General features: G+C 46.9%; 39 protein-coding genes, 1 tRNA gene and 1 pseudogene. 8 read left to right on the top strand and 33 right to left on the bottom strand.

Annotated features, from left to right (window positions below):
- Positions 1-74 precede the first annotated feature (74 nt).
- Positions 75-1252, top strand: a protein-coding gene (locus BM607_RS04540; RefSeq protein WP_087486472.1) for an IS3-like element ISSba5 family transposase whose coding sequence is annotated in 2 segments (ribosomal slippage) — positions 75-333 and positions 333-1252 — 1179 coding nt in all. Because the reading frame shifts where the segments join, the coding sequence is not laid out codon by codon here.
- Here the strand turns inward: BM607_RS04540 and BM607_RS21770 are convergent.
- The 7 genes and pseudogenes from BM607_RS21770 to BM607_RS04505 all read right to left on the bottom strand — a co-directional run bounded on the left by BM607_RS21770 (position 1171) and on the right by BM607_RS04505 (position 7849).
- The gene (locus BM607_RS21770) at positions 1171-1347 is read right to left on the bottom strand and encodes an AlpA family phage regulatory protein (RefSeq protein ID WP_140393418.1); all 177 of its coding nucleotides are present in this window, start codon (positions 1345-1347) and stop codon (positions 1171-1173) included. The genes BM607_RS04540 and BM607_RS21770 overlap by 82 nt on opposite strands.
- Positions 1348-1478: 131 nt before the next feature.
- On the bottom strand, positions 1479-2546 hold the full coding sequence (locus tag BM607_RS04535; protein WP_071939731.1) for a hypothetical protein: 1068 nt from the start codon (positions 2544-2546) through the stop codon (positions 1479-1481).
- Positions 2547-2973: 427 nt separating this feature from the next.
- Positions 2974-3804, bottom strand: a complete 831-nt coding sequence (locus BM607_RS04530) for a HepT-like ribonuclease domain-containing protein (RefSeq protein WP_083548616.1) — start codon at positions 3802-3804, stop codon at positions 2974-2976.
- 127 nt (positions 3805-3931) lie between these two features.
- Positions 3932-5167, bottom strand: a complete 1236-nt coding sequence (locus BM607_RS04525; RefSeq protein ID WP_071939730.1) for a tyrosine-type recombinase/integrase — start codon at positions 5165-5167, stop codon at positions 3932-3934.
- A 357-nt stretch (positions 5168-5524) separates the two neighbouring features.
- Positions 5525-5612 (bottom strand) — tRNA-Ser (locus tag BM607_RS04520).
- 213 nt (positions 5613-5825) lie between these two features.
- A pseudogene (locus BM607_RS22280) lies at positions 5826-7069 on the bottom strand (methyl-accepting chemotaxis protein); the annotation flags it as partial.
- 147 nt (positions 7070-7216) lie between these two features.
- A complete protein-coding gene (locus BM607_RS04505; RefSeq protein WP_006086441.1) occupies positions 7217-7849 on the bottom strand; it encodes a YchE family NAAT transporter in 633 nt (210 codons plus the stop codon).
- 318 nt (positions 7850-8167) lie between these two features.
- Between BM607_RS04505 and adhE the strand changes: the two genes are divergently transcribed.
- Positions 8168-10771, top strand: coding sequence for a bifunctional acetaldehyde-CoA/alcohol dehydrogenase (gene adhE / locus BM607_RS04500; RefSeq protein ID WP_071939727.1), 2604 nt, complete (start codon positions 8168-8170; stop codon positions 10769-10771).
- Between the two features lie 248 nt (positions 10772-11019).
- Here adhE and BM607_RS04495 read toward each other — a convergent pair whose 3' ends face one another.
- The 4 genes from BM607_RS04495 to BM607_RS04480 form a co-directional block, all read right to left on the bottom strand.
- The gene (locus BM607_RS04495) at positions 11020-11955 is read right to left on the bottom strand and encodes a M14 family metallocarboxypeptidase (protein ID WP_071939726.1); all 936 of its coding nucleotides are present in this window, start codon (positions 11953-11955) and stop codon (positions 11020-11022) included.
- Between the two features lie 162 nt (positions 11956-12117).
- Complete coding sequence (locus tag BM607_RS04490; protein ID WP_071939725.1) at positions 12118-12576, bottom strand: GNAT family N-acetyltransferase; 459 nt, start codon at positions 12574-12576, stop codon at positions 12118-12120.
- 258 nt (positions 12577-12834) lie between these two features.
- On the bottom strand, positions 12835-14886 hold the full coding sequence (locus BM607_RS04485) for a S9 family peptidase (protein WP_006081416.1): 2052 nt from the start codon (positions 14884-14886) through the stop codon (positions 12835-12837).
- 322 nt (positions 14887-15208) lie between these two features.
- Complete coding sequence (locus BM607_RS04480; RefSeq protein ID WP_006081415.1) at positions 15209-16753, bottom strand: fumarate hydratase; 1545 nt, start codon at positions 16751-16753, stop codon at positions 15209-15211.
- 119 nt (positions 16754-16872) lie between these two features.
- Between BM607_RS04480 and pabB the strand changes: the two genes are divergently transcribed.
- Together pabB and BM607_RS04470 are read left to right on the top strand one after the other, a co-directional pair.
- Complete coding sequence (pabB, locus tag BM607_RS04475; protein ID WP_071939724.1) at positions 16873-18285, top strand: aminodeoxychorismate synthase component I; 1413 nt, start codon at positions 16873-16875, stop codon at positions 18283-18285.
- 31 nt (positions 18286-18316) lie between these two features.
- Entirely contained in the window at positions 18317-18904 is a 588-nt protein-coding gene (locus tag BM607_RS04470; RefSeq protein WP_006081413.1) for a CoA pyrophosphatase, read from the top strand.
- A 44-nt stretch (positions 18905-18948) separates the two neighbouring features.
- Here the strand turns inward: BM607_RS04470 and BM607_RS04465 are convergent, their stop codons facing one another.
- Entirely contained in the window at positions 18949-19284 is a 336-nt protein-coding gene (locus BM607_RS04465) for a hypothetical protein (protein WP_012587797.1), read from the bottom strand.
- A 150-nt stretch (positions 19285-19434) separates the two neighbouring features.
- Between BM607_RS04465 and asnS the strand changes: the two genes are divergently transcribed.
- Complete coding sequence (gene asnS / locus BM607_RS04460) at positions 19435-20835, top strand: asparagine--tRNA ligase (protein WP_006081411.1); 1401 nt, start codon at positions 19435-19437, stop codon at positions 20833-20835.
- 283 nt (positions 20836-21118) lie between these two features.
- Here asnS and BM607_RS04455 read toward each other — a convergent pair whose 3' ends face one another.
- The 10 genes from BM607_RS04455 to BM607_RS04410 form a co-directional block, all read right to left on the bottom strand.
- On the bottom strand, positions 21119-21484 hold the full coding sequence (locus BM607_RS04455; protein ID WP_083548611.1) for a DUF1801 domain-containing protein: 366 nt from the start codon (positions 21482-21484) through the stop codon (positions 21119-21121).
- 362 nt (positions 21485-21846) lie between these two features.
- Entirely contained in the window at positions 21847-22434 is a 588-nt protein-coding gene (locus BM607_RS04450; protein ID WP_006081409.1) for a cytochrome c3 family protein, read from the bottom strand.
- A gap of 8 nt (positions 22435-22442) precedes the next feature.
- Positions 22443-22928: a nitrate reductase cytochrome c-type subunit gene (locus BM607_RS04445; protein WP_071939723.1), complete on the bottom strand. Its 486-nt coding sequence runs from the start codon at positions 22926-22928 to the stop codon at positions 22443-22445.
- A 10-nt stretch (positions 22929-22938) separates the two neighbouring features.
- The gene (gene napA, locus BM607_RS04440; RefSeq protein ID WP_071939886.1) at positions 22939-25428 is read right to left on the bottom strand and encodes a nitrate reductase catalytic subunit NapA; all 2490 of its coding nucleotides are present in this window, start codon (positions 25426-25428) and stop codon (positions 22939-22941) included.
- Positions 25429-25430: 2 nt separating this feature from the next.
- A complete protein-coding gene (locus tag BM607_RS04435) occupies positions 25431-25688 on the bottom strand; it encodes a chaperone NapD (RefSeq protein WP_071939722.1) in 258 nt (85 codons plus the stop codon).
- Between the two features lie 42 nt (positions 25689-25730).
- On the bottom strand, positions 25731-25889 hold the full coding sequence (locus tag BM607_RS04430; protein ID WP_006081405.1) for a nitrate reductase: 159 nt from the start codon (positions 25887-25889) through the stop codon (positions 25731-25733).
- A 793-nt stretch (positions 25890-26682) separates the two neighbouring features.
- Positions 26683-30564: an ATP-dependent RNA helicase HrpA gene (gene hrpA / locus BM607_RS04425; RefSeq protein WP_071939721.1), complete on the bottom strand. Its 3882-nt coding sequence runs from the start codon at positions 30562-30564 to the stop codon at positions 26683-26685.
- A 115-nt stretch (positions 30565-30679) separates the two neighbouring features.
- A complete protein-coding gene (locus BM607_RS04420; protein WP_006081403.1) occupies positions 30680-31096 on the bottom strand; it encodes a CBS domain-containing protein in 417 nt (138 codons plus the stop codon).
- 173 nt (positions 31097-31269) lie between these two features.
- Positions 31270-32559: a DUF2254 domain-containing protein gene (locus BM607_RS04415; RefSeq protein ID WP_071939720.1), complete on the bottom strand. Its 1290-nt coding sequence runs from the start codon at positions 32557-32559 to the stop codon at positions 31270-31272.
- Positions 32560-32899: 340 nt separating this feature from the next.
- Positions 32900-33931 carry an isoaspartyl peptidase/L-asparaginase gene (locus tag BM607_RS04410; RefSeq protein ID WP_071939719.1) on the bottom strand — a complete coding sequence of 344 codons (1032 nt, stop codon included), beginning with the start codon at positions 33929-33931 and terminating at the stop codon, positions 32900-32902.
- A gap of 120 nt (positions 33932-34051) precedes the next feature.
- On the opposite strand from BM607_RS04410, the gene BM607_RS04405 reads away from it, so the two are divergent.
- Together BM607_RS04405 and BM607_RS04400 are read left to right on the top strand one after the other, a co-directional pair.
- Complete coding sequence (locus tag BM607_RS04405; protein ID WP_006081400.1) at positions 34052-35905, top strand: autotransporter assembly complex family protein; 1854 nt, start codon at positions 34052-34054, stop codon at positions 35903-35905.
- Positions 35902-39927 carry a translocation/assembly module TamB domain-containing protein gene (locus BM607_RS04400; protein ID WP_071939718.1) on the top strand — a complete coding sequence of 1342 codons (4026 nt, stop codon included), beginning with the start codon at positions 35902-35904 and terminating at the stop codon, positions 39925-39927. Before BM607_RS04405 ends, BM607_RS04400 begins: the two co-directional genes overlap by 4 nt.
- Before the next feature lie 175 nt (positions 39928-40102).
- Here BM607_RS04400 and rplY read toward each other — a convergent pair whose 3' ends face one another.
- The gene (gene rplY / locus BM607_RS04395) at positions 40103-40390 is read right to left on the bottom strand and encodes a 50S ribosomal protein L25 (RefSeq protein ID WP_006081398.1); all 288 of its coding nucleotides are present in this window, start codon (positions 40388-40390) and stop codon (positions 40103-40105) included.
- Positions 40391-40693: 303 nt separating this feature from the next.
- Here rplY and BM607_RS04385 point away from each other — a divergent pair, with 303 nt between their 5' ends.
- Positions 40694-41128 (top strand): hypothetical protein, encoded by a 435-nt coding sequence (locus BM607_RS04385; protein ID WP_006081396.1) that lies wholly within the window; start codon positions 40694-40696, stop codon positions 41126-41128.
- On the opposite strand, the gene BM607_RS04380 is transcribed toward BM607_RS04385, so the two are convergent.
- From BM607_RS04380 to BM607_RS04330, 10 genes are all read right to left on the bottom strand, one after another.
- Entirely contained in the window at positions 41079-41627 is a 549-nt protein-coding gene (locus tag BM607_RS04380; RefSeq protein ID WP_006081395.1) for a DUF882 domain-containing protein, read from the bottom strand. The two genes, BM607_RS04385 and BM607_RS04380, sit on opposite strands and share 50 nt — an antisense overlap.
- Positions 41628-41781: 154 nt before the next feature.
- Positions 41782-43347 (bottom strand): L,D-transpeptidase family protein, encoded by a 1566-nt coding sequence (locus BM607_RS04375; protein ID WP_071939717.1) that lies wholly within the window; start codon positions 43345-43347, stop codon positions 41782-41784.
- A 509-nt stretch (positions 43348-43856) separates the two neighbouring features.
- Positions 43857-46040: a glucans biosynthesis glucosyltransferase MdoH gene (gene mdoH / locus BM607_RS04370; protein WP_006086416.1), complete on the bottom strand. Its 2184-nt coding sequence runs from the start codon at positions 46038-46040 to the stop codon at positions 43857-43859.
- A gap of 23 nt (positions 46041-46063) precedes the next feature.
- Complete coding sequence (locus BM607_RS04365) at positions 46064-47692, bottom strand: glucan biosynthesis protein G (RefSeq protein ID WP_071938787.1); 1629 nt, start codon at positions 47690-47692, stop codon at positions 46064-46066.
- A 491-nt stretch (positions 47693-48183) separates the two neighbouring features.
- Complete coding sequence (locus tag BM607_RS04355) at positions 48184-49581, bottom strand: ATP-binding protein (protein WP_071938789.1); 1398 nt, start codon at positions 49579-49581, stop codon at positions 48184-48186.
- An 83-nt stretch (positions 49582-49664) separates the two neighbouring features.
- Entirely contained in the window at positions 49665-50324 is a 660-nt protein-coding gene (locus tag BM607_RS04350; RefSeq protein WP_071938790.1) for a response regulator transcription factor, read from the bottom strand.
- A 34-nt stretch (positions 50325-50358) separates the two neighbouring features.
- Positions 50359-51267, bottom strand: a complete 909-nt coding sequence (locus BM607_RS04345; protein WP_071938791.1) for an FAD:protein FMN transferase — start codon at positions 51265-51267, stop codon at positions 50359-50361.
- A 130-nt stretch (positions 51268-51397) separates the two neighbouring features.
- A complete protein-coding gene (locus BM607_RS04340; protein WP_011846649.1) occupies positions 51398-52717 on the bottom strand; it encodes a DUF3570 domain-containing protein in 1320 nt (439 codons plus the stop codon).
- 111 nt (positions 52718-52828) lie between these two features.
- Positions 52829-53047 carry a DUF4266 domain-containing protein gene (locus BM607_RS04335; RefSeq protein ID WP_006081386.1) on the bottom strand — a complete coding sequence of 73 codons (219 nt, stop codon included), beginning with the start codon at positions 53045-53047 and terminating at the stop codon, positions 52829-52831.
- 3 nt (positions 53048-53050) lie between these two features.
- Positions 53051-53518: a TlpA disulfide reductase family protein gene (locus tag BM607_RS04330; RefSeq protein WP_006081385.1), complete on the bottom strand. Its 468-nt coding sequence runs from the start codon at positions 53516-53518 to the stop codon at positions 53051-53053.
- Positions 53519-53639: the final 121 nt, after the last annotated feature.

Below are 53639 nucleotides of genomic sequence, written 5' to 3'. Positions count from 1 at the left end.
TGTAGTGGCACACTAATTTTGGCCACCTAAATAGAGGTGATATTATTGCCTCGTAGATGACTTTAGGTGAAAACATGAGAGCAACAACCAGAAAAACATTTAGTGCTGAATTCAAACTTGAAGCAGCCCAATTAGTCCTCGATAAAAACCATAGCATCATCGAAGCTGCAAAGGCGATGAACGTAGGTAAGTCCACTATGGATAAATGGGTGAGACAGTTAAAACTAGAACGCCAGGGTGGCACACCAAAAGCATCTCCGATTACCCCTGAACAAATTGAAATCCGTGAGCTGAAGAAGCAAATAGCTCGTCTTGAGGAGCACAATCTTATCCTAAAAAAGGCTACCGCTCTCTTGATGTCAGACTCGATGAACAATTTACGCTAATCAGCGCACTCAAGCAGAGCCACTCTATTCTCACAATTTGTAATGCATTCAAAGTGCATCGAAGTAGCTATAAGTATTGGCTAAAAAGAAAAGAACATATTGATACAGACTTTACTATTTTATGCAGTGAAGTGAAGGCCGCACATCGTATTAGTCATGGCTCTGCCGGTGCGCGAACGATAGCGCAATTAGTGACTAACAAAGGGATTGGTCTCAGTCGTTATCGAGCCCGTAATTTAATGAAAAAGCTTGGGTTATTAAGCTGTCAGCAGCCTAAGCATTCTTATCGGAAAGCGACACAAGAGCATGTTGCAATCCCCAATACGCTTAATCGACAGTTTGCAGTAACTCAACCAGATCAAGTGTGGTGTGGCGACGTGACGTATGTTTGGGTCGGTAATCGCTGGGCCTATCTAGCCGTTGTTTTAGACTTATTTTCCCGCAAACCTGTTGGATGGGCTTTGTCATTATCACCAGATAGTGAGCTGACCTGTAAAGCTTTGAAAATGGCATTTGAGTTAAGGGGTAAGCCTGAGAATGTGATATATCACAGCGATCAAGGTTCGCATTACACGAGCTTGAAATTCAGACAATTAATATGGCGTCTTCAGATTGAGCAAAGTATGAGTCGTCGCGGGAATTGTTGGGATAACGCACCAATGGAGCGTTTCTTTAGAAGTTTGAAATCTGAGTGGATACCCGCCAGTGGTTATGGGAATTTTACTGAAGCAGATAAAGAGATCACAAATTACATCACTGGATATTACAGTGAGACCAGACCCCATCAATATAATGGTGGGTTAACGCCAAATGAGTCAGAACGTTTATATTGGAATGACTCTAAAACCGTGGCCAATTTTACTTGACCACTACAGTCATAGATGGTAGAGCGTGAGAGTCCAGTTAACTGAATAACGCTAACAAGTCTAATAATTGAATAGCTAGGAGTTGCATCAAACATAGTCACCTCTTTTATATGTAAATGTGTGAGGTCACTATAAGTAGTCTTAAAATAATAAATAAGGGGGCGAATGGATGGAAATCACTCCCCCAATCAATCAAGGATTTGATTTAAAAGAGATTTACATCACCCTAACTTTTTTTTCGTAAAATAAGCTCAGCATATTTTGTATTATCCACTGAAAATTTATGGTCATTGAAGTATGTGATTAATAGAGAACTTACTTTTGACATGTCCTCAGGTTTGATGTGTCTGCCATGTAACGCAAACGCTTGTACCAAAAAGGGGAAATTACAATCTGGATTAGCATTATCGTTGACCGATAGATCTCTAATATTATTACCCTTAGGGTTTGGGATTAGGAAATGAGCTGCAGTAACAGCTTTTTTACCAGTGTATCCTATTGTATGTCCTATTTTTGCAGCCAGATCCTTGGATGTGATTGTTGATTTACAATTATTTGAGAAAAGTTGATAACCTAACGCTGCTAATTGATCAAGATCACTCTGCTTGCGCAAATCCTTTGGAATGTAGTAAGGACTATCATGGGGGATAGAATCCAGATCATTGTGTATAAAATTGAGAATGTCTGACTCATAGACGGCTAATGAATCGAAGGTAACATCAATCCCAACGATGTCATTTAGCGTACTATTATCTTTAGCCCAATAATCAACGGTTTTATTGGTGAATAGGATTTCACCACAAGAGGTGGATTTCAGGACGGTACGAGAAATTGGTTTGTCATCAATCATCTGAATATTAGACTTTTGACTTCGGCGAGTTTCTACTGCTAAATTCAATTCACCATTGGAGTCAAAAATCATGATTAAATCTAATTTATTGATTCTTATGTTTTTGTGTGTAAGAAAAATGGATAGTTCATTTGCTCCTAGACAACCGTAGCTGACACCCTTTATGAGTTGGACATCAGTGATTTTTTGAAGATCTTTTTCAAACTGTTGTTCCTTATCCCTTTTAGCAACACAGTAAGGAATGAAAGGCCTAACTTCCTTTGAATTTTTTATTTTTCCTTGTATCCATTTAAGTAGATCATCACTAGCGCGTTTAATAACCCATGCATTCTTATTATCAGGCACTCTGAAAAATATCGGCCTATCCTTATCCATCAAAAATTTTATGACAGAGGCTGTACTTTTATTCAAATTGACTGACGATAGCTGAACCACCCTTTCCATAGACTTATATCCTTAACTGTCTGCTATTTTTGCTACTAATAGCAGAAATAGCAAACAAGGTCCCTGTGTGTCAACCTAAGCCTGAGCCAACTGATTTTGAGATAACATATAAATCAGGGCACTCAGGAGAACGAAAATACCGAAATCAGCCACTACAGCCGATCCCAAGGTTGAGCCAATAACCGAGGTGGAAAAGCGGGGACGCAGAGTAAACATGAAGAAATCACTGAATGCAGTAAGGCTAACTTGTTGAATGGATGTTTTGACTAGGCAAAGAGTTAACAATGCTAAACTTGATGGCAACACAGACGAGAGCTTAAATTCAAAAGTGTAATAAACACAAACACCCCAGTCTTAGGTTTTAAGCAAACAAGTTCACTTTAGTGATTTTCATTTTTAACTTATATAAAAGCCAAGAGGGCCCCATTTAGCCCTTCTTAAGCGATAACCATTCCAACCCCTGCTCTGCAAAGGCAAATAATCTATCGCTATAACCTTGAGAGATCACACTGCGGATGATCTCAGGGTCAATATTCAAATGATCATGTACCAGTGCATTACGCAGGCATATCACTTTACGCCAGTCATTTAACTCATCGGCTGGTTGTGCACCTCGTTGACACAGGATCTCAAATGCTTGGTAAGCATCCTGCGGACTATATCCAGCCAGTGCTTTAGCCCAATGTTTTGCAATGCCAATACAAGCTTCAATAGAGACCTGTAGTATTCGCTCTGCTGCTCGATATTCGAGATTAGATAAGGAACGCTGACTAAGTAATTGACGTAACTCTCCAAACTCGGCTTGGTACTGGCTAAGGCTTAAACTCAATGACGTGATATAGGCATTATCCAAAATAATAAAGTGGCTTGGGGCTGAATAATCGAGTTCCATTTGCGACATAATGCGAGACTTTTCTTGCATTCTTCGACCTTCATCTCGACTAAAGATAAGTTTGTTGGCATTAATGATTCCGAAAGCCAGAGGGATAGGTGCTAGATTGATATCGACAACGGAAAGCTTCCCTTCGGCTAGCCCCAATGCCCTTTGCCAATCCATAGCGAGCAGTTCGGCTCTAATACGAGTATCAAGCACACTGTCCGCCTTTACCGGGTCGAATGCGACGGCTAAATCCCAATCGCTATGCTCGCTAGCATTTCCTTTCGCCTGCGAACCATAAAGCCATAATACCGCCACCTCAGAATGGCTTGCAGCTAAAGCGTTTAGTTGGTGCAAATGCTGGTTCTGGTCAATAGTCATTGGCTTGGCTTTAGGTTAGTCATGAAGTAAGAGTAACAACCCTGAGTCGGACTTAACAGGTTAGATTCGTTTGTCACGTCCCCTAACCTTTTGACTCAGGGAGATAATCTCTATTCGGACTTACAGGTCATGCCCCTAATTTTCTTGAAGTAGCTGTTACTGACAAAGAGCCAACTGCTGCAGTGGCAATATGGTTGCTCCACCACTCCATTAACTTGGTCCGTCGCTCTAGGTAGGTCGTGCGATTATAGGCACTGCGGATTTGGTTTTTATCAACATGAGCTAACGCTGCCTCAATAACATCACCATCAAAGCCTTGCTCGTTTAAGGTAGTACTCGCCAGTGAGCGTAAACCATGCCCCGTTGTTCTTCCCTTTAATCCCATTCGCCCTAATGCTTTGTTGATGGTTTCAGGATCTGTGTGCTTTTTAGGATCTTTAGATGATGGAAAGACAAATTGGCTCTGTTCACTAATCGGCTTAACAGTTTCGAGTATCGCGAGAGCATGCTCTGTAAGCGGGATAATATGCTCACGATTCATTTTCATGCGTGATTCAGGAATAGTCCAAAGCTTGGCATCAAAATCGATTTCTTCCCAACGGGCTCCGGCCGCTTCATTTGGCCTGGTCATTGTGTGCAATTGCCATTCAATCAAACACCGGGTCGTTAACAATAAATTGGCGTTTGCAATGGTCTGCAACAACTCAGCTAGCTCTGCTGGTTTTAATGCCTTCAGATGCTCCACTTTGCTTTTTCTAAAAACTTCTCGAATACCTGACAACGGATTGGCATGAATGTAACCAGAGTTAACCGAATAGTTCATGATTTCATTCAGCAACTGAGCGGTACGCTTAACCGTTTCAAGATGCCCCTTTTGCTCTAGGGGCTTGAGCGCGGCAATGGCTATAGGAGCCGTGAGTCTGCTAATCGCAATACTCCCCAGTTTAGGGAAGGCATACAGCTCAAGCTTGCGCCAATTGCCTTCGATGGTTTTAGGCTTAATGCTTCCCTGCTTTGAGTCCATCCACATTTGCGCAATATGCTTGAGAGTTTGAGCGTTCTCTGTTGCTGCTTTTAATTTGTTTTCAACTTTAAGTAATTGAGGGTCGATGCCTTCGGCCAAGTTTTTTCGCGCTTCTAGCGCTTTATCTCGCGCCTCAGCTAAGGATACGTCAGGATATGAGCCTAAACCAAAATAGGTGGGGTTGCTGGTGGAGGGACGTATGTATCTAAATTCCCACGTTTTCCCTGCAGTGCGCACATAGAGATAGAGATTGCCACCATCTGACAATCTATAGGGCTTTGCTTCCGCTTTAGCATTGAGCACCGCTTTTGCAGTCAGCTTATTTGTACTCCTTCCCATACCGTTCTACCCCCTCAAATTAAGCCCCAAAGTAATGCTTGATTTTGGCATTATTTCGCACTCTAAAATCAAGCATTACTTATCACTGAATAAATTCAGATAAATCAGGATATTGCCAAGTTAAATCTGGGCTATAAAATCGAGAAAATCAAGTGAAAAAACGGCATAAAAAATGGGTATTTTTTGATGTGAAAAGTAATGCCAAAATTTGCCAAATTTCCTTGGCATTACTTTTGGCATTACTAAAGATTTCGGATACTGTAGGATGGCATTAAACAATATCGGATTGTAAGCTTTTGATTTTTATGAAAAGCAGATAAGAAAAAAGACGCCCTAGGACGTCTTTAAACTTGAATTTGGCGGTGAGAGAGGGAGTCGAACCCTCGATACGTTACCGTATACACACTTTCCAGGCGTGCTCCTTCGGCCACTCGGACACCTCACCATATGTCGATTTATGTTAGCGTGGTTAATCTTTCACGTTTAATAATCGCTAGCGATTTCATATAGCCTTGCCGAGAGGCTTTCATCGTTAACGGAGCGGTACTGTACGCAAAAGCCTAAAGGGGGTCAAGTAAAAAAGACTCAGTTTCAGGCGGTTGCACAATTGCTAAACAAACCGCCGTGATTAACAGAATCTTTTCACCGTTTTATACCATTAATTGACGGTAAATTTGTGTACTTCTTTTGACATTAAATTCGCGTCAAACGTCAGGGCTTTGGTCAGTTCCCTAAGCTCATCGGAGATCCTTTGGGTATTGAGGTAAATCTCACTGATCTTCAATGCATTACGGTTTACGTCTTCGGATACGGCCGATTGCTCGTGGGTTGCGGTGGCAATTTGCTCGGCCTCGCTGTGCCCCGCCATCACATCTTGCTCCATGGCGTGAGTACATACATCCATTTGCGCCACGGCTTGTTGCAGTTTCGCGCCACTGGAACGCACATGCAGGATCACCTTTTCAAAATCACTCATCATGTCGTTAAAGGCGATGGCAAGTTCACCGAACTCGTCCGAGCTTGTTTGAGTCAAACGTACGCTTAAATCGTAATGTTTGCGGGCTTGCGTAATGGTCGAATACAAGTGATGCACGCTGTCGTGCAAGTAGCGGATCACGGATAAACTCAATATCAACACTATCGCCAATACTGAGATTAAGGTCGCGAGCACTAAGAACATTTTTTCATTTGCTAAGGATAATCTTTCATGGATGGTATTGAATAAATCTGCCGAGACTTGCTGTTCAAACTCACGTCATAGCTCAATCCGTACGGTTGATTTACTGAACCAATCTTCGGGACTTTGTTGCTGGATTTTTTGATTGTCTTGTTCAAATGCAAGCTGACGTAACAACTCAACATCGTGCATTGCCGCAGAACTCTGCAAACGATTAAATGCCGCTAACAAATCTGAGTCTGCTAATGCTAAGAACCGTTGTTGATAGGTATTTTGCTCCGAAACTAAGGTAATAAATTTAGCGTAAACCTTAGGCTTAAATCCGGCTTGGCCGAAGGTTGAACTTAACACCGCCCTTTCTATCCCCGCCCTCTCCTTTAATTGCAAAAAAGCACTAAAGGCAGCAGCTTTGATGGCGATTTCTTGGTTGGCACCCGTTTTTGCGGTTTCATCGACTATCGCCAGTAGTAACTTATTTAACTCAGTGTAATAGGCGACTTCGTCGGCGACGCTGATACTTAAACTGCCCACCTGTGAGCGAATTGAATTTAATCGCCCTAACTGTGAATTAAGTTCCTTAAGTTCAGGAGCAAATATTGCTGATTGAGACTAAGCTGCGTATCCGTTAACTGTCTTTGGCTTGGTATTTTACTGGCGAAGGCTTTTCCTGCTGAGCCGATAAATCCTGCACTCATTCCGCGCTCTTTTTGTAATTCGTGCACTAAGATTTGGCTTTTCGGGTAAGGTAAACCGCGGGATAAACTTGATAAACATCAAACGAGTCACTGATAAAAACAAAAAAACGCACGGGATAAACTCCAATGCGTTTCGTAAAAAGAAGGAAAAACTCAATTCTGCGGGGTAATACGACTCTAGCTAAAGAGCTGCGGGAATAATCCCTTTACACCTGCCGCAATCACTTCAATACCTATAGATAGCATCAACAGCCCCATAAGACGAGTAATGACGTTAATCCCCGTCTTACCCAAAATCTTATAGATGACGGATGCCATTCTAAACAAGCCAAAACTCACTAAACCAAACACAATCACAGTAATGAACATCGCAATGATGTTCGACAATGAATTATGCTCGGCGGCAAAGACGATCACCGAACTGATAGCACCAGGTCCGGCCATCAGTGGTAAAGCCAAAGGCACAACCGCCACCGACTCCATCGCCGAAGATTCGCGGTCTTCCTCTTGGTTGCGCTTCACTTCACCTAATTTACCTTGCAACATCGACATCGCAATAATGGCGATCAGACTACCACCCGCGATCCTAAAGGCAGATAACGAAATGCTGAACATATTCAGAATGTGCTGACCCGCCACAATCGTGACTAAGAGGATCACCACAACCGCAAAGTTAGCCACTTTACCCGTGTGATTTCGCTCAGCTTCAGTTTGATGGCTGGTTAAGCTCACAAACACAGGCAACAACCCGACCGGATTGATGATGGCAACTAGGCCAAGAAAAAATTTAACGTAAAGAGTTAACTCCAAGTTGCTATCCTTATGTGCGTGTCACGCCGTCTTCATCAAAATTTGCTTGAGGGCAAGTATAGTATCTCAAGCGCTATTGACTGAAAAATGAGATTTTTGAGGTTAAATCACAACTTCGAATAATATTTAGTTATCGAAGTCGATGCATTTTCAACGCAATTTTAAACAAACAAGTTACCCTAAGTGTAGTTTTATTACATAAAAGCCCGATATTGTCGGTGGTGTCACACTTTCAATGCGGCTTTAGGTGTAATTTTCTACCATAAAGAAGATTTAGTGAATGCCTTGATTCACTAAATCTTTTTAGGAGTATTAATCATGACAGTGACCAATGCACAAGAACTGGATCTCATGGTCGAGCGTGTAGCGAAAGCACAAGCCGAATATGCGACATTCAGCCAAGCGCAAGTCGATAAAATTTTCCGCGCAGCGGCCCTTGCCGCTGCCGATGCGCGTATCTCGCTGGCGAAAATGGCCGCCGCAGAAACCCGCATGGGTGTCGTTGAAGACAAAGTGATCAAAAACCACTTTGCCTCTGAGTACATTTATAACAAATATAAAGATGAAAAAACCTGCGGGATTTTATCTGAAGACGTCACCTTCGGCACTATCACCATTGCCGAACCTGTGGGTATCATTTGTGGCATAGTACCGACCACGAACCCAACATCGACCGCGATATTTAAGGCCTTAATCAGCCTTAAAACCCGTAACGCGATTATCTTCTCGCCCCACCCAAGGGCCAAAGTTTCAACCACAACTGCAGCAAAGTTAGTGCTCGATGCTGCCATAACTGCGGGTGCACCTAAAGACATTATTGGCTGGATTGATGAACCAAGCGTCGCACTGTCGAATCAATTGATGACTCACCCTAAGGTCAACTTGATCCTCGCAACTGGTGGCCCAGGCATGGTGAAAGCCGCCTACTCTTCCGGTAAACCCGCGATTGGTGTAGGTGCGGGTAACACGCCTATTGTTATCGATGAAACCGCCGACATCAAACGCGCGGTCAGTTCGATTCTCATGTCAAAAACCTTCGATAATGGCGTCGTTTGTGCGTCAGAACAAGCGGTGATTGTGGTTGACAGTATTTATGAGCAAGTAAAAGAGCGCTTTATCTCTCACGGTGGCTACATGCTATCGAAGGATGAAACCGCGGCGATGCAGCAGGTCATTTTAAAAAATGGCGGTTTGAATGCCGATATCGTTGGCCAAAGCGCCGCCAGTATCGCGCAAATGGCCGGCTTTGAAGTGCCGCACTGGACCAAAGTGTTGATTGGTGAAGTCACCGACATTTGCGACAGCGAAGCCTTCGCCCATGAAAAACTATCACCACTGCTTGGCATGTACCGCGCCATCGACTTTAACGATGCCATGGATAAAGCTGAAGCTTTAGTCGCACTTGGCGGCATTGGCCACACTTCAGGGCTTTATACCGACCAAGATACCCAAACTGAACGTGTGCATGCCTTTGGTTTTAGAATGAAAACGGCGCGTATCTTGATCAACACCCCTGCCTCACAGGGCGGGATTGGCGATCTGTACAACTTCAAACTAGCGCCTTCGCTGACGTTAGGCTGTGGTTCTTGGGGTGGCAACTCGATTTCAGAAAACGTTGGCCCGAGCCATCTGATCAACAAAAAAACCGTCGCTAAGAGGGCCGAAAACATGTTGTGGCACAAGCTTCCTGCATCCATCTATTTCCGCCGCGGCAGTTTACCCATCGCACTCGAAGAACTGAGCGATAAAAAACGCGCGCTGATCATCACCGACAGATTTTTGTTTAACCACGGTTATTGCGACGAAACCATGCGGATTTTAAAGGCCCAAGGCCTTGAAACCGAAATCTTTTACGATGTTGAAGCCGACCCCACTTTAGCCATAGTCCGTCAAGGCGCTAAGGTGGCCCAAAGCTTTAAACCCGATGTGATTATTGCACTCGGCGGCGGCTCACCAATGGATGCGGCGAAGATTATTTGGGTGATGTACGAGCATCCCGATGTGGATTTTGCCGATTTGGCGCTGCGCTTTATGGACATTCGTAAACGTATCTACAAATTCCCTAAAATGGGCACCAAAGCCATGATGGTGGCTATTCCGACCACTTCAGGCACAGGCTCAGAAGTCACCCCTTTTGCGGTAGTGACAGACGAAATTACCGGTAAAAAATACCCGATTGCCGATTATCAACTCACGCCCAACATGGCGATTGTTGACCCAAATCTAGTGATGGACATGCCTAAATCTCTGACCGCCTTTGGTGGCATAGATGCGGTGACCCATGCTCTTGAAGCTTATGTCAGCGTGATGGCTAACGAATATAGCGATGGCCAAGCACTGCAAGCCCTCGACTTACTGTGCAAATATTTACCCGATGCGTACAACTTGGGCTCACAGTCACCTGTCGCCCGTGAAAAGGTCCACAATGGCGCCACCATCGCAGGTATCGCCTTTGCTAACGCTTTCCTCGGGATTTGCCACTCAATGGCGCACAAACTGGGCGCCGAGTTCCATCTCGCCCACGGCTTAGCCAATGCGCTATTGATCAATAACGTAATACGCTTTAACGCAACGGATCTGCCCACTAAGCAAGCGGCCTTTAGCCAATACGACAGGCCAAAAGCCCTGTGCCGTTATGCTGCCATCGCAGATCACTTGAAACTAGGCGGAAAAACGGATGAAGAAAAAGTCGAAAAATTGCTTGAGAAAATCACACACCTCAAGAAGACGATTGGCATTCCTGCTTCTATCCAAGAAGCCGGCGTCAACGAAGCCGACTTCCTCGCCAAGTTAGATGAATTAGCCGAAGATGCGTTCGATGATCAATGTACCGGTGCCAACCCACGTTACCCATTGATTAACGAGCTGAAACAACTGTTCCTCGATAGCTATTATGGCCGTGACTATAGCGATAACAACTAGGCAATCGCCTAACGATGCTAAGCGCATGCTAAGCGCATGCTAAATAAACGTAGCGCGACATAAATGAAAAAGCCCTCGAATGAGGGCTTTTTACTGTGTGATGTTCAGTGAATGATCTAATTAAGGAGTCGATGCATTAATCGATCGCACGCAAAATCACTTCACTAGCCGCTAGCTCAACTTACGAGCACTAAGCTAATCATCCATAAACTTAATATCAATAAACTGGTCATCACAACAAACAGCGACTAACGCTGCGCCAGTACATAATCGATGGCGCTGGTGATGGCCGCAACCTGCGCCAGATTACATTCGGCAGGCGTGGCTGTTGGGCTATCTGGGTACACTTCTGTCGTGGTGTTATAGATACAACCCGTGACACTGCTGCAAAGCCCTAATGACTTAAGCGGGTAGTTAATCACTCCGTGTTGCACCACTGTCGAGCCAATGATCTCACCTTTCTCGTCGGCAGGGGCAATATGGGTTACTTTACTCACGCCATCAATAATGGCTTTTTGGAAAGCATCCATTGAATGTTCGCTATCACCCACAGCATAAAAGCCATCTGGGATAGTGCCTTTATCATATTCAATGCCATCGCGGGCGCAAAGCGCTGGGCGAAACTCTAGCTCATCTGAATCTGTGGTTTCATGTAAATCCACATGCACATCAAAACCTTGCTCAACTGAAGCAACTAAAGCCATCAAGGCCGCCGATTCTTCAGCAGGACTGTTGGCATAGAATGAACGGTTCGGATCGATAGCCTTTGGATTCCAGCGATTAATAGTCTCGTAACCCCAAGGACTCACGCACACGGCAACTACTAAGTTCACCTGTTGCACGTAATTCGCCGCTTCATTCGTTAAAAAGGCCAATGCGCCATGCACACCGCTGGTCTCGTAACCATGCACGCCGCCAGTCACCAGCACGGTTGGCTTTTGTGGATCAAACTGTTGGCTTTTTACCGCAAATAATGGGTAACGCTCGGCGTTAATCGACAAAGCGCCATATTGCACAATGCCAAGCCCAAGCGCAGACAGCTCAGCTTCCATCGCCTTGAGTGGCGTCACAACATCATCTTGATATGAACGCTTGATTTGGGTGCTCGTCAGCCATGCGACTTTTTCAGCCTCGCCCCATTTCTCGCCAGCGGTGCCGATGGGATAAAATGTTAAATTTGCCATAATTCCTCTATTTTTAGTTCTATTCGGTAAAGTTCTTTTTATTCCAGCTCTTTTTATTCAAGTTCTATTCGTTCAAGCTCTTCTCGCTCAAGCTTTTTCGTTGAATTGCTATTCAGTCGAATGATAGTGCTCGTGTTTGGATGATAAATGAGTGCAGTCAACCTAAAGCGTCAGCTGCATGGGGATATCACGGATGCCACCGCGATCTCGCTCGGGTCCAAGGGGCACAAAGCCAAAGCCTAAGTACACAGCCTGCGCATTCAGCGCCGAGTTCACGGTAAATACGCCCGGATTGCCTTGAGCTACACACTGAGCTTTGGCATGTTGCCACAACATTCGCGCCACGCCTTGCCCCTGTGCATGGGAGGCGACAAAAAGATGGTACAAGTGGCTATTCGCCTTCATCCCCACTACGCCTGCGAGTTGGCCCGAGTCCGTTATGGCGACATGGTACTGATAACCCATAGCAAAGTAGCTACCAATCGCTTCTATCGACATAGCATTGACTAAGATTGTAACCCCCTCTGCAGTGCAAGTTGGGGCAATAAAATCTTGGGTTAATTGAGTGAGCAATACGCTTATTTCAGGGATATCAGTTAAGGTTGCGGCTCGAATATTCATCTCAACTCCTTGATTAAAAATAAAACCATTCCATGACACAATAAAAAGCCAGAACAGAGTCCTGGCTTTGTAAAAACGCTGAACAAGAGCGCTTAATTGCAAACGCTTAGCTTCTTTAAAGCGCTCTGCTTAAAACACTTCAATAATCAATCGCATCCAACGACTCGCCGATGATAACCCTATCAGGGCGAGCCTTGCGTCTTTTATTACACTGTCATTCACTGTCTGTCATTAAACAGTCTGTTATTGTGCTGGCAGTTACTGCTTAGTCCAGCGGTCCATCCAACCTAACACATTGGCATACCATTGCTCTAAGTTTTCAGGTTTTAAGATCCAGTGGTTTTCATCTGGGAAAATCAACAACTCAGATGGAATACCTTTACGCTGCATAAAGCTAAAGGCCGCTAAACCTTGATCATACGGAACACGGAAGTCTTTCTCGCCGTGGATCACTAACATGGGCGTTTTCCAGTTTTCAACATAATTAACTGGGTTAAACTTCTCATATAAGGCTTTGTTATCTGAGTAAGTACCGCCAAATTCATACTCTGGGAACCATAACTCTTCGGTCACATGGTACATAGAACGCATATCGAACAGACCTGCGTGGTCAACAAGACACTTGAAACCGTCGTTCCAGTTACCTTGGATCCAGTTCATCATGTAGCCGCCGTAAGAACCACCGAGCGCACAGGCGTTTTGCGGGTCGAGCCATTTTTGTTGTTGGCTCACTGCCGCTAGGCCTTTTTGCAGATCTTCTAATGGCTTACCGCCCCAATCTTGGCTGATAGAATCCGTAAAGGCTTGGCCGTAACCGGTAGAGCCGTGGAAATCAACCATGACAACGCCATAGCCCGCACCCGCCCATAACTGCGCGTTCCAACGACCGCTGAAGGCATTACCAAATGAACCCTGCGGTCCGCCATGCACTAAGTAGGCAATCGGGTATTTTTTGCCTTCTTGGAAGTTAGCCGGTTTGATCCAGTAACCGTAGACGTCTTCGTTATTCCAACCCTTGAAGCTGAACTGTTCAAACTTACCGAACTTGATCTCGGCTAGCTTGTCTTTGTTCACTTCGGTCAGACGCTTAAGCCCTTGGCCATCTGTAGTGATACTGTAGAGATCGCCTGGCTCAACTAAGGTTTTGCTGTCGAAAATCAGTTCATCGTTAGTGACCGCAATTAAGCTGTTTGTGCCATCGCTGTAGATAGAACGCACATCGCCAAATTGGGTATTCACTTGGAAAATAGACACTTGGCCTATGTCTTGCGCCGTGACATATAAGGTACGATTGTCAGGGGCAAACATAAGTGAGCTTGGGCTACGATCCCACAATGGCGCCACTTCTTTGGTTTGGCCAGTGGTAGTATCGCGCAGCATGATGCCGTAACGATCCGCTTCAAAACCCGGCTTCTTCATCGCTAAATAGGCCATGTAACGACCATCGCTCGAAAACGTTGGCTGCGCATCCCATGCGAGATTATCTTTGGTCAAGTTAGTTGCAGTGCCGCCAGTAACAGGCACTTGCCACAAATCATAGTTTGTGGTCCAAGCTTGATCTTTGCTCGGCGCTTTAGCGCTATAAACGACGAATTTGCCGTCTGGGGTGAAGGTCACTTCTTCCATACCCGAGAATGGTTTGGGCGGTGTTTCAGTGTCTAACCCTTGGGTGACATCAACAACTTTAGTCAGTTTTTCACCGTTGACTGCGCCAACAAATAAGTGGCTACGGGCGTGATCTTCCCACGTATCCCAGTGGCGGACCATTAACTGCTTGTATTCGCGCCCCGTCGATTTACGCTCAGATTCAGCGGTAAATTTATCCTTTGAGCAGGCTAAATCCTTACACTCTGGGAATACACGCATGCTAAGTACAACTTGTTTACCGTCGTTTGATAGTTTGTAACCATCTATATCCAAAGGTAAATCAGAAACTTGAACCGCTTCACCGCCCGTTAATGGCAGTTGGAATAGCTGGCTTGAACCGCTACGACCGGCAAGGAAATAAATTGATTTGTCGTCAGTGGCGAAACTCACATCGTGCTCAGTGCCTGCGGCAGAGGTCAGTTGTAACGGCTTCGCTTTAGTGTCAGTCAGATCCAATAGATACAGATCAGAACTGCCCTCTCCCTTATCGTTTACCGTTTTAAGACCATAAACTAATTTAGTGCCATCGTGGGACACAGTCGCAGAATGCATCTTATTGAGTTTAATGAGTTGTTGCACAGTAAAAGGCGTTGGATCGGCCGCTTGGGCTGATAACGCCAAGCCTGCGGCGCCGAGCGCCAATAGGAGAGGAGCTATTTTCATTGTTATGTCCGTCTTTTGTTGAACAGGTTCGAGGCTTGCAAATATTCGATAATCATCATTGCTGCAAACACGAATGTTAAAAACGATCTGAGATCGTATCTTTTGAAGATAAGCTTGCCACACTATCGAAACAAAAACGCTCAGGCAAGCCAAATGGCGAACCTGAGCGTATTTTTTTGTGACAAAATGTCAGTGGCGCAATGATTTGTGTAAGGAACAGATATCAGATTACCGAAGCAACCGATATCAGAGCGCAAACTTAAACTGCTTTGCTTAAAAAGCCATCAAGTTCAATCCGCTAACGCCTTAGCTTCATTCCCACTTAGGCTTTCGCGTTGGCGATATTCACTTTCCAAATTGCTGGGCCAGTTTCATGGGCGTTCACGCCGTTTGAATCCACAGCCACAGTCACTGGCATATCTTGCACGTCAAACTCGTAAATCGCTTCCATGCCTAAATCGGCAAAAGCCACGACGCGAGAATGTTTAATCGCTTTTGACACTAAATACGCTGCGCCGCCAACGGCCATCAGATATACCGCTTTGTGTTTTTTGATCGATTCAACTGTCGCTGGGCCGCGCTCAGCTTTACCTATCATGCCCATCAAGCCAGTTTTTTCTAACATTAAGTCAGTGAATTTATCCATACGGGTTGCCGTGGTTGGGCCCGCAGGACCGACAACTTCAGTGCCTACTGGATCAACGGGGCCAACGTAGTAAATAAATTTACCGGTAAAGTCCACGCCTTCTGGCAGACCTTCACCACTTTCGATGAGGCTTTGAATGCGCTTATGGGCCGCATCACGACCTGTGAGCATTTTACCGCTCAGCAGAATAGTTTCACCGCTCTGCCACTGCTCGATATCCGCTTGGGTCACAGTATCTAAGTTAACGCGGCGCACATCATCACCCACTTCACGGGTGATTTCTGGCCAATCTGACAATGATGGTGGCGTTAATTCAGCTGGACCTGAGCCGTCTAAATGGAAATGTACGTGGCGAGTGGCCGCGCAATTAGGGATCATCACCACAGGCTTTGAAGCCGCGTGGGTTGGCGCCGATTTGATTTTAACGTCTAACACTGTGGTTAAACCGCCGAGACCTTGGGCACCTATACCTAAGTTGTTCGCGCGCTCAAAAATGTCTAAACGCAGCTTTTCTTCGGTCGTTTGCGCGCCACGGGCCATCAACTCATGGATATCCACGCTTTCCATCAGTGCTTCTTTGGCTAATACGGCGGCTTTTTCTGCCGTACCGCCAATGCCGATACCCAGCATACCCGGTGGACACCAGCCTGCGCCCATCGTCGGTAACGTTTTTTCTACCCAAGCGGCGATATCATCAGATGGGTTTAACATCACCATCTTAGCTTTATTTTCACTGCCGCCGCCTTTGGCCGCAATCGCTACTTCGATGTGGTTGCCTGGCACCATGTCGATATGCACCACAGATGGCGTGTTATCTTTGGTATTTTTACGGCTGCCCGCAGGATCTGACACTATTGATGCACGCAGTGGGTTATCAGGATTGGTATAAGCACGACGAACACCTTCGTCGACCATTTCCTGAATTGTCATATCGGTTTTGTCCCATTGGACACCCATACCAACTTTAACGAAGGTGGTCACAATCCCAGTGTCTTGACACAGAGGACGCTTGCCTTCGGCGGACATACGCGAGTTAATTAATATCTGGGCAATGGCATCCTTCGCCGCCGCACTTTGTTCACGCTCATAAGCTTGGCTCATGGCATCAACAAAATCCTTCGGGTGGTAATAAGAGATGTATTGCAAAGCATCCGCCACACTTTCAATAAAGTCGGCTTGCTTAATCACAGAATTGACAGACATTTCATGGTTAGATGACATAGTAGGAGCGCTCCAGCAGCCTTTGCGGCCTAACTTATTTTTGTTTAATTCTTTCTGGGCCAATATGATACTCTTTCCCATCTTTTTGGGCTACATCACATTTTGAATAGGGTTAATCGATGGCAATTAGGGCGTCAAAACAGCTTGCATCACGCCAACTTGACTGGACATTAAGCACCACAGCACTCTTCGAACACTTTGCCAATGACCCATGGGCAATCCTGTTAGATTCGGCAAACGCGCCGCATCAGGACGCTCGATTCGACATCATTTGCGCCAATCCCATCGCAACATTAGTGACTCAGGGCGAGCGTAGCGATATAAAGCTCATCGATACGAGCTTGAGCTTACCCGAGGCGATGGACCCAAACCGTGATCCCTTCGACCTGCTCAACACTTTATTAAATCATTGGTATGCAAAATCTTTTGATTGCGTTCTGCCCTTCAGTGGCGGCGCCATGGGCAGCTTTAGTTACGACTTAGGCCGTCGCATCGAATCCCTGCCAACAAGCGCCCAGCAAGATATTCAACTGCCGGAGATGAACATCGGCTTTTACGACTGGGCGTTAGTTTATGATTACCAAGCCCAGTGTTGGCATTTATTGCACTATTTAGGTGAAGCAGCACTCGACATTGAATTGAATAAAATTCAAGCGAAAATGGCGCATAAGCCAAATACCGCCGAATTCATGCTCACAATCCCATGGGCAGCACAAATCGATAAAGCCCAATACACGGCCAAATTTGAGGCAGTACAAGCCTATTTGCACAGCGGCGATTGCTATCAAATAAATTTAACCCAAAGATTTGAAGCTGGCTATCAAGGCGACGAATGGTCGGCCTATTGCCAACTGCGTAATGCCAATAAAGCGCCCTTCTCGGCCTTTATGCGTCTGCCACATAACGCAATTTTATCAATTTCACCTGAGCGTTTTATTCAACTTCGCGGTGATGATATTCAGACTAAACCCATCAAAGGCACGCTGCCGCGTCACGCGGATCCCGCGCTCGACGCCAAAGCAGCGAGCACCCTTGCCAGCTCGCCAAAGGATCGCGCCGAAAATGTCATGATTGTCGATTTGCTGCGTAATGATATCGGCAAAGTGGCAGCTGCTGGTTCGGTACGAGTACCGCATCTGTTTGAGATTGAAAGCTTTCCTGCCGTGCATCACCTTGTCAGTACTGTGACGGCTAAGCTTGATGCTAAGTACAGCGCCAGCGATTTGCTGCGCGCGGCGTTCCCCGGCGGCTCAATTACCGGCGCACCAAAAATTCGCGCCATGGAAATTATTGAAGAGCTCGAACCTTCACGGCGCAGTCTGTACTGTGGCTCTATGGGTTATATCAGCCAAGATGGCCAAATGGATACCAGTATCACCATTCGCACTATTGTGGCTGAGCAGGGCAAACTCTATTGCTGGGCGGGCGGCGGCATAGTGGCAGATTCAGAAGTGAATGCCGAGTACCAAGAAACCTTTGATAAGATCAGCCGGATTTTGCCTTTACTTGGCGCAGAGCCGCAAAAGCCGTAAGCTTTCATACTAAACAGTAACGAGAACGTCGATGGATCAAGCGGAATTTAGACTCAGATTTAATCTGCACCCTTTAGCGCTGCAAGATCCGGCGGCCTTCCCACACCTTGGACTGCGCAAAGCCGCAGTGTTGATCCCGCTGCAGGATATCAACGGTGAACTGAATCTGATTTTAACCCAAAGACCCATGCACCTTCGCGCCCATCCAGGACAGATCAGTTTCCCCGGCGGTAAAATTGAGCCCTACGATGTCGATGCAATTGCGGCTGCGTTAAGGGAAGCTGAAGAAGAAATTGGATTATCGCGGTATAACGTCGATGTGGTAGGCACATTTCCGGCCCACAATACTTTTACCGGATTTGAAATCACGCCCGTGGTCGGCATTATCAAGCAGGCCTTTGATTGGAAACTCGATCCCGGTGAGGTAGCCGATTGCTTTACTGTGCCATTAAGCTTTTTTATTGAGCCGAGCAATCGCCACCAAAAACGCTTTTTACGCCAAGGGCGCTACTACAGCGTGCATTTTATTCCCTATCAACAACGCTTTATCTGGGGCGCGACCGCCGCCATTATCGACCATCTGTGCCGCCAGTTAAGCATTCCTGCCGATATTCTCTGACTTAATTTACCATCGCTAAACCGTTAAAAAGCCAACTGGCTAATTTAAACCACCAAGTGAATATACAAACCGGCGACAATCGAGGTTAACAGCAACATGGGAATGTTAAACCAATATCCCATACGGCTATGGTGGGCGACATAATAGTTAAACGCTAAACTGACCAAACTAATGCCGCCACAGGTCCAAATCAAATACTGTAATAACTGGGTTTCGTGTGGATCCCAATGGACTCTAAATGTCGCGCCACGGCTTAAATAATCGCCGACTTCGCGATCAGGTCTTGCATCACTGAATACCAATAACGCATAGACGGCCAATGCCCAGCCTAAAATAGATAATGTCGCGAGGATAATTTGAAATATTCTAACTTTACTCATACAGCCTCCCGCCGTTTAACTCATGATATCGCTAAATATTGGTAATATTAACCTCAGGATACCTTTTTCAGCTTGAGAAAAGCCACCAGCAAGGTAATATAAACCTCCAAAATTTTCATATAAAACGTTTCGTTGGAGAATTAAGCAACAATGAGCATCGCATCTGTCGCATCTGTATTTAAAGGTGAGCACGCCGTCGGTTCTAAAGTCACAGTTCGTGGCTGGGTCAGAACCCGTCGTGACTCTAAAGCCGGCATCTCTTTTTTAGCTGTTTATGACGGCTCTTGCTTTAATCCTATCCAAGGTGTCGTGCCCAATAGCTTAGATAATTACGACAACGAAGTGTTAAAGCTGACTGCGGGTTGTTCTGTTGTGATGACAGGCGACGTGGTGGAATCTCCAGGCGCAGGTCAAGCATTTGAGCTACAAGTGACTGATATTGAAGTTGCTGGCTGGGTTGATGATCCAGACACTTACCCAATGGCCGCTAAACGTCACTCAATTGAACATTTACGCGAATTAGCGCACTTACGCCCACGCACTAACATTATTGGTGCTGTTGCCCGCGTGCGTAACTGTTTATCCCAAGCGATTCACCGCTTCTACCACGAAGAAGGCTTTATTTGGGTATCGACCCCACTTATCACCGCCTCTGACTGTGAAGGTGCCGGTGAAATGTTCCGCGTATCGACCTTAGATATGGAAAACCTGCCACGTACTGATGCAGGAAAAGTCGATTACGATAAAGATTTCTTCGGTAAAGAAGCTTTCCTAACCGTATCTGGCCAGTTGAACGCTGAAACCTACGCCTGTGCACTGTCAAAAGTGTATACCTTTGGCCCGACTTTCCGTGCTGAAAACTCAAACACTAGCCGCCACTTAGCGGAATTCTGGATGGTTGAGCCTGAAGTGGCCTTCGCTAACTTAAACGACATCGCTGGCCTTGCCGAAGCGATGTTGAAATACGCATTCAATGCCGTATTGACTGAGCGTATGGACGATTTAACCTTCTTCGCCCAGCACGTTGATAAGACAGTGATCGACCGTCTGCAATCTTTCGTTTCAAGCGATTTTGCACAAGTGGATTACACAGATGCGGTTGAAATTCTGCAAAACTGTGGCAGAACCTTCGAGTTCCCAGTGTCTTGGGGTATCGACTTATCTTCTGAGCATGAGCGTTACTTAGCCGAAGAACACTTCAAAGCCCCTGTGGTAGTGAAGAACTATCCGAAAGATATCAAAGCCTTCTACATGCGCTTAAACGATGACGGTAAAACCGTTGCCGCGATGGACGTGTTAGCCCCAGGTATCGGTGAAATCATCGGCGGTTCTCAACGTGAAGAGCGTTTAGACGTGCTGGATATGCGTTTAGCCGAAATGGATCTGAACCAAGAAGATTACTGGTGGTACCGTGATATGCGCCGTTATGGCACAGTGCCACACGCAGGTTTTGGTCTAGGGTTTGAGCGTTTAGTGTCTTACGTGACGGGCGTTAACAACATTCGTGATGTTATCCCGTTCCCACGTGCACCGCGCACTGCGAACTTCTAATATCCCTTTATTTGGGTTTGTGGCTCTTTGGAGTAACAAGCTCAACATTAGAATATAAGCTAAGGCGTCGCTACTGCGCCTTAGCAAAACGAAAAGGAGCTGAATAATCAGCTCCTTTTTTGTTTCTGCGCTTTTGATAGCATGCTTAGCTAATACTCTGAGCTAATACCATGAGTTAGCACCATAAATTATCATCACGACCCAACACTAATGCCTAACATTATTACCTAACATCATAAGGCGAAACAGCCAGCCACTCATTCACTTAATACTAATCCACTTATTACTTATCCGCTTGATGCAGCGCCTGCCTGATATATTCCGCCACGTGTTTGGCAGTAATATCATCAGTTGAAGTTAACTTGATATGGCGGCGAAATTTGCCACTGCCTTCGAGTACCTTGTGTGGATCGCTAAGGTTTGCGCCCAAGCTAAACTCCAATGACACATGCTGTTTATAGGCAAACACCCCACCAAAAGCGCTCTTCGCGCTAAAGAGTATTCCGCCGTATTTAACAATTTCAGAGATGTCGAGCGAGGATACGGCGGCAGTGGCTTTAACGGTTTGGCGCACGCCCTGCACGATTTCAAGCAGGCTCTGGCTCATAAAACCGATGTCTGCTAAGAGTTTTTCAAGTTGTTCATTCATCATCGCCTCCTGCGTAATGGTATTTTCCATAGCGGCCTTTTCATACTGACCTCTATCATACAATAACGATTCTCTGTCGATTGTATCCTGTGCAGTGAACGGAATAAAACCCCGTCAGGCACTCATAAACAAAATCAATCGCTTAAACGTTATCTCAGCATGCCAACTACCAAGTGAAGTCGCAATGCAATGCTGCCATTACAATCAATAAAAAAGCCAAGCATAGGTATGCTTGGCCTTTGGCTGGCGATATCTAACTAACCTTAAATAACACTAAGCAACACTGAGCATAAGCAACATCAAGTAAAACTAACACGAGCCTAAGTCACGCTAAGCCACACGAGGTCTCACTCTGTTTAAGATTAGAAGCCTTTCACACCCGCCATATCGGGGAGATGGTGAGCAATCCCCTTGTGGCAATCGATACAGGTCTTTTCGCCGCTCGCCAGTGACGTTGAGTGCATCTGCGCCGCTCTGGGTGATTGGCGGGTAAAGTCCATGTACGTAAAGTTATGGCAGTTACGGCACTCGAGCGAGTCATTGGCCTTTAATCGCGCCCACTCATGCTCAGCCAGTTCGCGCCGTTTACTTTCAAACTTGTCACGGGTGTTAATCGTACCGAAAACCTTACCCCACACTTCCTTAGATGCCTGCATTTTACGGGCGATTTTATCGGTCCAGTTATGGGGCACATGGCAATCTGGGCACGTTGCCCGCACACCACTGCGGTTAGTAAAGTGAATTGTCGTCTGTAACTCTTGATAGACGTTGTTTTCCATTTCATGGCAACTGATACAGAAGGCTTCCTTGTTGGTCGCTTCAAGGGCTGTGTTAAAGCCGCCCCAGAAAATCACTCCAGCCACAAAGCCACCTAAGGTCAAAAAACCTAAACTGTAATGCACACTCGGACGATTGAGTACCTGCCAGATTTTTTTCAGTTTATCTAACATGCTAACTCCTAGTGTTTTTTCTGCTCAGTGTTGGCTTTGATCAAATGTTCCATGTCCACAAAGTCGTTTTCGACCAGTAACTTGGCATCCAACTGCGGCACATGACACTGAGTGCAGAAATAGCGGCGCGGCGATAATGTGGCTAAGAAGTTATTATCCCTGTCCATAAAATGCGTGACGCTGACCATAGGTGCTTGGGATTCCCCAATGCGGTTGCGGGCATGGCAGGCCATACATTTGTTCACTTTAAGATCGAGCTGATAACCGTCAATTTTGTGCGGGATCACAGGCGGCTGCATGGGGTAGCTACGCACTTCCTTAACATCGGTATTACGCACGTTTTGCATCACCGGCGGCGTCGGTTCCACATCAATTGGTGCTTGTCTCAGGGTCGCTATTTTTTCGTCGGGAATACTGGTGGCAGATACGCTTGTCATCATCAATGAACCGAATGCCAGTAAACCGATCGCTGAAACTAATTGTAGAGTTTTCATCGTGTTCTCCTTAAACCTTGGCGATCTTCACAGCACATTTTTTAAAGTCAGTTTGTTTTGACAAAGGATCTGTCGCATCTAAGGTGACTTTATTAATGAGCTGGCTAGCATCGAACCAAGGCACAAACACTAAGCCCACTGGCGGTTTGTTGCGGCCACGGGTTTCAACTCGGGTCTTAATTTCACCACGACGTGACACCACACGAATTTCATCGCCACGGCGCAGACCGCGCTTCTTGGCATCTTCTGGATGCATAAAACACACAGCATCAGGGAAAGCGCGATAAAGCTCAGGCACACGTTGGGTCATAGAACCTGAGTGCCAATGTTCCAGCACTCGGCCCGTTGATAACCAAATATCGTATTCTTCGTCTGGCGACTCGGCGGCGGGCTCATAGGGCAGCGCAAAGATCACCGCACGGCCATCGGGATGACCATAAAACTCAAAGCCTGTGCCCGCTGTCACGTAGGGATCGCTCCCCTCGCGGAAACGCCACTTGGTTTCCTTACCATCGACCACAGGCCAACGCAGACCATGGGCCTCGTGATAGGCATCAAACGGCGCTAAATCATGGCCATGACCACGGCCAAAGGAGGCGTACTCTTCAAACAGACCTTTTTGCACATAGAAGCCAAAATGTTTCGCTTCATCGTTCAGATACTTAGGATCGGCATCGGCCAACGGAAACTTATCGACATGGCCATTTTGATACAGGACTTCGAAAAGCGTTTTACCTTTGAACTCAGGGTTCGCCGCTAATACATCCTTGGGCCACACTTCATCTGTGGTGAAACGTTTCGCAAATTCCATCAACTGCCACAGATCCGAATGCGATTCGCCCGGCGCTTGCACCATTTGATGCCAGAACTGAGTACGGCGCTCGGCATTACCGTAAGCGCCCTCTTTCTCGACCCACATTGCAGTGGGCAAGATCAAATCGGCAGCTTGGGTGGTGACGGTGGGATAAGCATCGGACACCACGATAAAGTTTTCGGGATTACGATAGCCCGGCAACCCTTCTTGGTTGATGTTCGGACCCGCCTGCATATTGTTATTCACTTGCACCCAATAACAGTTCAAGTCACCGTCTTTAAGGCGGCGGTTTTGCTCAACGGCGTGATAACCGGGTTTAGGCGGAATGATGCCGCTTGGAATTTTCCACGTTTCTTCGGCACGTTTTCTGTGCTCGGGATTGGTCACCACCATGTCGGCGGGTAGACGATGGGAGAAAGTCCCGACTTCACGTGCCGTGCCACAGGCCGATGGCTGACCGGTCAGCGAAAATGGGCTGTTACCTGGGGTTGAAATCTTACCTGTTAACAAATGGATGTTGTAAATCAGGTTATTACACCAGACACCACGGGTATGTTGGTTAAATCCCATGGTCCAGAACGAGGTCACTTTGACATTCGGATCGGCATATAGCTTAGCCAATTCGATCAGTTTATCTTCTGGCACCCCAGACAGTTTACTGACTTTCTCGACTGTGTATTCGGCGACAAAGGCTTTGAAGGCTTCAAAATCAATTGCCGTTGAATCCCCTGCGGTTTTCACATTTTTAGCTTTTTGCTCAAGGGGATGAGTCGGACGTAAACCGTAACCGATATCAGTCGTGCCTTGGCGGAAATTCACGTGTTTTTTAACGAAATCCCAGTTCACTTTATCGTTTTGAATAATGTAGTTGGCAATAAAGTTCAACATGGCCAAATCCGTTTGCGGCGTGAACACTATCGGAATATCCGCCAGATCGAAGGAGCGATTCTGGAAAGTCGATAACACGGCCACTTTAACATGGGGTTCACTCAAGCGTCTGTCTGTCACTCGACTCCACAGGATCGGGTGCATCTCGGCCATGTTCGAGCCCCAAAGCACGAATGCATCGGCGGCTTCCATATCGTCATAGCAGCCCATTGGCTCGTCGATACCGAAGGTGCGCATAAATCCGACCACGGCAGAAGCCATACAATGGCGCGCATTGGGATCGATATTGTTTGAACCAAAGCCCGCCTTCATCAACTTAACGGCGGCGTAACCTTCCCACACAGTCCATTGGCCCGAACCAAACATGCCCACGGCCGTTGGCCCTTTGGCTTTAATGGTTTCTTTCCACTTTTGCGCCATGATGTCGAAGGCGCTGTCCCAACTAATTGACGAAAACTCACCGTGCTTGTCGTACTTGCCATCCGTCATTCGCAGCATGGGCGTGGTTAAGCGATCGCTACCGTACATGATCTTCGACAGAAAATAGCCTTTGATACAGTTAAGGCCACGGTTCACTTCACTATTGGCATCGCCATGGGTGGCGACCACTTTGCCGTCGCGGGTAGCGACAATCACAGAGCAGCCAGTACCACAGAAGCGGCACGGCGCCTTGTTCCACTCTAATTTGGTTTGTTCTGAGCTGGTAATAAGGTTGCTTGCGCCTGCGGGCAAAGTTAATCCTGCGGCCCCTGCGGCAGCAATCACCGCATTAGCCTTAATAAAGTCACGTCTGTTCATATTCATTCTTCACCCTCTTCGAGCACTTCACTCTGGTGGTAAACCATAGTGGCGGATAACACGCCCGGAATGGCATTGATCGCTTCTATACTGTCCATCAAGGCGCGCTGAGTCTCGCCCTCGATGACCACGACCAACTTCACTTCGTTGTTGACGGAAAGTTCGGCATTTTCAATGGTCATGATCTCTTGTCTAACGTCTGCCATTTTCTGCGGTAAGACCTGCACCACTAAACTGGTGATATGGAGTTCTTTGTTCATCCGACATTCCACTCTTTATTTAATATTCTGATAATAAAGCGATTAACCCACTCCCGGTGGTCCTGTCAAAATCTGACTAAACCAGATCGCAAAGCCCAAGCCACTGACCAGCAGCACAGACAATAACGGCGCGAGAAACACGGTTAAAAAGATAAAGATTTTCAGTTCTAGGGATTTTTCTTCTGCGGTGCTAGCACTCATGCATCCTCCAAGAGGTCTGTTCCTGCCACGTTGCGCGTTGGGACAAGCGTCCGCGGCAGGTTTTATGTATATCTATTGCATCTTTGGATCACGAAGCGATCATACCTTTTAGTTGTTAACAAAATGTATACCTCCAAATTGGTAAAGCGGATGATGCTTGATCCAGATCATCAATTTACTGCGAGTATTAGTCAGATCTCAGTTTTCAAACGCTTTTGAAGATTACAACTTAGTAAGTTGAATAGGTTTAAAGATTAGAAAGTGGCTAAAATAGAAGAATTACCGCGAGAACATCCCGAAAAAGTTGCCAAAAAACACTGGGTATTCATAAAGGAGTAGATGGTAGGAAGGTTTGAAAGTATGAGAGTTAACTACTTGATCTCAAAAGCTAGAAACTCACTATAAAAGCATGACTGGCATCAAGCCAAGATAGCCACTAAGACTGACTAAGCGCCGCACAGCAAGTTTTATCGATGAATAACTGAGTATGGTCGGAGGTGGGTGTTTTACCGCAGAAGATAACGAGATAACGTGGGCATCGGTGGAGATGAGGCTAAAGCTAAAGTATAGTGCATGCTACTTAGTGCATGGCGCAATTCGCGGCGCATCACTGACGTATATATCGTTCAAATAGCAGGAATTTAGGGAAATAAAAAACCGAGCAAAGGGTTAGCTTTACTCGGTTTTATCCGAAGGTTTTTTACGCGCTTGTCAGCTCGATGATGGCTCGCATTAGTGTGACTCAGCCCTTTAAACCAAGCAAGGTATTCAACTGAACACTTAAATCAAACCATTAGATCTGTTGGATATGATTCAAAATGCGTTTTTCCGATATCGGATAAGCCGTGCCTAACACCTGCGCAAAACAGGAGACGCGGTACTCTTCAATCATCCAGCGAGCCTCGATTAACGCGGGCGGTGTCGGCTGCGATCGTGGCACTTTCGCCAGTTGTGCGTTCAATACTTCCTGCACCTTGTTAATGCTCTGCATATGCAAACGGTCGCGAGTTGGATCGACGGGCAACTTCTCGACACGGATTTCAATCGCTTTTAAGTAACGCGCCACATCGGCTAAACGATTCCAACCGCAGGATTCAACAAACCCTTTAAACACTAATTTGTCTAATTGGCTTTGAATATCACTCATAGCAAAAGCGATATCTAAGCTGATTTTGCCCTTAAGACGCTTTTTAATGCTCTGGTATAAGGTCAAAATCTGCTCAACTTTCAGGGCAATTTGCTCAGCTGTCGGGTTGAGCTCTTGGCGAACCCAATCCTTTGCCTGCTCAAATTGCGCTTGATTACGCACATCGAGGGCTTTTTCATCCAACAATTGCTGCACAGCGGCGGCAATAATGTCATCAATCAAGATTTGCACTTGACCAAAGGGATTGAAATACATCGCCAATTTCGCCTTATTCGGCAAAGCTTGCTGCAAATGTTTTACCGGTGATGGAATGTTTAACAGCAACAAGCGTCGCAGACCTTGGCGATGAGCATCTAAGGCTTCAAACTCATCATCAAATAATTTGATCGCAACACTGTCTTTCTTATCGATCAGTGCCGGAAACGCCCGTACTTGGTAATTGCCTTTTTGCTGCTGATATTGCTGCGGCAAATCACCAAAAGACCACTCGGTTAACGCTTCTTGCTCTATGCCTTTATCCGCCACCTGACGAATGGCCTTCGCCACCACGCCCTGCAACTCGGCTTTTAAGGTATCGAGCACCCGACCTTCGGCGACTAAGTTGTTTTTATCGTCTTCGATTTTAAAGTTCATCTGCAAATGCGCAGGGATCTGCGTTAAATCAAAATCTTCCGGCGTTATACGCGTGCCACTCATGCGCAGCAATTGCTTGCACATGGCTTCAAGCAAACTGGCACTAAAAGGCACCATGGCCTGCACGCAAGCGCGGGCATAGTCAGGCGCTGGCACAAAGTTACGTCGTAAACTCTTAGGCAAAGATTTGATCAGCGCGATGCACTTTTCTTCCCTCAGCCCCGCCACTAACCAATCAAAATCGCTATCGTCGATTTGATTGAGCAGCGCCACCGGAATGTGCACCGACACGCCGTCATCCGCCGCAGCGGGTTCAAAGTGATAACTCAGCTGCAGGCGCAAATTGCCCTTGTGCCATGTATCGGGGAAATCCAAGGTCGAGATATGGTCGGCATTGCGCTGCATTAACAGCGCTTTGCTGAAATCGAGTAAATCCGGTTGCTCGCGCTTGGCTTTCTTCCACCAGCCAAAAAACAGCTGGGCGTTGTAAATCCCCTCGGGGATCCGCGGCTCGTAAAAATCCACCAACACTTGCTCGTCCACCAAAATATCGCGGCGACGGGATTTATGCTCAAGTGATTCAATGTCTTCAAGCAGCTTTTGGTTAGCGACAAAAAACGCTTCTTGGGTTTGCAACTGCCCTTCTGCCAAGGCGCTGCGGATAAAAATCTCACGCGCTTCAACGGGATCGATGGGGCCGTATTGCACTTTGCGACGGTGTACAACCGTCAAGCCATAGAGCACTTGATTCTCAAGGGCGATAACGCTGCCAGGTTTTGCCTCAAAATGGGGCTCTACATAGCTTTTCTTAATCAAATGCGCCGCTAAGGGCTCTAGCCATTCGGGTTCAATTTTGGCGCAGCAGCGAGCAAATAAGCGTGAGGTTTCGGTAAGCTCAGCGGCCATGATCCACTTAGGGCCTTTTTTGGCCAATGGCGAACCGGGAAACACAAAAAACTTACGATTACGCGCACCTAAATACTCGTTATTGTTATCTTTAAAACCAACATGGCTCAACAAACCCGACAACAGCGCACGATGCAAGGTATCGTAACTTGGCGGCGTATCGTTTAAGCGCCACTTTAAATCGTGTACGGCTTGTTTAAGCTGGGCGTATAAATCCTGCCACTCGCGAACGCGCAAATAGGCCAAATACTCATCGCGGCATTTTTTACGGAACTGACTAGCAGATAACTCTTTTTGCTGATCTTTTAAGTGCTGCCACAGATTTATCCAACTAACGAAATCGGAACTGGGATCGGCAAAACGACGATGGGCTTCATCACTGGCTTGCTTCTTCTCCATCGGGCGTTCGCGGGGATCTTGAATCGATAAGCCCGCAGCAATCACTAGCACTTCGTTCAAACAACCTAACTGCTGACTCTCGACCACCATACGCGCCAAACGCGGATCCACAGGAATTTGCGCCAAGTTGCGCCCAAGTGGCGTCAATACTAGCTTGCCGTGTTTGCTCTCAACCGCTTGTAATTCTTCGAGCAGCAAGAAACCATCGCGGATATGGCGTGGATCGGGTGGCTCGATAAACGGGAAGCCAGCGATATCACCCAAACCGATGGCGAGCATCTGCAAAATAACCGAGGCCAAGTTAGTGCGCAAAATTTCAGGATCGGTAAACGCCGGACGATTATTAAAATCCGCCTCATCGTACAAACGAATACAAATACCCGGTCCCACACGACCACAACGGCCTTGGCGCTGATTGGCGCTCGCCTGCGAGATAGGTTCTATCGGTAAACGTTGCACCTTAGTGCGATAACTATAACGGCTGATACGCGCTGTACCTGGGTCGATAACGTAGCGAATGCCCGGCACAGTCAGCGAAGTTTCCGCCACGTTCGTCGCTAGTACAATCCGCCGACCTCTATGACTACTGAAGACTTTGGACTGCTCGCCATAGGATAAACGTGCGTACAGCGGCAAAATTTCGGTATCGCGGTAATTACGTCGGCTCAATTGCTCGGCTGTATCGCGAATTTCCCGCTCGCCGTTCATAAAGATCAGAATATCGCCCAGCCCTTCGGCCACCAGCTCATCGACGGCGGCAAAAATGCCTTCGATTTGATCTAAATCGGCATCGCTATCTTGCACCAATGGACGATAACGGGTTTCGACCGGAAAGGTACGACCCGACACTTCGATAATCGGCGCATTGTTGAAATGCTTAGAAAAACGCTCAACGTCTATGGTCGCCGACGTAATAATAACTTTGAGATCGGGGCGTCTTTTAAGGATCTGTTTAAGGTAGCCCAGAATAAAATCGATGTTCAGGCTGCGCTCGTGGGCCTCATCTATGATGATGGTATCGTATTGGTCGAGATTGCGATCTGAGGTCAATTCCGCCAGTAAAATACCGTCGGTCATCAACTTAATATACGAGTCACTCTTAAGCGCATCGGCAAACCGCACTTTAAAGCCGACCACTTCACCGAGCGGGCTTTGTAATTCTTCAGCGACTCGGCTCGCTACGCTGCGGGCAGCCAATCGTCTTGGCTGGGTGTGGCCAATCATGCCACGGCAACCTAAGCCGAGTTCTAAACAAATTTTGGGGAGCTGCGTGGTTTTACCTGAGCCCGTTTCACCGGCAATGATCACCACTTGATTGCCTGCAATCGCGCGTGCAATGTCATCACGCATCAAAGAAACGGGAAGGTTTTCAGGATATTGGATTTTAGGGCGAGCGTTACGTCGCTGCTCAACCTTCTCAAACGCCGCCTGCGCTTGCTCACTCAGTTGGGCTAAGACTTGGGTCTTTTTATCTGAGTCGGCTTCTTTATTGAGTTTAAATAAACGACGACGGATCCTAGACGCATCAGCCTGATAACAAAGATTAAGAAAGGCGTTCGATAGAGGATGTTTGTCTGAGTTCAAATCCAAATTCCATTGCTAGCATCAAAAACGGCGATCCTAGCAAGGAAAGTGGCGCAATGGTATTGCTAATTACTCTGCACTCAGGATAAAGGATGTCAGATTATGTCCACATCGGCTCAGATTAAACCGGTGACAGATAGCATTGTTGCATATAGATATTCATCGCTTTGAGCACATTAGTGCGATTTATCGTGCCTATCACTTTACCGTGTTCAACCACAGGATACACCTTAGGTTTAGGCCCGAGCATTTGTTCGGCGAGTTGCAAAATACTGTCATCAGGCCCGACAAACAGCACTTCAGTGCGCATACAGTCCTTCACCACTGATGTCATATCGCAGTGATAGCTACTCTTGATCATCACAGCCAGACAATCCTGCTGGGATAAAAAGCCCACCAAATCGCCCGCATCATCAACCACTGCGGCGCCCATTTTATTATTATCTAACAGCTTTTCGACCGCGGTCGCCAGCGACATATTCGCGCGCAGTAACACGGGCTGACGATCCATATGGTCACGAATCTTAATTAAGTCCATAGTCTTCCCCTCGAATTAACCCTACGTTTGAAGTCTAGTCAAAATATCGGCAAGGATGTGCGATTTATATCGATTGCGCTTATCTAGTGTGTAAACCGAATGTCAAAAAGTGCTGACAGAATAGAAAGAAACAACAAACGGATACACAGCACGATGAGATAATAAATGTCTCGTTAAGTGTTAGACGAAGCTGCTGACTCGGCAAACTTGGCGGCGTCTTGTACGGCTTGTAAGTCCTCTTCGATATCAAGCACCTTTTGTGAACGCTTCAGCGCCAACCGACCGTGGTACTCGGCCGCCGCGCGTATTTCCCCGTCACCACTGGATGCTAACGATTCAAGCGCTTTTTGTAGCCGTACAGCGACTTCCACCACTCCCGCGCCGTCTCTGGCTATGGCGGTAAACGCATCATCAAACATGTCCTGCACACAAACGTGAGGGACTTCAATGCGATCGCACTCTGGCGCGGGTTTATCATCAACTGCTGCAGGTTCACCCCATAGGGTAAACAGCCGTACCAGTGTGCCTATGATGCAAATGGCCGTACCAGGGTCATTGACCGCGGGTGATAAGGCGCGGCCAGCGATTTCCGACAGTACCACCAAACCAAATCGCGGATCGTCGTCAAAAAGACGGGTATCACCAATCTGGAATGACTCGGCAACACAGGTGCAATCAATCTCAGTCTGCTCCGCACCATCGGCGCTAATGTATGCCAATGGTCGATTGGGCGCAGCGAACGTGCCCGGCAAGGCTGCAATCACAACTCGTAACTCGTTTTTCTCTGCCCAGCGCTGCATCGCGGCAATATTAATGTACTGAACATAACCGACGTTAGCCGCGTACACGGCTCGTCCACGCGCTTGGGGACGCACAGAAACGCCGCCAAGATGTGGGGTATTGCGTCGCCGTGTCAGGGCATCGGCCGCCGCCTTTTCAACTTTCTCAATTGTGGTTGCCATGCGGCCAAGACGGGCAATGCGATCAACCCAACGTACAAAGGTAAAGATCACCATGCCAAAAATAAACGTGGTCAGCAGGAAGAGGATAAACAGACCTGCCGTTTGAAAGTAATCATTTTTAACCGCAGTGAGTGCCACAATACTGAAGATAAATGCCCCAACAAAGGTCGATAGCGCATTTTGAGAGGCATCATCGGCGACAACTAAAATAAATGAACGTGGTGTTGCCGTGTTAGCGGCCGAAGCATAGGCCGAGACCATAGAACCCACGGAAAAAGTGGCGATAACCAGCATGCTGGAAGCCATAACGGATAACAGCGCCTCGATGGAGGCCGATGACACCTTAGGTGCAATCTCGACAAGCTCAGTGCCATCAGCCAATTTTGCGACAAAGGCGACTGCAATCGATAATAGGCAAACAAGCAGTGGTTTAACCCAAAGTCGATGGCGAAACCGATTGAGGAAAACCCTGACGCGGTCGGTTAACACGGTAGAAATCATGTAAATATCCTTTACGCTGAGTGCAATCTCATGCAAAGGCGATGAGTTCGCTGGACACAAATGACAGCTTTGACGGTGAGTTAAGCGCGGCTTTGCGTATGACTATTGTACCCCTAATGAAATCAAACAACGGGCGACACCCCACATACCATTAACTATTCGTAATAGCCCAAACTTATCAGCTTCTTATTCACTCTTAAAGCAAAAATCCGCTAGCAAAAAGCGAGTGCCACTTTCGCAGCACTCGCTTTTTAAGGTTTATAAGTGATGTTTCTAGACAATCTTGTAAGCAATCTTGTAAGCAATGTCCGTCTCGAACCAACTTCTTTTACAATTCAAGTTATTGGTCTTGCCAAATCAGCACTTGGGCGGGTTCACCATTGCTACGGGTAGCGCGGTACATGCCTTCAGTGTTAAATGGCGTGGCGATATTACCGCGCTGATCGACGGCAATCACACCGCCCGAACCACCTGCGGTGATAAGGCGTTGATTGATCACTTCATCGGCGGCTTGAATAATGGATTTTTGCTGGTATTTCACTTTGGCACAAATATCCCCCGCCACTTGGTAACGAATAAAGAATTCACCATGTCCGGTTGCCGATACAGCGCACACCCCGTTTTCAGCATAAGTACCGGCACCAATCACAGGGGAGTCTCCAATGCGGCCGAAGCGTTTTGCCGTCATGCCGCCGGTTGAGGTACCAGCAGCTAAGTTGCCATTTTTGTCTAAGGCGATGGCGCCTACGGTACCAAATTTGTAATCGAGATCTTTCATCTCAACACTCGCGACTTGCTCTGATTTAGCCGCAGCTTGCAGTTTTTGCCTAGCATCGAGTAATTGTTGATAACGCTCGTCAGTATCAAAATGACTGTTTGGCACTAAGCTAAAGCCTTGAGTCAGGGCAAATTCTTCTGCACCTGCGCCCGAGAGCATCACATGCTCAGACTTATTCATCACAGCTAAAGCGAGATCAATGGGATTGGCGATATGGCGCACTCCAGCAACTGCGCCGGCATTCATGGTTTTGCCATCCATAATGGACGCATCTAACTCATGCCCACCGTCATAGGTGTACACCGCGCCTATGCCAGCATTGAACAGTGGGCTATTTTCGAGAATATTAATGGCTGTTTGCACCGCGACTAAGCTGTCACCGCCCTCTTCTAACACTTTTGAGCCTTTATCAACCGCTTCCTTTAACTTATCTTTGTAGGCTTGGCGTTGTTCAGGGGTGAGATTAGCCTTAGAAATCGTGCCAGCGCCGCCGTGGATCGCAATCGCGAACGGTTTGTCATTGGCAAAGGTGTTGTGTGACATAAAAAGTAAACCCGAGATAATTAAACTAAAGGTGGCTAATTTTGTTTTCATTCTTTACATCCCCTTAAAAAGTAGAGTCCTTTGTAACCATTTCATCGTGTAATTTCAATCATCTCCTTGCCTGTTGGTTTTATTCTGGCGACAATGATGCCACATCACAGGGACTATAAAGTGCAGCCATTTTTGCAAATCACCTCACATTACTTTCGTTTTTGCTTATTTCTGAGTCTGATTTCAGTCACATCCGTCGCTGCGGCGGCAGATGAATTTATTAAATTATCTGTCACAGGCGTGAATGAAGCTCTGCAACGTAACATAGTTGCGCACTTAGGCACCTTACCCGAATCCGAGGTGCAGCGCCGTGCCTTTCTGTTTAATGTCGATGACAATGTCAGCACAGCCTTAGAATCCATGGGTTACTATCATGGCGAAGTGGAAGAAAAACTGACGGAACATGACAAGGGACCGTGGGAACTAAAACTGGTGATCACTGCCGGCGAGCCAACCATAGTTCAGTGGGTCGATATTAACTTCAGTGGTGAAATGCTCGATGATCGCGCCTTCGATCAATGGTTGGCAAAGGTCAACCTTAAGCCTGGCGATGTGCTAAACCACGGTGTGTATAGCGACGTAAAATCGCAACTGGTCACCTTAGCTCTGGCCCGAGGTTACTTCGATGGCGAATTTACGGAATCACAGATTAAAGTTAACCGCGACATCAATACCGCACAGATAAGTTTGCATTTTGACTCTGGCAAACGTTATAAATTTGGCCAAGTCAGCTTCGAAGGCCATACTTTAGAACCTGAAATTTTAGAAAAACTTATTCCCTTTAAAGAAGGCGCTTCCTACTCGACTCGCCGTGTGGGCGCGCTGAATCGCCAGTTATTAGATACGGGCTATTTCGCCAATATTAAAGTGATCCCGCAAATCGACGGTGTCGAAGAGAGCCATATTCCTGTGCTGGTGGAATTAACACCTAAGGCAAGTCACGCCATTGAGCTCGGTTTTGGTGGTGATATTGGCAAGACGGATCAAGCTTTCGACCCAAGAGTGCGCGTGACTTGGCGGACGCCACAAATCAATAAATACGGTCACTCACAGGAAACCAGCCTCGAATGGTCTCCAGATAGACCAAAGTTATTAACCACTTATACTATCCCCTTGACGCATCCCTTAGATGATCAATTAAAAATCCGCGTCGGTTTGCTACGTGACAAATACGGTGTGACCCAAGTGTATGACGCCGAGAATCGCGATTTTAGTAACACAGGTCAGCTTGAATCGACTAAATATCTTCTTGGGCTATTACGCCAACAAAGACTCGAAAACCAATGGCTAATGAGTTATTCGCTTGAGGCTATTCGCGAAGAATATACCCAGTCTGACGTCGATTATATGCCGTCGTTTTATTTGGCGGGGATTAACTTTTCGCGGACGACGCGCGGGGATAATTCTCTCGATCCTAAGTCCGGTTTTAGGCAGATTTACAGCCTAGACTATGCCGACCCTTATTTAGGATCAGAAACCCGCTTGGCGCGCCTCCAAGCTAAATTTAAATGGATTGATACCTTCTTCGACAACCACAGAATCGTCGCACGTATCGATTTAGCCGCCAACTTAGCCAACGAGAATGATCTAGCCTCTATCCCGCCTTCGCTGCGCTATTTTGCCGGTGGCGATCAGAGTGTGCGGGGTTATGGTTATCAAGAATTGGGCCCCTATTTAGATTATGTCGCCGATGATGGCAAGACTAATCGCGAGGTCATAGGTGGCCGCTATTTAATGGTCGGCAGTTTAGAATATCAATATTATGTGACCCCCACTTGGCGGGTCGGTACCTTTATCGATGCGGGTAACGCCTTCGATAATAATCAATTTGAACCTGTTGTCTCAGTCGGTGGCGGTATCCATTGGATCTCCCCCATTGGCCCAATCAAACTGGATTTAGGGGTTGGATTGAAAGAAACCGATACCATTGAAAGATCATGGCGAATTCACCTGACCATGGGGACAGATCTATGAGCCAGCCCCCAGAGCATAATAAGCCAACCGAACAAGACACCGTAGACAGTCCCATCACGGAAGTCACTGAAGCCATTGCGAGTTCTGTCACCCAATCCGTGTCATTCATTCAAAAACTGTGGCGACAGTTCAAACTCTGGACTCGGATTATCATCTATGTGCCATTAGGGCTTTTAGTGTTAATCGCCCTATTACTCGGCACTGAGTTTGGCTCGCGCATCACAGTGGGCTTAGCCGATCAGTTTGTGCCCGATCTTGATCTCACTTACACCTCAGGCTCCATTAATAAAGACTTAGCCCTGTCCCATGCGGCTTGGTCTATGGCTGGCATCAAGGTGCAACTTGAGGATCTGCATTTACTGTGGCAACCCGCCTGTTTACTACAAAAACGTTTATGTGTGAATGGCTTATCTGCGGCCAAAGTCGATGTGACTATTGATACTTTAGCCCTGTCTGCCGACACAAACGAAACCCCGATAGTGCCGCTCGATGAAGAGCCCAGCGAGCTGCAATTACCCTTTGATATTGAGTTAGATTCCGCGGAACTCAACGCTGTGAATATCCAAGTGGATGAGATGCAATTTACGGCCAATCGCCTTAACGCAGAGGCAAAGTGGTTTGCCGAAGGCTTATCGGTTAAGCAGCTTTCCAGTGAAGGATTGTTCGTGCTGATCCCCACATCAACCGATGCCGCGCAAACGAACCAAGCAGCGACAACGACGGCTTCTAACGCCGACATAGCCGCGAGTACTACACCCGACACAGCGGCCAGCACAACAGCCAATGTAACGCCTGAACCATCGGCCAACTCGCCGGCAAAAGACAAGCCAGCAAAAGACAGTAGTGCTGAATGGGCTCTAGCGCATTTGCCACAAGTGTTTATGCCTTTTCCTGTGACGGTTAATGCCCTCACGCTTGATAACACCACGCTGCAAATCGGCGATCGTAAAGATGTCTTTAGCCATGCCGAGCTGCAAGGTCGTTTCCGCGAATATCAATTGACCTTAGATCATCTCGCCATCAGCCATACAGATGGCAGCGCGGATATCACAGGCAGTTTAACGCTCGATAACGATTATCCACTCGATTTAGAAGCCAACCTCACCCTTAACCAATTAGCCGAATTCCCTGAACTGACTCACCAAGCACTAGATGTAAAGCTGAGCCAAAGCTTAGGGCAACTACAAGTCAACGCTGTGGCCAAGGGCGATGCCGACTTCACGCTAGATGGGCAGATAACGCTTCGCGATCCTAACCTGCCCTACAAGGTAAAACTTGAACAGACACGGCTGCAGTGGCCGCTAAAAAGCCCTGAATACTCGGTCAGCGATGTGGCACTGGAAAGTCAAGGCGATCTCAATCGTCAAGAGGCGAGCCTTAAAGGTCAACTGACGACGCCGTTCCACAAAGTGCTCGCTATAGACACTAGCCTTCAGCATCAAGATGCGAAGTTAACCATTAATAATCTTGATGCAACGGGCGCGATTGGTCAGGTCAAGCTCACGGGCGAACTCGATTATCAAAAAGCCATTCGCTGGAACGCCAATCTCTGGCTCAATGACGTCAAACTGCAGGAAGTACAACTGCCACAAACGGATACGACGCAAACAGCAACCGGTCTACCGGATAGTTTGATTTCAGGAAAATTACGCACTCAAGGCTCATTTGCTGATCCTCGCTGGCAAGTCTCCCTGAACGACACTGAGCTCACGGGCACCCTGCAAGGTTATCCCTTCGATATCACAGGGAATATCAGTGTGAATGATTCCCTGTATGTCAGTTCTAAGGGGCTGAACGCCAAAGTACTGGGCTCGACTCTGGCACTCAAAGGCGAAGCCAACGCCAACTGGGATCTACAGGGTGAGCTGCAAGTGCCCGACTTCGGTCTGTGGTTGCCTAAGGCCAGCGGCCAATTGCAGGCGCAAATTAATGTCACAGGGGATGAGAAGCACCCTCAAGTTGAACTCACTGCCCAACTCGCTGAACTGTTTTATCAAAACATTAAACTGCGGGAATCCAACTTAAAGGCCTATTACAAGCCGCTAGATCAACATGAATTTGCTATCTCGCTGAAATCGAAAGCCTTACAGATTGCGGATCAGAATGTAGATACAGTGACACTCGGGGCGAAAGGCACGATTGACGCTCAAAAGCTGACCCTGAATGCCACGGGCGATCTTGGCCTCGATACCACAGTGAGTAGCCAATACGATGAGAAAAAATCGCGACTACGGCTCGATGTCGAACGTCTAAATCTCAATACCCCCGTTGGCCTATGGCAGCTCGATAACGCCATTAATCTCGCTTGGGATCAAAACAAGAATCAGGGCAGCATCACGCCGTTTTGCCTCATGAACCCGAACAGCCGCATCTGCCTAAACAGCGAGACGACAATCGGCAAAAAAGGCAGCGCGCAGGTGAGCTATTCGGGTAATCCAGGGCAATTACTCGTACCGATATTGCCAACGAATATGCGCTGGGATGGCCCCGCCTCATTGTTAGCCAATTTTGCTTGGGCAGCGGGTCGTAAACCCACTGCCGATGTGAACTTTGATTTTGCCCCCGGCAGTATCATGCTCAAGCGGGATAAGAATCGTGAAGTCACCATTAATTACCAACATCTGTCATTGCTGGCGACCTTAGATGCTAAACGGCTTGCAACAGTATTAAATTTTGAATCTGAAGGAGTGGCCAGTTGGCAGAGTGAGATCAACGTCAATGTCACCCCAGACCGCACGCTCTCAGGTTTTGCCAATATCAAGCAAATCAACTTACAACCACTGGGAGAATTTTTCCCGCAGCTAAATACGGTACAAGGCTTGCTGACCAGTCAGCTTAACTTTGCGGGCAGTCTAGAGGCGCCAGAAGTGTCGGGAAGCATGGCCTTAACGGAGGGCTCCTTAGCCCTGACGGCAAACCCGACGCTAATCGACAAAATTGACCTGTCAATGTCGTTCGCGGGTCAACAAGCCGAACTAAAGGGTCGCTGGATGATGGGCAATGGCTTGGGTCGAGTGACTGGCCAGCTGCAATGGCCACAAGGTCAATTTAGCGGTGAATTAGCCCTTGAAGGTGACAAACTTGCCGTGATCCAACCGCCACTGGCTATCCTTGATGTTTCACCCGACATCAATTTAACCTTCAACAGTAAACAATTAACGGTGAAGGGCAAAATAGCCGTTCCTTCTGGCAACATTAAAATTGTGCCATTAGCGGAAGGCGGTATCGCCACATCTGATGACGTGGTATTTGACGACTCCATTGCCGCCACGCAACCTAAAAGCAGCCCCTATGCAATCGTGGCCGATCTGAATATCAGTGTGGGCAACGAACTCAGGATTGATGGTATGGGCCTCACTGGTAGGCTTCAAGGAACCTTAAAACTGCAACAGCAAGCGTTCCGTCCGCCTTTGCTCTTCGGTAATATTAGAGTTAATCAGGGTAGTTACCGGTTTATGGGTCAAACCCTGAGGATCCGTACTGGTGAAGTGCAATTTGTGGGGCCAACGTCAGTGCCTAACCTGAATATTGAGGCAATACGCGAGATTAAGAGTGAAGACTTAGTCGCGGGTGTACGCGTCACTGGCACTCCCGCTCGCCCTGTGGTGACCCTGTTCTCTAATCCCGCCAAAGAGCAGGCCGAGATCTTGTCTTACATTATCAAAGGCAGTGGTTTTAACAGTGCCAACAATGAGCAAAATAACTCATTGATGATGGGCGCGGCCTTAGGTTTAAGCTCGCAGGTGGGCGGCGGCGCAATTAACAACATAGGTAATACCGCGACCGGATTGATTGAAGAGTTTGGTTTCTCTAACGTACAACTCGACACCAACGATGAGGGCCGTGTGGCGATCAGTGGCTTTATCGGCGAGAACTTGATGGTGAAATACGGGGTGGGCGTGTTTAACCCTGGCTATGAGATGACGGTCAGATATTACCTGCTCTCGCAGCTTTATCTTGAAACCGTATCGGGCACTTTAGGCCAATCCCTTGATATCTATTACAACTTCAATATCAAGTAGCAAAGTCAGACTCAGACTCAAATTCAGGTGGAGTGTCGATACACTCTGCCTGTCTATGATAAGTATTACGCCGCAATAAAATGAGTCACGCCGATCCATCAGATGAAAATCTGTCGCGTGAAAATCAGCCACAAAAAAAGCGCCCTTAGGCGCTTTTTTGCTTCAGCTACGACAATTAAGCGTAAACGAAGTCAACATGTTCAATAAGTGGTTTGAACACGTGGCGTTGCATAGCTTGTGCACGTACACCCACTTCTTTGCCATCAACAACGATAGTCAAAGTTGAAGTGTAGAAATCAGCGTTAGCTTGAATGTTGATGATATCTTTGTGATCAAAAACAATAGAAACTGGCTCTTTGCCTTGGCCATAAATAACAGCAGGTACTTTACCAGCATGGCGTAGGCGGCGGCTCGAACCTTTCCCTATTTCAGTGCGGGTTTGTGCTTGGATAGTGTAAGACATGTGTTTCTCACTTAAATTTAGAGTAAAAAGTTGCCGGCATTTTCGACCAATGACGGCTCATATAAAGCGCGCGAATACTAACATAGATACCCAAGGCGCACAAGAATCCCGCAACCCATCAATTTGTCCGCCGCTGCGTTATTAAAACAGGTAGCAATTTATCAAATTGAAGAACTTGTATCTTAGCTGTTACCGCTGAGAAAAGGCTTTGATCTCAAACAAAAAACACGCGATCTAGATCACACTGGGAAATTGAGAAGCCTGATAAGCTCGGGCAAATTTCGATAACTGCTGTGTCAAAAAATGCGTCATGCGCTATACCAGTTACAACAAGAAAACAGACTTTCATGCCAACTGGCCCGTGAACTTGTCTCGCTTATCGAAACCGTTCCTTACCAGCAAAATACCCTCGAATTAAAATTTTTAGAATTGCTTGCCTGCACCCAACAGAAAAACCGCAGCTTGATTTTACTCATGCAGGTCATTGAGTCGGTCGACATTGAGTTACAAAGGCAACGGCAGTATCAATTCTCACAACATTTGAGTTTATTGATCTGTGATTGGCAACAGCATAGAGAAATGAACAAGCTCAACCAGCAATTTATCCCGCTGCTGAGGCATTACCTGACAGAATCTCAAGCCCTAGAGCAAGGATTCTATCAGCGAGTTCAGCAACAAATTATTCACGCTACCAGTGTCGTACCGGCCCACAATCGACATGCACAAAGCCAGAGTTAGGATAATAGCCCACTCCACCCAGTTTTAGGGATAAAGCCGCTTCTCTGAGGGTTTTAAGCTTAACGCTTGGGATCGCGATATCCATAGCCATGCCGCGCATGTGATAACTCTTTTTTGCGACGCCGCCACTGTGACTCGCAAGCATGGCATTGGTTTTGGGTGAACGGTAACCAGAAATCACATGGATTTCATCGTCGACATTCAAAGTCGTTTTAAGGGAATAGAGCAAATCGAATAAACGTTTATCCATGGGCGCCGCCACATTCTGGCGATGGTCCCGCAGTAAATGATTAAAATCGTTTAATACCTTGCTTTGATAATGACCATCAACCCAGTAACTGCCGTCATCGCGCTCACCGGTATGGCGATTAAACAGACTTAACTCGCGGATCCCTTTAGTTGAACGACTGGCTGCTGCTTTTGAGGGAATAAGAGAACATAATGCCACACCACTCAGGCCTAACAATAACTGCCTACGGGCAGGACATATCAAAGTCACATGATCACCTTTTGTATGCTTTTTGGTCACTAATCAAGCAAATTATACTGAATAAGCCCTAAGATCAAGTTTTGCCCACCCCATTCTGCCCAAGATTTTAAAATACCCTGCGAGTTCAATTTGTTATCTTACTCAGCTTTATGGCGCCAAAATCTTAATTGAGATCTAAAACCGTGGCAGGCACGGCATTAGTCAACTCAGCTTCTAAATGGTAAATGTCACTACGGTATTGCTCTTGCCCACTGTCATCCAGCCATGCAGTCCAATACACCAGATGTACCGGCAGCTTTTGAGAAAGTGAAAACCACTGTGGCTCCGTTACATCTGGGGCTAATTTGTCCCATAAACGCTTATCTTTAACTAAATGTTCTTTAAACCACTGGGCTAATTCTGTGACTTTTTCAATCCGAATACAGCCTGATGATAGTGCCCTATCGTCCTTATTAAAGAGACTTGGCTCAGAAGTGCCATGTAAATAGACACTGAAACTGTTATCAAAGTGGAACTTATATTTGCCTAATGCATTCTTCGCACCTGGGCGTTGCACTAGCTGGTAGGGAAACGAAGTGCTGGCTAAGTCCTGCCATTCTTCTGGCATGTGTTGCACTAGTTGGCCGTTATAGTCGTACACATCAAATTGGCGTTCATTAAGATAATGACCATTTCGCCGAATCTGCGGCAGGATATCTCGGCGTAGAATGCTGCTCGGCACTCGCCAACTGGGATTGAGGACCACGCTGGAAATCTGGCTATCCAGCAGCGGGGTTTGCCGAGAAGATTTGCCCACAATCACTTTGGAATTGAGCACTGTGGTGCCATTATCGACTAAGAACATCTCAAAGGCGGGCACGTTAATCAGCAAGTAGCTTGGCTCCAACTTACGTTCAAACACTCGTTGCCGAATAGTATTTTTAGCCAATAAGACTGCCCTCGCCTTTGGCGATTGATTCAGCCAATACAAGGTCTGCTTACCAATCACCCCGTCCTGTTTTAACCCATGCCTTTGTTGGAAACGCTTAACACCAACCACCAATTCTTCGCTATAGACAAAGTTAGTCATTGGCTCAATGGCTAAGTCACCCAAGCGCCACAAACGTTTAGCTATGGTATCAAGGAGTGGATGACTCATTCCGACCGTTAACTTTTCATCCAGCACTAAGGTTTCCCAAGGTTCAGTGGCATCCAATTGCACTAAATGGGTGACTTGTTTTAGCACCCTTTGATATTGGGCATCGGTTGGAATAACGGTTGATACTGTGTCTACAGGTGCGCCGTTATTACACTGCGCAAAGGTCTTGATATAACGCCAGTAGCCCGCCACATCAGCTTGAACCCGCGCCACATCGGCCGCCGATAAGGTATTTTGTGATAGTGTTAATTCGCGATAATGCAGACCAAAAACAGGATTAACGCCCGCAAGATCCAGCAGCAACACCTGCGGCACTAATGCCGTAAGTGGCAAGGCTGCATCGGGCTCATCGGCTTTACGCTCAGTGCTTGGTTGCACACTGTTTAGCTGCAGCATGTCTTGCTGTGCCCCAATGCTGGGATTCGATGAAATGGCTTGAGTATCATCGGTAGCCATTGCCACTGACGTGATAGGAAAACAGACAATAACGCTCAGCACTAACAGTCCCAAACTGCGCCTCATGGGCATTGGCTTAATTTGCGATGCGCGTACAAAAGATGAGAAATACTGGATGATCTTGTGCAATACCATAAATACTCCCTTCGCTATTTAAGGTCACTTGAAAGCCAGCGATCATGTCAGTCAATAATACTGTAATACCAATCGTATTAAATATCTGTTCATTCAGCGGAAGTTCAACGCGCTTTAGACAAGGCGAAGGCTTAAAGGCAAAGTGGTGCTCTGTCGAAAGCCTTAAACGCAGTATAAAGCGCGTTGCTACGCCGTTAACATCAGCCGCCCTTCGGGAGCCTCACAGGCATCCCACTCCGGTGTTGCATTGACTTAAAAGGGAATAACCATTTCTGCATCAATGCGCCTTGGATTGAGATGCCTGTGAGGCTCTGAACTGATTAGATATTTAATGTGATTGGTATCATACGACTATTTCATGGGGATCAGTTAATTACTAGGGGCAAACTGCAGATTATGAAAAGAAAAATGCCACTGAGGTCGTCAGTGGCATTTTCTAATAATTACAACCAAACTCATTTGCGAGCAAATGCTGCGCTAATGTTGGTTCGCTGTGCGTTAGATATTCGTTAGCAAAAAGACACCAGATCTTCTTCAACAAATTGCTCTGGTAATTTCTGCAGGCTACGTAACATCAAAGGATTCGCTAACACCATCGCCATTTCTTGGCGATTCAGTACTGCTAATGCACTCTGTTGGCAGCGAGCTTCATGCACTTTCACATGCACTATGGCTTCCATCGCTTCAATCGGAGTCCCCGCAGCACGCAATGGTTGTTTATCCACCATAGCCAAATGCAGCTCCATCAACGCAGGATCTTTAAGTACCTGTGCCAATGTCCAAGGCTCAGCGATGTGTTTTTGGTAAGCGGCACGGGCTTCATGTGCTTGCAGGCAAATCTGCGCAGGATTGCGCTCTTCAGGCGTCGCAAGAATCCCCGCACGTTTAAACACTTCACCGATTTTGACAGAACCCGTCCATGCTGAAATAGGCACGGCAATCCACAGACCAATCAAGGCAGGACTCATCCAAGCCAACAAGGTTAGAGAATCCAAAATAGCAGCATAACCTAACATCACACCCGCCAGCATATGCCAACGGTGACGATAAATTAACGTCATCCAAGGCATACTGCCGTCATCACGACGTTGCGGCGACCAACCACTGTCGCGGCCCATCAGAATTGACATCACGGCACCGCAATGGATGAACATCATGATAGGTGCGATCAACGCTGAGAGTATAACCTCAAAGATCACACTGAATATCGCTTTAATCCGGCCGCCAACACTGCGAGCAAACTCGCCGTCTTTAAGCAGCAACAAGACACCAAATACTTTAGGGCCGAACAAGACGCCCATAGTAATGTAGAACAATCTCAATGCCCTATCCGAGTCCATGATGGGCCAAGTGGGGAACAGTGAAAATTGATCGGTGAAATATTCAGGTCGAATAAAGTGTGCTTGCAGGGCTAACATCAAACCGGTCAAAATCAACATCAACCAGAAAGGTGATGATAAGTAGGCCATGATACCCGTCAGTAAATGCAAACGGCTCACCCAGTGCAAACCTTTAGTTGGCAAAATACGTGAATGCTGCAAGTTACCTTGGCACCAGCGGCGATCACGTACTGCTAAGTCGATAATTGACGGTGGACATTCTTCGTATGAACCGGGTAAGTCATAGGCAATAACCACACTCCAGCCTGCACGGCGAATCAAGGCCGCTTCAACAAAGTCATGGCTCATGATATGACCACCAAAAGGCGGCTTACCCTTAAGGTTGGGTAATCCTGCCGCAGTCATAAAAGCTTCGGTACGGATAATGGCGTTATGGCCCCAGAAGTTACCTTCTTTTTGTACCCACCAGCCTAAACCGGTGCCTATTACGGGGCCATAAATGCGCGCCGCAAATTGCTGTAAACGCGCCATTAAAGTGGTGCCGTTGATCAGCGACGGAATCGTTTGGATCAAGCCCGCATCAGGGTCGGCCTGCATACGCTGGGCCAAACCTGTGATGGTTGAAGACTCCATCAAGCTGTCGGCATCAAGCACTAACAAGTGATCATAGCGCGAACCCCAACGGCGGCAGAAATCCGCCACGTTACCCGCTTTACGGGCGACGTTTTTACGACGACGACGGTAATACACACGCGAGTGTTTATGGGTTTCTTGACGTAACACCAAAAACGCCTGCTCTTCGAGCAAGGCGATATCAGGATCAGTAGTATCACTTAAGATAAACCAATCAAAAGCATGACCATGACCCGTTTGCGACAAGGTTTCTGCCATCACAGAGACCGCCGAGAATACCCTATCAGGGGATTCGTTATAGGTCGGCATTAAGATCGCGGTGCGCGTATGCAGCTCAGTTACTTGCAGATCTTTTGCCCGCGGTTTGCGCAGCAAAATTAAAAAACCCGCAATACCACTACAAAACGCTAAGGCGATCCAACAAAAGTTAACCGCAAATAACGCCAACACGAGATATTCCAGTGGCGTAATTCCGCCAATACTAAATACCGCGCCCATTTCATAAATAGCGAATAAAGACAGTAATAAAGCACCGCCAACCACTAAGAAGCGGCGCGAAGCACGCGAACGTACTCCATTCGCCACTGTGCTACGGCGAGGGAATCCCTCTGGCATCTTACTTAAATTTTGGGGTTCCATAGCGCCAGGCCGTTCATTTGGCATAGCACTACCACCCACGAGGACTTCCGTCTCGAGTACCGAGTTTTCGGATACAGTCATATCATGTTGCTCCGTCATGAACCTTACAGCGTCCAGCGATAGAGCCAGGTTTCAACCTGACGAGGAGTTGGGAACTTGAGTTCAGCGCGCAGTTCGATAAGTTCTTTATCTTCTGGCTCTAATTCAAAAGCTAAGCGATAGCCATTTTTGGCTGCATTACGGGCAATCACCACATTGGTGACCACACCACCAGACGCTTCTACTTTAGCAACTGGCATTTCATCTGTCATCGGACCTTCAATTTGATAGTCGACCACAAATAAACGTCTTGGTGTTGCTTTAGCGATATCGGCACGGCCACTGGCAGAGCGAGACACATGTACAGCACCGACTCTAGCCGCGGGTTCTTCACCCCAGCTCATGCGATAGGCAAAATGGAATTCACTGCCCGCAGGAATAGGCTGACGAGGTTTCCAGTAGCTAACGATGTTGTCATGAATTTCAGACTCAGTCGGAATTTCAGTCAACACCACAGAACCTTGGCCCCAGTTGCCCACAGGCTCAATCCACAGGCTTGGGCGACGTTCATAATGTGCTTCTAAATCTTGGTAAGACGCATAATCACGCTCACGTTGGATCAAACCAAAACCCTGTGGCGAGTTGTCAGAAAACGCACTGACCTGTAATTGACGTGGGTTAGCCAATGGACGCCATAAATGCTCACCACGGCCGTTTAACATCAATAAACCGTCAGAATCATGCACTTCAGGTCTAAAGTCATCGGTATCATGACGACCATTGAGTGAATGCAGGAACATGCTCGTGCTGGGTGCTAAACCGACTTTGCTCAGCTCAACTCGTGGAAACAGCGTCGCTTCGACGTCAATCAAAGTGTTATCACCTGGACGGACAGAGAAAGTATAAGCACCCGCCACACTTGGGCTATCTAGCAAGGCATGCACAACAATCAAGTTGCTGTCATTGTATGGACGCTCAACCCAAAAAGCGCGAAATATTGGGAATTCTTCCCCTTCGGCATCGGCGGTTTTTAACGCTAAACCACGTGAAGATAAACCATAGGCGTTACCTTTACCTAAAGCGCGGAAATAACTCGCACCTTGGAACACCATAAGTTCGTCAAACACACCGTTAGTATTCAGTTGGTTATGAATGCGAAAACCTGAGTAGCCAATGTCATCATTGGGTAACGCTTGGGTAATCACTTCACCCGCGGTGAAATACTTAGGCTCGTAGGCCAAATGCGTTGCATTTTGTCCTTCCACAATCGCAATCTCAATCAGATCTTGGAAATAGAAGCCGCGGTGGAACATTTGCATTTGAAAAGGCACGCCCTGATCACGCCAAATAGACGCAGTCGGGTTAAAACGAATATCACGGTATTCATCGTATGACAATTTAGCCAGGCCGGCCGGTAACGGGTCTTTAAGGGCCACATACGGTTTCGCTGCCAAACGTTTTGCAATCTTCACCACAGTATCGCTATCGAAAGCGCCTGTTTTAGTGAATCTCACTTGATTTTTTGTAGCGGGCTGAGAAATCACTTTCGGCGGAGTTACCACAGGAACTGTCTCGGCGGGTTTTGTCTCTTCAGCGTACGCGACACCAGACAGGGCGACAACAGCGCCTAGCGTCAGTGAACAAATGAGTGACGAATAAGGTTTGGACGATGGGCAACGCAACAAGCTAACCATAGATAGGTAACCTAAAAAATAAACTAAGAAATCAATGTTTTTTATGTATACAGTGAATTTTTTTCACTCTCGCTTAGGGGCGAAAAAAAACAGTTGCTTACATATCGCGAAAGATATCAGAAGGAGAAAAAAACTCATAAATAAAGATGCAGTTAACCCCTTCTACACAATACTATTTGAGAATAAGTTTATACCTAAAAGGAATATAAAAATAACATTATCATGCATATTTCTGCTTTCACAGTTACAAAAGCAGGTTAAGTGATCCAAATGCTACATTTTTGAAAGTAAAATGAGACTTTTTAAAGTCTCAACTTAGTGTGGATGATCTTAGATGAAAAAACACAATTAGCGAACCAATCTGTTGGTAAACCTAGGTATTTTTTCTAAGATAGCAGACAAACTCACAATTACACTCACCCAAATGTATCAAAACCACTGAGGTGATGTCACTTAAACTGCGGATCTATTTTAAGATGTTAACTTCTGAACTATTGCGGCAAAAAAAGAGTCACAGATAATCCGCCCTGCTCCCTAGGCGCTATCACTAAACGACCTTGGTGCAATTCAATGATGTGATGGCAGATAGACAAACCTAAACCCGCACCTATGCCTTCATTTTCATTCACACGATAAAAACGCTCGGTGGCATTAGCAATCTGCTCTTCTGTCATGCCTTGGCCGCGATCCGCGATACAGATACTAATCTCATCACCCAGTAAATGGGCCGACACTGAGATTTCTGATTCCTGCGGGCTGTATTTGCAGGCATTTTCGATAATATTTTTTAGCACCAGCAGCAGATAGAACCGATCGCAAGTCACGGTCAGCTGGGGCGCGATATCGATATTCCATTCATAATCGGTGATTTGTGGCATCAGTTGATTAAGCGCATCTTCAACCATGGGCAAGATAGCGTGGGATGACACATTCAGCTCATTTATCGAATCCACCCTCGCTAACACGAGTAACTGTTCAACGGTATGACTCATGTGCACCACGCCAGCATCAATCGCGGCTAGATGAAATTTCTGCTGTGGATCATCGTCAATCAGGCTCTCTAAACCGTGTTGATGTAATTTAATCACAGATAAAGGTGTTTTAAGTTCATGGGCGGCATCGGCGCTAAAACGGCGCTCACGGGCAATGAATCTAGCTATACTATTGATATATAAGTTTAATGCACGGCGAACGGGTACGAGTTCTTTCGGTAGTGACATAGTCAGCGGCGTGAGATCGTTCGGCGCCCGCCCAATCAACTCCCTTTCGAAGGTTTTTAACGGCCGGAACAATAGATAAAACAATAAGCTAACGATAAGTAGTGTCAAAGGCACCACAATCAAGGGCACGATAACCGCGTTATGCATGATTTGTGATACGAGCTCTTGGCGCACTTCATCCTGCTGAGCGGTGACAATCCAAACATGATTTTTGACCGAGAAAAAACTGAACACATGCCAGAGTTCACCTTCGAACACTTTCTTGTGATAACCCTGCACGAATCGGGTGATAGGTTGATGGCCAATATTGTCCGACAGCACTAAGGCTTCGCCCGCCTCACTCCAAATTTGAAACGCCAATTTATGCTCATAGGCGAGTTTCAGGGCATCGGCTTTCTCGGCAAAGGAACTGATCTGGCTATCGGGAACGTGGAGCACTTGCGGTCTTGCGGTACTCTGGGGCGTCGCACCGGGCTCAGTGTGATAAAACAGCTCCAGCATTTTCGCGGTTTGCAGCATTTGCGCATCGAAGAGTTCTTCTATTTGATGCTTAGAATCCCGAGTACTCAACCAGCTAGAGACAGCAACGGACACTGAAATACCTGACAAAATCAATAATGTCAGTACCAAACGCAGTGAATACACATCCAGCCCCTTTAATCGAATCACTTCAGTTTCCTAACGTTTAACCTCAGCTAATCACTGAGGTATCAATACCCACAAACGTGAGTATTGTCACTTAATTCAGTGAATTAATTTATTTCAATCAAGGTATAGCCGATTCCACGCACGGTTTTAATCAGCTCATTGGCGAGTTTTTTACGCAGATGATGAATGTGTACTTCAATCGAATTGCTGCCGACTTCATCCCAGCCATAGGTTAACTGTTCCAGTTGGCTGCGCGTCAATACGCGCCCAGCTGATTGTGCGAGTTCAAGCAATAATTGGAATTCACGCCGTGAAAGCAGCACATTTTGCTCGCGAAAGGTCACTTCGCGGGTATTTAAATCAATGCACAGCGCACCAATAATCAAACTGTTGTGATCGAGTCCGTACTGGCGTCTGACAATGGCGCGAATGCGAGCGGCGAGCTCTCGCACATCAAAGGGTTTACCGAGATAATCATCGGCGCCCATGTCTAAGCATTCGAGCTTAGTGTCAAAATCCGTATTGGCGGTCAGGACTATTGTAGGAATTGACACTCCCTGCTGACGCCAAGCTTTGAGTAACTCTTTACCGTTACCGTCGGGTAAACCCAGATCGAGCACTATGGCACTGAAGCTTTCATTTTTAACACCCTGTAATGCTTGCTGATAACTATTAAGGTGATCAACCTGCATGCCCAGCTTTGCCAAACTTAAGCAAATCCCTTGGGCCAATAACTCATTGTCTTCAACCAACATAATACGCATTCAATGTCCTTAACAGAGCCTTTTAAAAGAACCCTTAACGGAAAATACTAAACTTAACATCTTGTTGCTGTAAAAATGCTTCCGCATCTTGGCCCTGTAACATGGCCATAGTCGCCAGCATTCCCGCGGTCACACAATTTGGCCCTAACACAGTCACGGAGCGCGGCGCTTGGACGACGGGATAGCCAGTGCGTGGATCGACAATATGGCCGTAACGCATTCCATCGACTTCAAAAAAGCGCCGTGTATCGCCGCTGGTCGCTAATGCGCCCTGACTGATCGCCAGTACACTGGCGGCGCGATCGAGATGGCGAGGATCTTCAATGCCCACCTGCCATGGGTTCACTTTGGGCACAGGACAGGCGATATCGCCGCCAAAATTCACTAACACAGGAATATCTGGATAACATTCAGCCAACTCATAGGCGACTCTATCGACTGCATATTCCTTAGCAACGCCGCCAAAATCCAATTTCATTCCCGATGGCATCTCAATATGGCGCGAATCAAACTCGATACGCTCAAACCCCACTAAGGCTTTCGCGGCAAGTATGCGGGCATGTTCGGGCAATTGGGCTTTGGGATCAAAGCGCCACAGTTCCATTAACGGCCCTGCAGAGATATCAAATAATCCATCACTGAGCTGAAAACATTGTTTGGCAAAAGCCAATAACTGCCAGGTTTCTTCATCGATAAGCTGCTTATGACCATAGGCATGGTTTAATTGCCACAGACAGTTCTGCGCAATAAAGCGACTGTACTTATGTTCAATACGCAGCGCCTCAGTGACGGCCATATCCAACATATCGTCGGCAATATCGAGTTGATCGCATGCGATGAGTATTTCACAGGGACTCGCCATGGCCCTAAATTCGCCCACATAACCCCAATCACGGCGTTGCAGCGAATAAAGTGTGGTTTTTAGGGATGATGTCGACATCATAAATCACCTCTTTACATGGCACCCCACTGGCATTCAGCTTAAATAAGCTCAGGGGTAAATTGAGTATGGGTAGCTAAGCTACCCATACAGTTTAACGCCTTGCTATCTGAGTCAGTAGCATTATTTCGTATTAAAAAGAATAACTAAACTGTGCTGTTATTGCCTTCTGCGTCGGGAACAGATCAAAGTTTTGCAGCTCTCCTGGGATAGTAGTGCCGTTATTTTTCGGATCCTGTTGGTAATACTCTAAGCGATACGACATCTCATGACCGCCCGATAATCGATGACCAAATTTAATCCCTATCGTATAAGCCGACATATCACCGATACGATAATCGGCACTGGCAAACTCTGGTAATGGTGTATCTGCCATCAAGAAAGGTTGATAGAAGTTAGCCGCCGTTTGTTGGTAATAACGTAGATGCAATTGACCGTAAAAATTGCCCGTAAAGTAATAACGGTAATGGGTTTCTAAGGTATGCGATGTGAGATCCCAATCATCGGTATTATAACGATAGGAAAAATCCACCACGCCCGCATCCAACGCGCCTTTAGTCATCACATAGAAGCTATGCTTCAAGCGAGCATCGGGGCGGCTTTCATACAAGAGATCCTGAGTGATGCCATTGTTATCCACCACACTGAGCACTTTGTAGGGATCGGTTAAATAGCCATTGACACTCGATAAGCCGTAATTGGCCTGCAACAACCAACGCTGACTGAGCACTTGGGTGATGCCTAACATCACATCGGCGGTTTGCTTATTATCGCTGCCACTTTGGCGAGTCGCATCAAATGCGGTGCGATACGCGGCTTCACTGGCGAAGTTATCGCGAACCGCCATGGAGGATAAATCCACCGGACGTCCACCGACAGGATCAACCACATCGAAGCTGTAAGCTGTGCCTAAAAATAACGTAGTGTTGTCTTTGTTAAAACCGCGCTCAATACTGGCATTGAGCCCCATTGACATATAATCGAATTCTTTTGAACCATAGACACCAGCGTTGACTTTCCAGTCTGAATTAAGCGCTTGGGCCCAGTTAACGCTGCCTTGCACGCGGGTATCGTGGAACGTGTCATCGAGCGGTGTATCGCCCGCTGCCACACTGTATTGGCCATTGCCCGAAGGACGAGTAAAGGTTTGGCTGGTACTTTGAGCCACAGCGCCCGAAGCCGAGGCACCGGTTAAGCTATCGACCACCAGTTTAAGATCCAGCACGCTATCATCGCCAAAGGCTTTTTGCGCTGTACCTATGGCTTCAACGGCCTGCACTCTATCCTGCTCACCGTAATACATTAAAGCGGCATCGACCTTCCAGTCGTCAGCTTTTTTAGATAATTCAGTCGCGTGGCCACTTGTGGCAAACAATCCACAACTGGCTAAGGCTAACGCACCCGCAATCTGTTTCGATTGTCTTGCATTTATTTGATTCTTTTTTTGGGTCATAGCTGACAACACCTGTAGGTCACTTTCATCTATTCAATACCGCGGGATTTCGCCCCTGAGCTCATCACATCTATTCGTTACATCTAAGGGCAACTAACACCAACGGAGAGTTTAGTTACAGCCACATCCACCACCGGCAAAGGCGCGACCGCCGCTACTGCCTTCTTTACTAAAATAAATATGATCATCGAGCGCCAGATCGAGCTTTTCACTGTCGAGCGCCATATCAGCACGTGCCAACTGGCCTTTCTCCCACGGCTGCACCCCTAAATTTGAACAACCACTCAAACCTATAATGAGTGTGACTGCGACTAATGCGGGTTTAAGCATAAATTACTCCTTCAGTAAACTGACGAGCTCTTGCTCGTATTCAGCGGCTTTATCGGCATAAAAACCAACATGATGCTGCACTAACTGACCTTGGCGATTGAACATGAAACTGCTCGGCATACCCAGCAAATCGAAGCTGCGCGCGACATCACCTTCTGGATTGAAACGCACTGAAAAATTGGCGGGGACTTGTTTTAAGAATTCTTGGGCTAACTCGTTATCTGTATCTAGGTTGATTGCCACAACGGCCAAACCTTGATCTTGATACTTTTTTTGGATCTCATTCATCCACGGAAAGGATTTACGGCAAGGCCCACACCAAGAGGCCCAAAAATCGACATAAACGACTTTACCTTTAAACTCACTCAGAGAAACAGCTTGGTTCTGCGCGTTAAACACTTGATGATCCAACGACGGCGCGGCTTGTACACCAGCGGCCATTAAACTGAGTAACAACAATATTTTCTTCATAGAATATTCCGCGTTAACGATTACCTTTGAATCTATTAACTGAATCTTAAGGTTTTCTTAAACAAGCTGATATAAGTCCAATTAAGCCGTATGCACAGACTCCCCCACTTAAGGTCGGCAT

Origin of the sequence: Shewanella sp. SACH, from assembly GCF_001887095.2 — a bacterium.
Lineage (GTDB): Bacteria > Pseudomonadota > Gammaproteobacteria > Enterobacterales > Shewanellaceae > Shewanella > Shewanella baltica.
The sequence above is the reverse complement of the archived record's forward strand: the minus strand, read 5'-3'. Positions and strand labels throughout refer to the sequence as shown.

Coding starts and splice junctions, on each gene's coding strand:
- mdoH (WP_006086416.1), bottom strand. CDS start 46,040: ATGACTGTATCCGAAAACTCGGTACTCGAGACGGAAGTCCTCGTGGGT.
- rplY (WP_006081398.1), bottom strand. CDS start 40,390: ATGTCTTACACTATCCAAGCACAAACCCGCACTGAAATAGGGAAAGGT.
- BM607_RS04530 (WP_083548616.1), bottom strand. CDS start 3,804: ATGACTATTGACCAGAACCAGCATTTGCACCAACTAAACGCTTTAGCT.
- BM607_RS04455 (WP_083548611.1), bottom strand. CDS start 21,484: ATGAATGAACAACTTGAAAAACTCTTAGCAGACATCGGTTTTATGAGC.
- BM607_RS04470 (WP_006081413.1), top strand. CDS start 18,317: ATGGATCAAGCGGAATTTAGACTCAGATTTAATCTGCACCCTTTAGCG.
- BM607_RS04525 (WP_071939730.1), bottom strand. CDS start 5,167: ATGGGAAGGAGTACAAATAAGCTGACTGCAAAAGCGGTGCTCAATGCT.
- BM607_RS04350 (WP_071938790.1), bottom strand. CDS start 50,324: ATGCGTATTATGTTGGTTGAAGACAATGAGTTATTGGCCCAAGGGATT.
- adhE (WP_071939727.1), top strand. CDS start 8,168: ATGACAGTGACCAATGCACAAGAACTGGATCTCATGGTCGAGCGTGTA.
- BM607_RS04375 (WP_071939717.1), bottom strand. CDS start 43,347: ATGGTATTGCACAAGATCATCCAGTATTTCTCATCTTTTGTACGCGCA.
- BM607_RS04490 (WP_071939725.1), bottom strand. CDS start 12,576: ATGAATATTCGAGCCGCAACCTTAACTGATATCCCTGAAATAAGCGTA.
- BM607_RS04340 (WP_011846649.1), bottom strand. CDS start 52,717: ATGACCCAAAAAAAGAATCAAATAAATGCAAGACAATCGAAACAGATT.
- BM607_RS04495 (WP_071939726.1), bottom strand. CDS start 11,955: ATGGCAAATTTAACATTTTATCCCATCGGCACCGCTGGCGAGAAATGG.
- BM607_RS04480 (WP_006081415.1), bottom strand. CDS start 16,753: ATGTCATCTAACCATGAAATGTCTGTCAATTCTGTGATTAAGCAAGCC.
- BM607_RS04430 (WP_006081405.1), bottom strand. CDS start 25,889: ATGAGTGCTAGCACCGCAGAAGAAAAATCCCTAGAACTGAAAATCTTT.
- BM607_RS04535 (WP_071939731.1), bottom strand. CDS start 2,546: ATGGAAAGGGTGGTTCAGCTATCGTCAGTCAATTTGAATAAAAGTACA.
- BM607_RS04345 (WP_071938791.1), bottom strand. CDS start 51,267: ATGATGTCGACATCATCCCTAAAAACCACACTTTATTCGCTGCAACGC.
- napA (WP_071939886.1), bottom strand. CDS start 25,428: ATGAACAGACGTGACTTTATTAAGGCTAATGCGGTGATTGCTGCCGCA.
- BM607_RS04435 (WP_071939722.1), bottom strand. CDS start 25,688: ATGAACAAAGAACTCCATATCACCAGTTTAGTGGTGCAGGTCTTACCG.
- BM607_RS21770 (WP_140393418.1), bottom strand. CDS start 1,347: ATGTTTGATGCAACTCCTAGCTATTCAATTATTAGACTTGTTAGCGTT.
- BM607_RS04400 (WP_071939718.1), top strand. CDS start 35,902: ATGAGCCAGCCCCCAGAGCATAATAAGCCAACCGAACAAGACACCGTA.
- pabB (WP_071939724.1), top strand. CDS start 16,873: ATGGCAATTAGGGCGTCAAAACAGCTTGCATCACGCCAACTTGACTGG.
- BM607_RS04330 (WP_006081385.1), bottom strand. CDS start 53,518: ATGAAGAAAATATTGTTGTTACTCAGTTTAATGGCCGCTGGTGTACAA.
- BM607_RS04410 (WP_071939719.1), bottom strand. CDS start 33,931: ATGAAAACAAAATTAGCCACCTTTAGTTTAATTATCTCGGGTTTACTT.
- BM607_RS04335 (WP_006081386.1), bottom strand. CDS start 53,047: ATGCTTAAACCCGCATTAGTCGCAGTCACACTCATTATAGGTTTGAGT.
- BM607_RS04465 (WP_012587797.1), bottom strand. CDS start 19,284: ATGAGTAAAGTTAGAATATTTCAAATTATCCTCGCGACATTATCTATT.
- BM607_RS04385 (WP_006081396.1), top strand. CDS start 40,694: ATGCGTCATGCGCTATACCAGTTACAACAAGAAAACAGACTTTCATGC.
- BM607_RS04485 (WP_006081416.1), bottom strand. CDS start 14,886: ATGAAAATAGCTCCTCTCCTATTGGCGCTCGGCGCCGCAGGCTTGGCG.
- asnS (WP_006081411.1), top strand. CDS start 19,435: ATGAGCATCGCATCTGTCGCATCTGTATTTAAAGGTGAGCACGCCGTC.
- BM607_RS04420 (WP_006081403.1), bottom strand. CDS start 31,096: ATGGACTTAATTAAGATTCGTGACCATATGGATCGTCAGCCCGTGTTA.
- BM607_RS04445 (WP_071939723.1), bottom strand. CDS start 22,928: ATGAAAACTCTACAATTAGTTTCAGCGATCGGTTTACTGGCATTCGGT.
- BM607_RS04450 (WP_006081409.1), bottom strand. CDS start 22,434: ATGTTAGATAAACTGAAAAAAATCTGGCAGGTACTCAATCGTCCGAGT.
- BM607_RS04365 (WP_071938787.1), bottom strand. CDS start 47,692: ATGGTTAGCTTGTTGCGTTGCCCATCGTCCAAACCTTATTCGTCACTC.
- BM607_RS04415 (WP_071939720.1), bottom strand. CDS start 32,559: ATGATTTCTACCGTGTTAACCGACCGCGTCAGGGTTTTCCTCAATCGG.